This window comes from Pseudomonas sp. LBUM1659 (genome assembly GCF_059716045.1).
Genome location: NZ_CP166797.1, coordinates 2,863,338 through 2,921,008 on the forward strand (window position 1 = coordinate 2,863,338; position 57,671 = coordinate 2,921,008).

At 58.9% G+C, this 57,671-nt stretch carries 41 protein-coding genes and 3 pseudogenes (2 of these 44 cut by a window edge); 17 read left to right on the forward strand and 27 right to left on the reverse strand.

What is annotated here, in order from left to right:
* The 3 genes from pepN to ACA048_RS13050 all read left to right on the forward strand — a co-directional run.
* On the forward strand, positions 1-2,181 hold the 3' portion of the coding sequence (pepN, locus tag ACA048_RS13040) for an aminopeptidase N (RefSeq protein WP_497629478.1). 492 nt of this gene lie to the left of the window's left edge; only the last 2,181 of its 2,673 coding nucleotides appear in the window; its start codon lies off the left edge, out of view; it ends in the stop codon at positions 2,179-2,181.
* Positions 2,182-3,269: 1,088 nt separating this feature from the next.
* Positions 3,270-4,322 carry a WD40/YVTN/BNR-like repeat-containing protein gene (locus ACA048_RS13045; protein ID WP_497629479.1) on the forward strand — a complete coding sequence of 351 codons (1,053 nt, stop codon included), beginning with the start codon at positions 3,270-3,272 and terminating at the stop codon, positions 4,320-4,322.
* A 25-nt stretch (positions 4,323-4,347) separates the two neighbouring features.
* Complete coding sequence (locus ACA048_RS13050; protein ID WP_452626229.1) at positions 4,348-6,723, forward strand: efflux RND transporter permease subunit; 2,376 nt, start codon at positions 4,348-4,350, stop codon at positions 6,721-6,723.
* Positions 6,724-6,917: 194 nt separating this feature from the next.
* Here the strand turns inward: ACA048_RS13050 and ACA048_RS13055 are convergent, their stop codons facing one another.
* Together ACA048_RS13055 and ACA048_RS13060 are read right to left on the reverse strand one after the other, a co-directional pair.
* Entirely contained in the window at positions 6,918-7,637 is a 720-nt protein-coding gene (locus ACA048_RS13055) for a FadR/GntR family transcriptional regulator (protein ID WP_497629480.1), read from the reverse strand.
* A 203-nt stretch (positions 7,638-7,840) separates the two neighbouring features.
* Complete coding sequence (locus tag ACA048_RS13060; protein WP_497629481.1) at positions 7,841-9,577, reverse strand: IlvD/Edd family dehydratase; 1,737 nt, start codon at positions 9,575-9,577, stop codon at positions 7,841-7,843.
* Between the two features lie 193 nt (positions 9,578-9,770).
* Between ACA048_RS13060 and ACA048_RS13065 the strand changes: the two genes are divergently transcribed.
* The 8 genes from ACA048_RS13065 (at position 9,771) to ACA048_RS13100 (ending at position 16,534) form a co-directional block, all read left to right on the forward strand.
* Entirely contained in the window at positions 9,771-11,093 is a 1,323-nt protein-coding gene (locus tag ACA048_RS13065) for an MFS transporter (protein WP_497629482.1), read from the forward strand.
* Positions 11,094-11,237: 144 nt separating this feature from the next.
* Complete coding sequence (gene araD1, locus ACA048_RS13070; RefSeq protein WP_497629483.1) at positions 11,238-12,230, forward strand: AraD1 family protein; 993 nt, start codon at positions 11,238-11,240, stop codon at positions 12,228-12,230.
* 10 nt (positions 12,231-12,240) lie between these two features.
* Positions 12,241-13,821 carry an aldehyde dehydrogenase (NADP(+)) gene (locus ACA048_RS13075; RefSeq protein WP_497629484.1) on the forward strand — a complete coding sequence of 527 codons (1,581 nt, stop codon included), beginning with the start codon at positions 12,241-12,243 and terminating at the stop codon, positions 13,819-13,821.
* Between the two features lie 117 nt (positions 13,822-13,938).
* Complete coding sequence (locus tag ACA048_RS13080) at positions 13,939-14,235, forward strand: DUF5629 family protein (protein WP_497629485.1); 297 nt, start codon at positions 13,939-13,941, stop codon at positions 14,233-14,235.
* The gene (locus tag ACA048_RS13085) at positions 14,216-15,397 is read left to right on the forward strand and encodes a lactonase family protein (protein WP_497629486.1); all 1,182 of its coding nucleotides are present in this window, start codon (positions 14,216-14,218) and stop codon (positions 15,395-15,397) included. Before ACA048_RS13080 ends, ACA048_RS13085 begins: the two co-directional genes overlap by 20 nt.
* 155 nt (positions 15,398-15,552) lie before the next feature.
* Positions 15,553-15,732: a hypothetical protein gene (locus ACA048_RS13090; RefSeq protein WP_497629487.1), complete on the forward strand. Its 180-nt coding sequence runs from the start codon at positions 15,553-15,555 to the stop codon at positions 15,730-15,732.
* A 211-nt stretch (positions 15,733-15,943) separates the two neighbouring features.
* Positions 15,944-16,069 (forward strand): hypothetical protein, encoded by a 126-nt coding sequence (locus ACA048_RS13095; protein ID WP_263288417.1) that lies wholly within the window; start codon positions 15,944-15,946, stop codon positions 16,067-16,069.
* Between the two features lie 207 nt (positions 16,070-16,276).
* Positions 16,277-16,534 carry a hypothetical protein gene (locus ACA048_RS13100; protein ID WP_497629488.1) on the forward strand — a complete coding sequence of 86 codons (258 nt, stop codon included), beginning with the start codon at positions 16,277-16,279 and terminating at the stop codon, positions 16,532-16,534.
* 146 nt (positions 16,535-16,680) lie between these two features.
* Here the strand turns inward: ACA048_RS13100 and ACA048_RS13105 are convergent, their stop codons facing one another.
* The 3 genes from ACA048_RS13105 to ACA048_RS13115 are packed head-to-tail and all read right to left on the reverse strand — an operon-like array spanning position 16,681 to position 22,168.
* A complete protein-coding gene (locus ACA048_RS13105; protein WP_497629489.1) occupies positions 16,681-17,289 on the reverse strand; it encodes a glutathione S-transferase in 609 nt (202 codons plus the stop codon).
* Complete coding sequence (locus ACA048_RS13110; protein ID WP_497629490.1) at positions 17,286-20,927, reverse strand: AAA family ATPase; 3,642 nt, start codon at positions 20,925-20,927, stop codon at positions 17,286-17,288. The genes ACA048_RS13105 and ACA048_RS13110 overlap by 4 nt, the downstream gene beginning before the upstream one ends.
* A complete protein-coding gene (locus tag ACA048_RS13115) occupies positions 20,924-22,168 on the reverse strand; it encodes an exonuclease SbcCD subunit D C-terminal domain-containing protein (protein WP_497629491.1) in 1,245 nt (414 codons plus the stop codon). Before ACA048_RS13115 ends, ACA048_RS13110 begins: the two co-directional genes overlap by 4 nt.
* Before the next feature lie 716 nt (positions 22,169-22,884).
* On the opposite strand from ACA048_RS13115, the gene ACA048_RS13120 reads away from it, so the two are divergent.
* Positions 22,885-23,133, forward strand: coding sequence for a hypothetical protein (locus tag ACA048_RS13120; RefSeq protein WP_497629492.1), 249 nt, complete (start codon positions 22,885-22,887; stop codon positions 23,131-23,133).
* A gap of 186 nt (positions 23,134-23,319) precedes the next feature.
* Here ACA048_RS13120 and ACA048_RS13125 read toward each other — a convergent pair whose 3' ends face one another.
* The 10 genes from ACA048_RS13125 to ACA048_RS13170 form a co-directional block, all read right to left on the reverse strand.
* A complete protein-coding gene (locus ACA048_RS13125) occupies positions 23,320-24,450 on the reverse strand; it encodes a hypothetical protein (protein ID WP_497629493.1) in 1,131 nt (376 codons plus the stop codon).
* Entirely contained in the window at positions 24,434-24,901 is a 468-nt protein-coding gene (locus ACA048_RS13130; RefSeq protein WP_497629494.1) for a hypothetical protein, read from the reverse strand. The genes ACA048_RS13125 and ACA048_RS13130 overlap by 17 nt, the downstream gene beginning before the upstream one ends.
* Positions 24,898-25,647, reverse strand: a complete 750-nt coding sequence (locus ACA048_RS13135) for a hypothetical protein (RefSeq protein ID WP_497629495.1) — start codon at positions 25,645-25,647, stop codon at positions 24,898-24,900. The genes ACA048_RS13130 and ACA048_RS13135 overlap by 4 nt, the downstream gene beginning before the upstream one ends.
* Before the next feature lie 364 nt (positions 25,648-26,011).
* Complete coding sequence (locus ACA048_RS13140) at positions 26,012-28,720, reverse strand: toxin VasX (RefSeq protein ID WP_497629496.1); 2,709 nt, start codon at positions 28,718-28,720, stop codon at positions 26,012-26,014.
* Positions 28,717-29,847 (reverse strand): hypothetical protein, encoded by a 1,131-nt coding sequence (locus ACA048_RS13145; RefSeq protein ID WP_497629497.1) that lies wholly within the window; start codon positions 29,845-29,847, stop codon positions 28,717-28,719. The genes ACA048_RS13140 and ACA048_RS13145 overlap by 4 nt, the downstream gene beginning before the upstream one ends.
* Positions 29,831-30,298, reverse strand: coding sequence for a hypothetical protein (locus ACA048_RS13150; protein WP_497629498.1), 468 nt, complete (start codon positions 30,296-30,298; stop codon positions 29,831-29,833). The genes ACA048_RS13145 and ACA048_RS13150 overlap by 17 nt, the downstream gene beginning before the upstream one ends.
* On the reverse strand, positions 30,295-31,425 hold the full coding sequence (locus ACA048_RS13155; RefSeq protein ID WP_497629499.1) for a hypothetical protein: 1,131 nt from the start codon (positions 31,423-31,425) through the stop codon (positions 30,295-30,297). Before ACA048_RS13155 ends, ACA048_RS13150 begins: the two co-directional genes overlap by 4 nt.
* Positions 31,409-35,047, reverse strand: a complete 3,639-nt coding sequence (locus ACA048_RS13160; RefSeq protein ID WP_497629500.1) for a toxin VasX — start codon at positions 35,045-35,047, stop codon at positions 31,409-31,411. Before ACA048_RS13160 ends, ACA048_RS13155 begins: the two co-directional genes overlap by 17 nt.
* Complete coding sequence (locus tag ACA048_RS13165; RefSeq protein WP_497629501.1) at positions 35,044-35,910, reverse strand: DUF4123 domain-containing protein; 867 nt, start codon at positions 35,908-35,910, stop codon at positions 35,044-35,046. Before ACA048_RS13165 ends, ACA048_RS13160 begins: the two co-directional genes overlap by 4 nt.
* On the reverse strand, positions 35,907-37,907 hold the full coding sequence (locus tag ACA048_RS13170; RefSeq protein ID WP_497629502.1) for a type VI secretion system Vgr family protein: 2,001 nt from the start codon (positions 37,905-37,907) through the stop codon (positions 35,907-35,909). Before ACA048_RS13170 ends, ACA048_RS13165 begins: the two co-directional genes overlap by 4 nt.
* Before the next feature lie 323 nt (positions 37,908-38,230).
* On the opposite strand from ACA048_RS13170, the pseudogene ACA048_RS13175 reads away from it, so the two are divergent.
* A pseudogene (locus tag ACA048_RS13175) lies at positions 38,231-38,833 on the forward strand (ATP-binding cassette domain-containing protein); the annotation flags it as partial.
* A 6-nt stretch (positions 38,834-38,839) separates the two neighbouring features.
* On the opposite strand, the gene ACA048_RS13180 reads toward ACA048_RS13175, so the two are convergent.
* The 7 genes from ACA048_RS13180 to ACA048_RS13210 form a co-directional block, all read right to left on the reverse strand.
* Positions 38,840-40,480 (reverse strand): BatD family protein, encoded by a 1,641-nt coding sequence (locus tag ACA048_RS13180; protein ID WP_497629503.1) that lies wholly within the window; start codon positions 40,478-40,480, stop codon positions 38,840-38,842.
* A complete protein-coding gene (locus ACA048_RS13185) occupies positions 40,477-42,216 on the reverse strand; it encodes a VWA domain-containing protein (RefSeq protein WP_497629504.1) in 1,740 nt (579 codons plus the stop codon). The genes ACA048_RS13180 and ACA048_RS13185 overlap by 4 nt, the downstream gene beginning before the upstream one ends.
* The gene (locus ACA048_RS13190) at positions 42,213-43,292 is read right to left on the reverse strand and encodes a vWA domain-containing protein (RefSeq protein WP_497629505.1); all 1,080 of its coding nucleotides are present in this window, start codon (positions 43,290-43,292) and stop codon (positions 42,213-42,215) included. The genes ACA048_RS13185 and ACA048_RS13190 overlap by 4 nt, the downstream gene beginning before the upstream one ends.
* Entirely contained in the window at positions 43,285-43,779 is a 495-nt protein-coding gene (locus ACA048_RS13195; protein ID WP_223520760.1) for a DUF4381 domain-containing protein, read from the reverse strand. Before ACA048_RS13195 ends, ACA048_RS13190 begins: the two co-directional genes overlap by 8 nt.
* Positions 43,776-44,720, reverse strand: coding sequence for a DUF58 domain-containing protein (locus tag ACA048_RS13200; protein ID WP_489337228.1), 945 nt, complete (start codon positions 44,718-44,720; stop codon positions 43,776-43,778). Before ACA048_RS13200 ends, ACA048_RS13195 begins: the two co-directional genes overlap by 4 nt.
* Positions 44,721-44,725: 5 nt before the next feature.
* Positions 44,726-45,685, reverse strand: coding sequence for an AAA family ATPase (locus ACA048_RS13205; protein WP_027923426.1), 960 nt, complete (start codon positions 45,683-45,685; stop codon positions 44,726-44,728).
* Between the two features lie 212 nt (positions 45,686-45,897).
* A complete protein-coding gene (locus ACA048_RS13210) occupies positions 45,898-46,251 on the reverse strand; it encodes a hypothetical protein (RefSeq protein ID WP_497629506.1) in 354 nt (117 codons plus the stop codon).
* Between the two features lie 501 nt (positions 46,252-46,752).
* Here ACA048_RS13210 and ACA048_RS13215 point away from each other — a divergent pair.
* On the forward strand, positions 46,753-51,666 hold the full coding sequence (locus ACA048_RS13215) for an NAD-glutamate dehydrogenase (RefSeq protein ID WP_497629507.1): 4,914 nt from the start codon (positions 46,753-46,755) through the stop codon (positions 51,664-51,666).
* Between the two features lie 194 nt (positions 51,667-51,860).
* Here ACA048_RS13215 and ACA048_RS13220 read toward each other — a convergent pair whose 3' ends face one another.
* On the reverse strand, positions 51,861-52,688 hold the full coding sequence (locus ACA048_RS13220; RefSeq protein WP_497629508.1) for an RCC1 domain-containing protein: 828 nt from the start codon (positions 52,686-52,688) through the stop codon (positions 51,861-51,863).
* Between the two features lie 728 nt (positions 52,689-53,416).
* On the opposite strand from ACA048_RS13220, the pseudogene ACA048_RS13225 reads away from it, so the two are divergent.
* Positions 53,417-53,599 (forward strand): annotated as a pseudogene (locus ACA048_RS13225) (helix-turn-helix domain-containing protein); the annotation flags it as partial.
* Positions 53,600-53,610: 11 nt separating this feature from the next.
* Positions 53,611-53,931, forward strand: a pseudogene (locus ACA048_RS13230) (hypothetical protein); the annotation flags it as partial.
* Positions 53,932-53,998: 67 nt separating this feature from the next.
* Here the strand turns inward: ACA048_RS13230 and ACA048_RS13235 are convergent.
* Entirely contained in the window at positions 53,999-55,294 is a 1,296-nt protein-coding gene (locus tag ACA048_RS13235; protein ID WP_497629509.1) for an NHL repeat-containing protein, read from the reverse strand.
* 271 nt (positions 55,295-55,565) lie between these two features.
* Between ACA048_RS13235 and ACA048_RS13240 the strand changes: the two genes are divergently transcribed.
* Positions 55,566-55,694 carry a hypothetical protein gene (locus tag ACA048_RS13240; RefSeq protein WP_497629510.1) on the forward strand — a complete coding sequence of 43 codons (129 nt, stop codon included), beginning with the start codon at positions 55,566-55,568 and terminating at the stop codon, positions 55,692-55,694.
* A gap of 344 nt (positions 55,695-56,038) precedes the next feature.
* On the opposite strand, the gene ACA048_RS13245 is transcribed toward ACA048_RS13240, so the two are convergent.
* From ACA048_RS13245 to ACA048_RS13255, 3 genes are all read right to left on the reverse strand, one after another.
* Positions 56,039-56,746 carry an ATPase gene (locus tag ACA048_RS13245; RefSeq protein ID WP_497629511.1) on the reverse strand — a complete coding sequence of 236 codons (708 nt, stop codon included), beginning with the start codon at positions 56,744-56,746 and terminating at the stop codon, positions 56,039-56,041.
* A gap of 228 nt (positions 56,747-56,974) precedes the next feature.
* Positions 56,975-57,388 carry a cupin domain-containing protein gene (locus ACA048_RS13250; protein WP_497629512.1) on the reverse strand — a complete coding sequence of 138 codons (414 nt, stop codon included), beginning with the start codon at positions 57,386-57,388 and terminating at the stop codon, positions 56,975-56,977.
* A 118-nt stretch (positions 57,389-57,506) separates the two neighbouring features.
* Positions 57,507-57,671: the 3' portion of an antibiotic biosynthesis monooxygenase family protein gene (locus ACA048_RS13255; RefSeq protein ID WP_497629513.1), read on the reverse strand. The gene runs 129 nt beyond the window's last position; 165 of the gene's 294 nt are visible here — the last part of the coding sequence; the start codon falls outside the window, past its right edge; the stop codon is at positions 57,507-57,509.

Sequence of the window (57,671 nt, forward strand, 5' to 3'; positions counted from 1 at the left end):
GTGCTGCTATCCAACGGTAACCCGATTGCTTCGGGCCCCGGCGAAGACGGCCGGCACTGGGCGACCTGGGAAGACCCGTTCATGAAGCCTGCGTACCTGTTCGCGCTGGTGGCCGGTGATTTGTGGTGCGTTGAAGACACCTTCACCACCATGACCGAGCGTTCCGTGGCGTTGCGCATCTACGTCGAGCCGGAAAACATCGACAAGTGCCAGCACGCCATGAACAGCCTGAAGAAGTCGATGCGCTGGGATGAAGAGGTTTACGGTCGCGAGTACGATCTGGACATCTTCATGATCGTCGCGGTCAACGACTTCAACATGGGCGCAATGGAGAACAAGGGCCTCAACATCTTCAACTCCAGCGCCGTGCTGGCCCGCGCCGAAACCGCAACCGACGCCGCTCACCAGCGTGTCGAAGCCATCGTCGCCCACGAATACTTCCACAACTGGTCGGGCAACCGCGTGACCTGCCGCGACTGGTTCCAGCTGTCGCTCAAGGAAGGCTTCACGGTGTTCCGCGATGCCGGGTTCTCCTCGGACATGAACTCGGCCACGGTCAAGCGCATTCAGGACGTGGCGTACCTGCGCACGCACCAGTTCGCCGAAGACGCCGGTCCCATGGCCCACGCCGTGCGGCCGGACAGTTTTATCGAGATTTCCAACTTCTACACCCTGACCGTGTACGAAAAAGGCTCGGAAGTGGTCGGCATGATTCATACCCTGCTCGGGGCCGAAGGCTTCCGCAAAGGCAGCGACCTGTATTTCGATCGCCACGACGGCCAGGCCGTAACCTGTGATGACTTCATCAAAGCCATGGAAGATGCCAACGGTGTCGACCTGACCCAGTTCAAACGCTGGTACAGCCAGGCGGGTACGCCGCGGTTGGCGGTGAGCGAGTCTTACGACGCAGCGGCGAAAACCTACAGCCTGACGTTCCGTCAAAGCTGCCCGGCAACCCCGGACAAGGTTGAAAAACTGCCGTTTGTGATTCCTGTGGCGTTGGGCCTGCTGGACTCCAAAGGCGCGGCGATTGCCTTGCGTCTTGCCGGCGAAGCCAGCGCTCAGGGCGCGTCGCGGGTGATCTCGGTGACCGAAGCCGAGCAGACATTCACCTTCGTCGACATCGCTGAACAACCGCTGCCTTCGTTGCTGCGTGGTTTCTCGGCGCCGGTCAAACTGAGCTTTCCATACAACCGCGATCAACTGATGTTCCTGATGCAGCATGACAGCGACGGTTTCAACCGTTGGGATGCCGGCCAGCAGTTGTCGGTGCAAGTGCTGCAAGAACTGATTGCCCAGCATCAGGCGGGTGAAACGCTGGTGCTGGATCAGCGCCTGATTTCTGCCCTGCGCACGGTGCTGTCGGACGAGACGCTGGATCAGGCCATGGTCGCGGAAATGCTTTCGTTGCCGGGTGAGGCGTATCTGACTGAAATCAGTGAAGTGGCTGATGTCGATGCAATTCACACCGCCCGTGAGTTTGCTCGCAAGCAATTGGCTGACGGGTTGTTCGAAGCGTTGTGGCTGCGTTATCAGGCTAATCGCGAACTGTCGAAGAAAACCCCTTACGTGGCCGAGGCCGAGCACTTCGCTCGTCGCGCGTTGCAGAACATTGCGCTGTCGTACCTGATGCTCAGCGGCAAACCGCAAGTCTTGGCGGCGACGCTTGAGCAATTCGAAACCAGCGACAACATGACCGAGCGCCTGACCGCGCTGGCGGTGTTGGTTAATTCGCCGTTTGAAGAAGAGAAGGCCAAGGCGCTGGTGAGTTTTGCCGAGCACTTCAAGGACAATCCGCTGGTCATGGACCAGTGGTTCAGTGTTCAGGCGGGCAGCACGTTGCCGGGTGGTCTGGAGCGGGTGCGTCAGTTGATGCAGCATCCGGCCTTCAACATGAAGAACCCGAACAAGGTTCGCGCGCTGGTCGGTGCGTTTGCCGGGCAGAACCTGATCAACTTCCATTCGGCGGATGGCTCGGGGTATCGCTTCCTCGCGGATCTGGTGATTGAGTTGAACGGGTTCAATCCGCAGATCGCTTCCCGGCAATTGGCGCCGCTGACTCGCTGGCGCAAATACGACGATGCGCGTCAGGCGTTGATGAAAGGCGAGCTGGAGCGCATTCGTGCTTCGGGTCAGCTGTCCAGCGATGTGTTTGAAGTGGTCAGCAAAAGCCTGGCCTGAGTCTGGCCTTTCTCCCGCAGGGTTCACTCGGGCCCTGTAGGAGCTGGCTTGCCAGCGAAGGCGGCCTGACAGCCGACCATTCTTTTCCTCGGTGTACATATCCATTCCTGCGGTAACGGCCGCTAATGGTTTCGCTCTTACAGCGAGTCCCTTTTGGCAAACGCCCCAAAAGGAACCAAAAGGTCTCGCCCCGAGCGTCCGGCCCCTCGCTTGGGCTCGGCGTTCCTTCGCTCCGGTATCCATCCGGGGACACTGCCCTCCGGTCGGCTTCGCTTCGACCTACATGCAGCGTGTTCGACTGCGTCGAACGGCGCTACGCGCCACTCCCCGGATGAACACCTCCACTCAGCCTCCCGAAGGGGCGGGTGAATCAAAAGCCAAAGATCAAAAGCTTTCAGGCGAGCTAACGCTCGGCCTGTTGAGTGGTGAGAAGCGGGAGGTGTTCACTGTAAAGGTTGCGGAGGGCTGAAACTTTAGATCGTGTTTGGCTTTGGCTTTGGCTTTGGCTTTGGCTTTGGCTTTGGCTTTGGCTTTGGCTTTTGATCTTGATTTGCTTTTGATCTTTCGCCCCTTCGGCAGGCCGAGCGTAGGTGTTCATCAGGGGGTGGGCGCGTAGCGCCGTGCGGCGAAGCCGCACACATCGAGAGGAGGTCGTAGCGAAGCAGACCGTAGGCGATGCCCTCTGATGGACACCGTAGCGAGGGAACACTGAGCCTTAGCGAAGTGCCGTACGCCGGGGCGAAGCCTTTTGGTTCCTTTTTGGCGTTTGAAAAAGGGACTCGCTGTAAGAGCGAAACCATAAGTGGCCGTTACCGCAGAAATGGATATGTACACCGACCATCAACCAATACTCCAATCACCCCACCTAATACCCAATCATTCAGCCAAACCGCATATCTCTCAGGTTAACAAAAGATAACGTGGCGTCGATTGTCAGACCTTTCCAAACCCCGATAGGATAAGCCAGCTTCCGAAGGGGCTCTAGATTGCGCGTTTCAAGAGCAAGCTCCAAACAGCCAATCACTACGAGCACCCTTACGGCGCCCTGAAAGGTTGAACGACCTAACAATAATAATGGGGGAAGGTCTATGAGTGAGCCTGTCATGGGTGTGGGTATCTGCCGCCCGCCGGCATTACGCAAATTCGCGTTGCTGGCTACAGCGCTCTCGCTGTTGGGCTGTGCCGTGTTGTCGGCACCTGTGCTGGCCGCTGCCGCGCCAGCATCCGATGCTGTTTATTCCATTGAATCTGCCAAGGCTGCCAAAAGCCTGATGCTTGATGTCGTTCACGCCGGCAAACGCCTGGTGGCGGTCGGCGATCGCGGGCACATTCTGTATTCCGATGACCAGGGCACGACCTGGGTTCAAGCCAAGGTGCCATCCCGGGCACTGCTGACGTCGGTGTTTTTTGTCGATGACAAACACGGCTGGGCCGTCGGCCATGACGCACAGATCCTCGCGAGTGAGGATGGCGGTGCCACCTGGACCAAGCAATTCGACGATTTGAAACGCGAAGCGCCGCTGCTCGACGTCTGGTTCAAGGACGCCAACAACGGCTATGCCGTGGGTGCCTATGGCGCACTGCTGGAAACCACCGATGGCGGCAAGCACTGGGAAGACGCCAGCGACCGCCTGGACAACGAGGATCAGCTCCACCTCAATGGCATCGCATCGGTCAAGGATGCCGGGCTGTTCATCGTTGGCGAGCAGGGCAGCATGTTTCGCTCGGCCGATTCGGGGCAGACCTGGGAGAAACTTGAAGGCCCGTACGAAGGCTCGCTCTTCGGTGTCATCGGCACGGCGCAAGCCAATACGCTGTTGGCTTACGGCCTGCGCGGCAATCTCTACCGCTCCACGGATTTCGGCAACACCTGGGAACAGGTCGAGCTGAAAGCTGCTCGTGGCGCACTGGAGTTCGGGCTGTCCGGCGCAACGCTGCTTGACGATGGTTCCATCGTGATCGTCGGCAACGGCGGCTCGGTGATCCGCAGCAACGACAACGGCGAAACCTTCAGCGTGTTCAACCGTCCGGATCGCATTTCCGTATCGGCAGTGACGGCGGCGGGCAACGGCAATCTGATTCTGGCAGGACAGGGCGGCGTTCGCGCTACTTCGCCAACCGGCTCAGAGCTGGGCAAATAATAAGAAGGGCGGAGCTATGACATCGATGACAAGCCATCACCAAGACAAGGCGACGTTTCTTGAGCGCCTGATTTTCAACAACCGCCCGGCAGTGATCTTCATCTGCCTGCTGGTCAGTATTTTCCTGTTCTGGCAGGCGACGCTGATCCGTCCGTCCACCAGTTTCGAAAAAATGATCCCGCTCGATCATCCGTTCATTCAAAAGATGATGGAGCACCGCAACGATCTGGCGAACCTGGGCAACACGGTGCGGATCTCGGTGGAAGCCACTGACGGCGATATCTTCTCCAAGGAATACATGGAGACCCTGCGTCAGATCAACGACGAGGTGTTCTACATTTCCGGCGTCGACCGTTCCGGCCTCAAGTCGCTGTGGAGCCCGAGCGTGCGCTGGACCGAGGTGACGGAGGAGGGCTTCGCCGGTGGTGAAGTGATCCCGCAGAGCTATAACGGCTCTCAGCAAAGCCTCGATCTGCTGCGCAACAACGTCCTCAAGTCCGGGCAAGTCGGGCGTCTGGTGGCCAACGATTTCAAGTCGAGCATTGTCGATATCCCGCTGCTTGAGTCCTATCCGGACCCGCAGGATCAAGGCAAGTTGCTGGCGCTGGACTACCGCAAGTTCTCCCACGAGCTGGAAGAAAAAATCCGCGACAAGTTTGAAAAACAGAACCCTAACGTGCAGATCCACATCGTCGGTTTCGCCAAAAAAGTCGGCGACCTGATCGATGGTCTGGTCATGGTGGTGATGTTCTTCGGTGTCGCCTTCGTTATTACGCTGATTCTGTTGTACTGGTTCACCAACTGCATGCGCAGCACCGTGGCGGTCCTCAGTACCACGCTGGTGGCGGTGATCTGGCAGCTTGGGTTGATGCACTTCTTTGGCTTCGGGCTGGATCCGTACTCGATGCTGGTGCCGTTCCTGATCTTCGCCATCGGTATTTCCCACGGCGTACAGAAGATCAACGGTATCGCTTTGCAGTCCAGTGAGGCCGACAACGCGCTGACCGCTGCACGACGCACGTTCCGTCAGCTGTTCCTGCCTGGGATGATTGCGATCCTTGCGGATGCGGTGGGTTTCATCACGCTGCTGATCATCGACATTGGCGTGATCCATGAATTGGCCATCGGCGCGTCCATCGGCGTGGCGGTAATCGTGTTCACCAACCTGATCCTGCTGCCGGTGGCGATTTCCTACGTCGGTATCAGCAAACGCGCGGTGGAACGCAGCAAAAAGGATGCAACCCGCGAGCACCCGTTCTGGCGCCTGCTGTCGAACTTTGCCAGCGCGAAAGTCGCACCGGTGTCTATCGCCCTGGCCTTGCTGGCCTTCGGTGGCGGTCTCTGGTACAGCCAGAACCTGAAAATCGGCGACCTCGATCAAGGTGCTCCAGAGTTGCGTCCGGACTCGCGCTACAACAAGGACAACAACTTCATCATCAGCAACTACTCCACCAGTTCCGACGTGTTGGTGGTGATGGTCAAGACCAAGGCTGAAGGCTGCTCACGCTATGAAGCCATGGCGCCGATCGACGAGCTGATGTGGAAGATGCAGAACACCGAGGGCGTGCAGTCGGCGATTTCCCTGGTGACCGTGTCCAAGCAGATGATCAAGGGCATGAACGAGGGCAACCTGAAATGGGAAACCCTGTCGCGCAACCCGGATGTACTGAACAACTCGATCTCCCGTGCTGATGGCCTGTACAACAACAGTTGCTCCCTGGCGCCAGTGCTGGTGTTCCTCAACGATCACAAGGCGGCAACGCTCGATCGTGCGGTGCATGCAGTGCAGGAGTTCGCCAAGGAAAACAACAAGGACGGCCTGGAGTTCATCCTCGCGGCCGGTAACGCCGGGATCGAGGCAGCCACCAACGAGGTGATCAAGGAGTCCGAGCTGACCATCCTGATCCTCGTCTACATCTGCGTCGCGACCATGTGCATGATCACCTTCCGTTCGTGGGCGGCGACCTTGTGCATCGTGTTGCCGCTGGTGCTGACGTCGGTACTGGGCAATGCCTTGATGGCGTTCATGGGCATCGGCGTGAAAGTCGCGACGCTGCCGGTCGTGGCGCTGGGTGTGGGGATTGGCGTGGACTACGGCATCTACATCTACAGCCGTCTGGAAAGTTTCCTGCGTGCCGGTCTGCCGTTGCAGGAAGCCTATTACCAGACGCTGAAATCCACCGGTAAAGCCGTGCTGTTCACTGGTTTGTGCCTGGCCATCGGTGTCTGCACCTGGATCTTCTCGGCCATCAAGTTCCAGGCCGACATGGGCCTGATGCTGACCTTCATGCTGCTCTGGAACATGTTCGGCGCGCTGTGGCTGCTGCCTGCGCTGGCGCGGTTCCTGATCAAGCCGGAGAAACTGGCTGGACAGAAGGGCAACTCGCTGTTCGCTCATTGATCCCTGCCTGAAATAGAAAAGCCGCAACCTGGGTTGCGGCTTTTTTACATCCCGAATTTCACACTGGCCCTGTAGGAGCAGAGCTTGCTCGCGATGGCGGCAGAACATTCAATATCTATGTTGACTGACACTCCGCCATCGCGAGCAAGCTCTGCTCCTACAGGGAATTTCTCCAACAGTTGGATTGTGTTGTGTCAGTTGGGATCGCTGCCCAGCACCACATTCAACGCACTGCGCGCATCATCCAGCTGCACCAGTGTCGCGTGTCGGGCGCCGAGCGCATCGCGGTTCTCGATGGCCGTGAGGATTGCTTTGTGTCGAGGCAGCGCCAGTTCATGCAGGTTCGGTCGCTGGTTGGAATGCTTCAACGCTTCGGCAATCGCCACCGACAGCATGTTGCACAGGTTGGCCAACAAGTCGTTGTGGGTTGCATCGGCGATCCGGCTGTGGAAATCCAGATCAGGTTGCAGCAAGGCTTCCGGCGTCGGAGCGGCCTCCATGCGCTGGTAGGCTTCACCGATGGAAGCGATGTCCGCCTCGGTGGCGAACTGTGCGGCCAGTGCGGCGACAGCGGGCTCGATGATGCTGCGCACACTGGTCAACAGGTCGAAAAACTCATTCTGCGGGCTGCTTTGCATCAACCAGTGCAAAACGTCCGGGTCAAGCATGTGCCACTCTTTGCGCTGCTTGACCACCGTGCCGACGCGCGGACGGCAATACACCAGACCCTTGGCGACCAATACTCGGGTGGCTTCACGCAGCACCGGGCGGCTGACTGCATACTCCTCACACAGCAGGGCCTCGGCGGGCAGCTTGTCACATGGCTTGAAACGCCCGGAAACAATCTGCATGCCCAGTTCCTGGACAATGCGCGAGTGCATGCTTTTACGGTCGGACGGTTTGCGGTAATCCATGGGGAGCGGCGCGGTCCTGTGCGAGGGGGTGTTGCGCATGATAACAGGCGCGAGCACGGTCCTGAATCAGATGAGGAGTCAATGTGGGAGAACCAATGTGGGAGCGAGCCTGATCGCGATGGCGTCGTGTCAGTCAACATCAATGTTGAAGGTTAGGACGCAATCGCGAGCAGGCTCGCTCCCACGAGAGGGGATTGGTGGGGTTAGTGAGAGTGGCGCGGGACTTCGGCACCGCGGCAGCCGACCAGGAAGTCGAAATCGCAGCCCTGATCCGCTTGCAGCACATGGTCGATGTACAGCTGACGATAGCCACCCAGGATCATTGGCTGTGGTGGCTGAAGATCCGCCATCCGCGCCGCCAGTTCAGCCTCCGGAATATCCAGGTGCAAACGTCCGTTGGCACAATCCAGTTCAATCCAGTCACCTTCTTTCACCGCCGCCAACGGACCGCCTGCCGCCGCTTCCGGCGCTACATGCAGCACGACGGTGCCATACGCGGTGCCACTCATGCGTGCATCGGAAATGCGCACCATGTCGGTCACGCCTTGCGCCAGCAGCTTGGCCGGCAAGCCCATGTTGCCGACTTCGGCCATGCCCGGATAACCCTTCGGTCCGCAGTTCTTCATCACCAGGATCGAGTTGGCGTCGACGTCCAGTTCAGGATCATCGATCCGCGCCTTGTACATGTCGAAGTTCTCGAACACCACGGCGCGGCCGCGATGCTGCATCAGTTCAGCCGTGGCGGCGGACGGTTTGAGCACCGCGCCGAGTGGCGCCAGGTTGCCGCGCAACACGCAGATGCCGCCATCGGCGCGGATCGGGTTGTCGAGGGTGCGGATCACTTCGTCCTGGCCGTAAATCGGCGCGTCCTTGGTGTTCTCGCCAAGGGTCTTGCCGTTGACGGTGAGGGCGTTCGGGTGCGGGATAAGATTGGCTTCACCGAGGCGACGCAGCACGGCGGGCAGGCCACCGGCGTAGTAGAACTCTTCCATCAGGAAACGCCCGGACGGTTGCAGGTCAACGATGGTCGGCATGCCGCGGCCGATGCGGGTCCAGTCATCCAGCTCCAGGTCCACGCCAATACGGCCGGCGATGGCTTTCAAGTGGATCACGGCGTTGGTCGAACCGCCGATGGCCGCGTTGACACGGATGGCGTTTTCGAAGGCTTCCTTGGTGAGGATTTTCGACAGTTTCAGATCTTCGCGAACCATCTCTACCGCACGCATGCCGGACATATGCGCCAACACATAACGCCGTGCATCCACGGCTGGAATCGCCGCGTTGTGGGGAAGGGAAGTGCCCAGTGCTTCGGCCATGCAGGCCATGGTTGATGCAGTGCCCATAGTGTTGCAGGTGCCGGCCGAGCGGGACATGCCGCCCTCGGCCGCGAGGAAATCGTCAATGGTGATGGTGCCGGCTTTCACTTGCTCGCTGAGCTGCCAAACCACAGTGCCGGATCCGATGTCCTGGCCTTTGTGTTTACCGTTGAGCATCGGTCCGCCGGTGACGACGATCGCCGGCACGTCGCAACTGGCCGCACCCATCAGCAGCGCCGGGGTGGTTTTGTCGCAACCGGTCAGCAGCACCACACCATCAATCGGGTTGCCGCGAATCGCTTCTTCGACGTCCATGCTTGTCAGGTTGCGGGTGAACATGGCGGTCGGGCGCAGGTTGGATTCGCCGTTGGAGAACACCGGGAATTCCACAGGGAACCCACCGGCCTCGATCACCCCGCGTTTGACGTGCTCCGCGATCTGGCGGAAGTGCGCGTTGCACGGGGTCAGTTCCGACCAGGTGTTACAAATGCCGATGATTGGCTTGCCCTGGAATTGGTGGTCGGCGATGCCCTGATTCTTCATCCAGCTGCGGTACATGAAGCCGTTCTTGTCGGCGGTGCCAAACCATTGGGTGGAGCGCAGGGTGGGTTTCTTATCAGACATGATCGATTCTCTTATTGTATGACTATAATGTTAAATCAGAGGCCTAACATAAGCGTAAATTCCTCTGTTTGGAAGTGTTGTTGGGTAATTAGTATTACTATATAGTCGTTTTCAACGGAGGGATGGCCCTGGCGATTTTCTGCGAGAGGCGTCTCCCGAGGTTCTATAACAACAACAATCGGAGACCGATCTCATGAGCCAGGAACTGCGGCTTATTCGTCGCATCACACTGAAACTGATTCCCTTCCTGATCCTGCTGTACCTGATCGCCTATGTGGATCGCTCCGCCGTAGGCTTCGCGAAACTGCACATGGGCGCTGACATCGGCCTCGGAGACGCCGCTTACGGCCTGGGTGCCGGGCTGTTCTTCATTGGTTATTTCCTGTTTGAAATCCCCAGTAACCTGATGCTCGACCGTTTCGGCGCGCGACGCTGGTTTGCGCGGATCATGGTCACCTGGGGCGCCATCACCATCGGCATGGCCTTCGTTCAGGGGCCGCAAAGCTTCTACGTGATGCGCTTTCTGCTCGGTGCGGCGGAAGCCGGTTTCTTCCCGGGCGTTCTGTACTACATCACCCAGTGGTTCCCGATTCGCCATCGCGGCAAGATCCTCGGTCTGTTCATTCTTTCCCAACCCATCGCGATGATGATCACCGGCCCGGTGTCCGGCGGCTTGCTCGGCATGGACGGCACCCTCGGATTGCACGGCTGGCAGTGGCTGTTCATTGTCATCGGTACGCCAGCAATCTTGCTGACCTGGCCGGTGCTGCGTTATCTGCCTGACGGCCCACAACAAGTGAAATGGATGGACCAGGCCGAGAAGGACTGGTTGGCCGGCGAGTTGAAAAAGGACCTCGAGGAATACGGCCAGACCCGACACGGCAACCCCTTGCACGCGCTCAAAGACAAACGTGTGTTGCTACTTGCGCTGTTTTACCTGCCTGTGACGTTGAGCATTTATGGCTTGGGTCTGTGGTTGCCGACGCTGATCAAACAGTTCGGCGGGACCGACCTGGTCACCGGTTTCGTTTCGGCGGTGCCATACATTTTCGGGATCGTCGGCTTGCTGATCATTCCGCGCAGTTCCGACCGTTTGAATGATCGCTACGGTCACCTTGCCGTGCTGTATGTGCTGGGAGCCATTGGCCTGTTCCTCAGCGCCTGGCTAACGGTGCCGGTGCTGCAACTGGCAGCCCTTTGCCTGGTAGCGTTTGCACTGTTTTCCTGCACCGCGGTGTTCTGGACCTTGCCGGGTCGGTTCTTCGCCGGGGCCAGTGCGGCAGCCGGCATCGCCTTGATCAACTCGGTGGGCAACCTTGGCGGTTACATCGGTCCGTTCGTGATTGGTGCGCTGAAGGAATACACCGGCAACCTGGCGTCGGGGCTGTATTTCTTGTCGGGCGTGATGGTGTTCGGGCTGGTGCTGACGGGCGTGGTTTATCGGTTGCTGGAGCGCAAGCATGTGCTGCCGGCTGATCAGTTTGCGGCCAGCGCGCGTGGCGCCACCCGCACCTGACACAAAACCGGTAGGAGCAGAGCTTGCTCGCGATGGCGGCAGAACATTCAGCATTGATGTCATCTGTCAGGCCGCAATCGCGAGCAAGCTTTGCTCCTACAGGGATTTAGCGGCGTTTTGACGAATTGTTTACAGGAGAAAATCATGCGTTTGGTTCAGTTCGAATTGAGTAACGGCGAGCGCCGCGTCGGCGTCGTCGAGGACGGTTTGGTGCATGAAGTGCGGGACGCGCATACCGTTCGTGACCTGGCATTGGCAGCGATCGAGGCGGGCACGAATCTGGAGCAGCAGGTGAAGGCCCTGGGCCTGGGCATCAGCCACGACTATGCCGAACTGCTGGCCACGCTACGCATCCTGCCGCCGCTGGATCACCCGGACCCGGCGCACATGCTGGTCAGCGGCACCGGCCTGACCCACTTGGGCAGCGCCTCGGCCCGGGACAAGATGCATCAACACGCCGGTGACGAAACGGCAATGACCGACACCATGCGCATTTTCAAATGGGGAGTGGAGGGCGGCAAACCGGCAGCAGGGCAGGCCGGCGTACAACCGGAATGGTTCTACAAGGGCGACGGCAGCATCGTCGTTCGGCCGGGCAAGCCGTTCCCGCTGCCGCCATTCGCAGAAGACGCCGGCGAAGAACCCGAGCTCAGCGGCCTCTACGTCATTGGTCACGATGGCAAGCCTTATCGCCTCGGTTATGCGGTCGGCAACGAGTTCTCCGATCACGTCATGGAGCGTAAAAACTACCTGTACCTGGCGCACTCCAAACTGCGCAGTTGCAGCTATGGCCCGGAACTTCGGGTCGGCGAATTGCCGCAACACCTGGCCGGCACCAGCCGCATCCTGCGCGACGGTGAAGTGCTGTGGCAGAACGAGTTTCTCAGCGGCGAGGCTAACATGTGTCACAGCCTCGAAAACCTTGAGTACCACCATTTCAAATACAGCCAGTTCTTGCGTCCGGGGGACGTGCACATTCATTTCTTCGGTACCGCGACCTTGTCGTTCGCCGATGGCATCCGCACCCAACCGGGAGACGTTTTCGAGATCAGCCAGGCCGAGTTCGGCGCACCGTTGATCAACGGCATTGCGCCGGCTGAAGCAACGTTCCTGCCCGGCACCATCGGCACCCTTTAAGGAGATAGGCATGACCCGGATTTTTGGACACAACTACATCGGCGGCCAGCGCAGCGCTGCCGGTTCGCTCAAACTTCAGAGCGTCGACGCCAGCACCGGCGAAGCGTTGCCGCACGATTTCTTCCAGGCTACCCCGGAAGAAGTGGACGCCGCCGCCAAGGCCGCCGCAACGGCTTACCCGGCCTATCGCAGCCTGAGCGCTGAGCGTCGCGCACAATTTCTAGATGCGATAGCCGATGAGCTGGACGCGTTGGGTGACGAGTTCGTCGCCGTGGTCTGCCGCGAGACCGCGCTGCCCGCTGGCCGCATTCAAGGCGAACGCGGTCGCACCAGCGGTCAGATGCGTCTGTTCGCCAAAGTGCTGCGTCGCGGCGACTTCTATGGTGCCCGCGTTGATCGGGCACTACCGGACCGCACGCCGCTGCCGCGTCCGGACTTGCGCCAATACCGCATCGGCCTCGGCCCGGTGGCGGTGTTTGGTGCCAGCAACTTTCCCTTGGCGTTCTCGACGGCTGGGGGCGATACCGCATCGGCCCTGGCGGCCGGTTGTCCGGTAGTGTTCAAGGCTCACGGCGGTCACATGGCCACCGCCGAATGGGTGGCTGACGCGATCCTCCGTGCCGCGGAAAAAACCGGCATGCCGGCCGGTGTGTTCAACATGATCTACGGTGGCGGGGTCGGCGAAGCGCTGGTCAAGCATCCGGCGATTCAGGCCGTGGGCTTTACCGGCTCGCTGAAGGGCGGTCGCGCCTTGTGTGACATGGCCGCGGCACGTGCGCAGCCAATCCCGGTGTTCGCCGAAATGTCGAGCATCAACCCGGTGATCGTGTTGCCACAGGCGTTGCAGAGCCGGATTGAATCGGTCGCTCGTGACCTGACCGCGTCGGTGGTTCAAGGCTGTGGTCAGTTCTGTACCAATCCCGGGCTGGTGATCGGGATTTGTTCACCACAGTTCAGCGCGTTCGTGCAGCAGGTCGCCGGACTGATCAATGATCAGCCGGCGCAAACCATGCTCAATGCCGGGACCTTGAGCAGTTATGGCAAGGGCCTGGAAAAACTCCTCGCGCATCCCGGCATCACGCACCTGGCAGGTAACGCGCAACAGGGTAAGCAGGCTCAGCCGCAGTTGTTCAAGGCTGACGTCAGCCTGTTGATCAACGGTGATGAAGTCTTGCAGGAAGAGGTGTTCGGCCCGACCACGGTGGTGGTGGAAGTGGCTGATCAGGCGCAACTCACTGCGGCGCTGAATGGGCTTCATGGGCAGCTGACGGCGACGATCATTGGCGATCCGGCGGACTTTGAGCAGTTCGGCGAATTGACGGCTTTGCTTGAGCAAAAGGTCGGGCGGATTCTGCTCAATGGTTATCCAACCGGCGTGGAAGTCTGCGATTCGATGGTCCACGGTGGGCCGTACCCGGCGACGTCCGATGCGCGCGGCACCTCGGTGGGTACCTTGGCGATTGACCGTTTCCTGCGCCCGGTATGCTTCCAGAACTACCCGGACAATCTGCTGCCGGACGCGTTGAAGAATGGCAATCCGTTGCGCATCCAGCGCTTGGTGGATGGGCAGCCGTCGCGCGAAGCGCTCTAACGGTTAAACACAATCTCCCTGTAGGAGCGGCGGTGTTGTGTGTGGGAGTGAGGTCAGCATTGGGCCGCCCACACATTGAGTTATCATTGCATCTTTCCCATTCAAAGATTGATTGCCATGACTACCGAAGCCGATACCTTGCTCAACACCCTCGAACACTGCGACATGGTGGAAATCGACGGGTTGCACGCGTTCGAATTCTCCCTCGATGAATTCGACAACCTGCACATCGAGTGCATGGATGGGCGAGCGGCCAAGCACTGGGAGTTCACCCCGGAGCAGGTTCAGGCAGCCACCTTCGACCCAACCCTGCAAAGCTGGGTGATCACCGGCGATTCCGGCGAGCATCGGTTGGTGTGCCTGACCGCAATTGGTGGTCATGACGACGAGGACGATGAGCTTGAGGGGGCGTAATCTCTGGCCGCTGTTGATCGCATGCAGCGTCGGCGCGATGGTCGTTCAGGCTTCCTTGGCCGACGAGTATCAGTTGCTGGTGGGTTCCTACACGGCGGGGCAGAGTCAGGGGATTTATCGCCTGAACTTCGACAGTTCCAGCGGGCAGATCGAGGCCAAGCCACTGCAAGTGGTCCAAAGCGAAAACCCGTCCTGGCTGACCTTGTCCAAGGATCAGCGTCACTTGTTCGTGGTCAATGAAAACGGCCCTGGGCAGAAAGATCCGGTCGGGCGTGTCAGCAGTTATGCGATCGACTCCAAGACCCAAGAGCTGAGCCTGATCAATCAGGTCCAGAGCCTGGGCAACGAGCCAACTCATTCGAGCCTCAGCGGCGATGGCCGTCATCTGTTTGTCAGCAACTATTCGGTGGCTGAAGATCCAGGCGGCACACTCGCGGTGTTGCCGGTGGGCGCTGAAGGCAAACTTGAAAACGTAGAGCAGATGAGCAGTCATCCGGCGAGTCGGGTCAACCCTGAGCGGCAGATGTCGGCGCACGTGCACTCGACGATCTCCTCGCCAGACGGCCGCTTCGTGTTCTCCAATGATTTGGGGGCAGACAAGGTCTTTGTCTACCGCTTCGACGCCAAGGCCAATCCGGACCTGCCGTTGACGCCCGCCACACCGGCGTCCGTGCAGATGCCGCCAGGGAGCGGGCCGCGTCATTTACTGTTCAGTGCCGACGCCAAGCATGCCTGGCTGACCATGGAAATGAGTGCGCAGGTGGCGGTTTTCGATTACCAGAATGGCAAGCTTGAGCAAACACAAATGGTCGACCTGGCGGCGGGCCAGCCCGCGTCCGATAAAGCGGCGGCAGCACTGCATGCTTCGTCTGATGGCAAGTTCCTCTACGTCAGCAACCGTGGCACCGCCAATCAATTGCTGGTGTTTGCCATTGATCCTGCGACCGGCCACCTCAAGGAACTGCAGCGACGCTCGGTGGAAGGGGAGCATCCGCGCGAGTTCAGCCTCGATCCCAGTGGCAAGTTCGTGCTGATCGCCAACCAGAAGAGCAACCAGGTTGTCGTCGTCGAACGTGACGCCAAGACTGGTCTGCTGGGTAAAACCGTGCAGAAACTGCCGATGGACGCGCCGAGCGATCTCAAGTTTCTGCTGCGTCAATAGGCCGCAGGCCCCGGTTGATGGGGCCTGCATCCTTGTATTAATGACGCTGATATCTGCTAATGCTACAAAGGATTTCAGACGAGAATACTCGAAGGTTAAGTTTGCTTCACGGCCCCACCGGGCAAGCAAGCCAACTGAATGCGAGGAATACCGCCATGAACTTCAATCTCTTCTCTGTCATCGCTGCTTCCGCCATCTCTGCCTCCGTTGCTCTGCCAGCCAGTGCCAACGTCGAAATCAGCGACAAAAAATCCCACACCCAGAGCTACACCCAGAAATACCTGCAACAGAGCGCCAAGTTCTACGCCGCCCTGGATCACAAAGCCCAAGCCTGAAATTCAAACCCTGCACATTTTTATGCAGGAGCGAAGTCACTGGCGTCTATCGAGCTTAAAAGCTTGTAGAAACCTGAGTGATGTCGCTCCTGCATAACGCGTTTACGACAGCATTACATTGCCATCAACGTACGCATTGATATCTCATGGCCGCGAGTTTAGATTTGGCGCTCGGTTTTTGATTCCAACTCTAATAACAAGGATCGACAACATGGCGATGCGCGTGGCAGTGGTTCTTCTTTTTCTGTATTCCACCCCCTTACTTTCGGATGCCCAGCCTGTTCCAGACGAGCCGGACGCGGCCCGCGAGCGCATGATGAGTTTTATCGAAGACTGAAATTGACTGGCTTAATGATCAACGAAGCTGATGGTCACTATGGATAACCCTGAGTGGTTACCCCAGCTTTTTTGATTGATTCTGTGGGCATCGAAACATGCCCACGGAGAACACCATGGCCAGCTCAATCCTCACTTCTGCCAAACACGGCGCCTATCTGGCAACTGCGCTGTTCGATCACGCGGAGCTGGTGGGAGTGGTCGGGGCATGAAAGGGCGCAAACTTTGGGTGATTGCGTTCCTGGCGTTCATCACCAACGGCTCTTCGTTGCTGGGCATCGGGCAGGGTTCGGCGGGTTCCGTGGCCCGATCCATAGAAGCCAATCACAACCTCGCACGCAATATTGAAACGCAGAAGGCGCTGGCGCTGCTGGCGGGCAATCCGCCCATTAAACGCCAGCACGATTTCTTCGGGCCGTTCCAGGTGGATTGCTCGGTGTTGCAGATGTGTGAAGTGTTTGCCTGAGCCAACAGTCACCACGATCCATTGTGGCGAGGGAACTCGCTCCCGTTCGGCTGTGCAGCAGTCGTAAAACCAGACAACTCGGTGGTTCAGAAGGATTGCAGGGGGCTGCTTCGCAGCCCAGCGGGAGCAAGCTCTCTCGCCACAGGTTATGGGTGTTTTTGTTTTTGCATTACGCTAATAAACAGATCGGATTGCAGAAACCGCTGCAACCAGTCCTGCAACCGCACGTAAGGCGTCTGCGCAAACCACTCGCGATCCACATGGGCAAACTGTCGTACGAACGGCATTAACGCGACATCCGCCAGGCTTGGATGCGCCGCCAGCAAGTAATCGCGCCCCTCCAGTAACTCATCAAGCTGGCGCAAAAACACCTCACCTTCGGCCCGATAAACCTCCATCGGTTGTTCGGGATAACGTTCGGCGTATTTGTAGCGATTCAGATGCACTTTGAAGGTTTGATCGTTCGACTCGATCAGGACCGCGATGTGCGCTTGTCCGGTGGGATCATCCTTGAGCAACCAGTCCTGCGGATCGTTTTGTGCCAAAGCCCATTGCATGATTGCCAGGCTCTCATCAATGACCCGGCCATCAACGCTCAGCACCGGTACCGTGCCTTTGCTCGACAACGCCAGCATCTCTGCGGGTTTAGCCTTGAGGCTGACTTCCACGATGTTCACCGGCGCGCCCGAGTAACTTAGCGCCATGCGAGCGCGCATGGCGTACGGGCAGCGGCGGAAGGAATACAGCGTATTCATTTCACCTCCAGGGTACTCAGGCCATTGCCCTGGCGTCGGACCTGAATCTGTACCGGAATCCGTTCATGCATTTCCTGTACGTGGGAAATCACCGCGACTTTGCGGCCCTGAGCTTGCAGGCCATCCAGCGCGTCCATGGCCAGTTGCAGGGATTCCGGATCGAGGCTGCCGAAGCCCTCGTCGATGAACAGCGATTCGATTTTCAACGTGCTCGACGCCATTGATGCCAGGCCCAAGGCCAGCGCCAGTGACACCAGGAACGTCTCGCCACCAGACAACGAATGCACCGAACGCAGTTCATCGCCCATCTCGGTGTCCATCACCAGTAACCCCAGCATGCTGCCGCCGCGTTTCAACCGATAACGACGCACCAGTTGCCGCAACTGTACGTTGGCGTGGTGCACCAACAGATCGAGGTTGTAGGCCTGGGCGATCTTGCGGAAGGTGTCGCCGGTGGCCGAACCGATCAATGCATTCAAACGCGCCCAGCGTTGGTACTCGGTGTAGGCGTCGGCGATCTGTTGGGCCAGGGCTTGATTGGCGTTTTGCCGGCGCTGATCCTCGGCCTGTTCGGCGCGCAGTTCGGCGCAGCAATGTTCGCTGGCGACAGACAGGTTTTGCAGCTCGGTCAGCGCGGTGGCCAGTTGTTCGGCATCGAGATGGCCGTTGTGCTGCGCCTGGTGGCTGAGCAGGCGCTTGTCCCGCTCCTGAAACAAGACCTTGGCCTGTTCAATGGCTTTTTCGCTGCGTTGCAATTGCTGGCGCAGTTCGCTGAGCTGTTGATCGTCGACGCTCAGCAACGCGTCCAGACCACCGTCATCCAGCTCGGGATGCTGCGCGCGCCAATCGGCAATCTTGCTGCTCAACTCGCGGTCTTCGGTTTCCATTGCCTGGGCGCGTTCCTGCCGGGCCTTGAGTTCGGCCGCCAGTTGCACCAGGCGCGTGCGTACGGTTTGCAGTTCCTGATTGGCCGTCGACTCGGCAGTGCGTGCCTGTTCGACGGCGTGATCGATTTGCTGCTGCCATTGCTCGGCACTGGTGTGTTCACCCAACAATTGAGCCAGTGTTTGCTGACAGGCCTGCTGTTGCTCGGCGAGGGCATCGAACTGCTGTCGGGCGGCGTCCAGTTGTTGAGCGCGGGTGTGTTGACGGTCCTGTTCTTTCTCCAGTGCCTGCTGACGTTGCAGCTGTTCGCTGAGTTCTTCGCGTTGCTGGTCGAGTTGCTCCAGACGCTGGGCAATCTGCTGGTCGAGCTGCATGAACGTCGCGGCGGGTTCGTTGCGTAAAGCCTCCAGCGTCTCGCTCGGGAGCAGGGTGCTGAACGCGGTCAGTTCTTCAGCCAGACGCTGACGGTCGCTGCTCAACTCGCGTTGCTGATTGCTCAGGTGCTGCGCCGCTTGCTGGCTTGCGGTTTCGGCACTGCGCAGTTGTTGCTGAAGGCGCGCGGCGTCCTGTTGCAAGGTGAGCAGGGCGGTTTGCCGCTGTTCGTCCTGGGTGATGCTCTGGTTCAACTGATTGTTTTGCTGCGCGAGCCAGGCATCGCGTTTGTTCGCGTCCTGAGCCATTAATTGCGTCGACAATGGATGCGCTTCGAGGCTTGGCGTCAGGGCTTGTTGCTGGGTGGCGAGTTGCTCTTGCTGCTGTAACAGCTCTTTTTGCTGAGCGATCAAGCCGCCGACTTCTGCACGCAGATCCGTGAGTTTTTCCTTCAACTGGTCGACGGCTTTTTGCGCGTTGGCCTGCTCGCTTTCATCATGGCGACCGAGGCTTTGCAACAGCGCTTCGGGCTGATGATAAGGGTGGTCGGGGCTGCCGCAAACCGGACACGGATGATCGTCCTGTAATTGCTCACGCAACTCTTCGACGCTGGCGCTGCGGGCCAGACGCTGACGTTCCAGAAGCTCGCGGGTGACGGTCAGGGTCTGTTCGGCGACGGTCAGCTCGTTCTTGGTTTTCACCCCGTCCTGAGTCAGGCGATCGCGTTCCTGCTGAGCGGTCAGCTGGCGTTGTTGAAGCTCCGCACCGCGGGTGTCCAGTTCCCGTTGGCGAGTCCACAGTCGTGTCAGTTCTTCGAAGGCGCGCAGTTGCTTGCGGTTGTCCTGCAAGAGATTGCCGAGCAGCTGGATCTGTTCAGCCACGGCTTCGGGCTCCGCGTCAGCCTCTTTGTAAAGCACTTCCAACTGCTGCTTTTGCGCGGCAAATTCTTCCGCTGCGCGTGTGGCGCTGAGTTCCAGGGCGGCCATTTCGGCCAGGCCCTTGTTCAAGCGATTGCCGATCAACATCAGCTGTTGCAGGCGATCGCGATAGGCATTCCACGCCTCGCTGAGCGGCGCCAGAGACGTGCTTTGTTCAAGCTCCCCGGCGATACGTTGCAGGCGTTCGGCGACGAGTTTTTGCTGGTCCAGCAAACCTTGAATCGTGTTCTGAACTTGAGTACAGGCCAGTTCGGCGTTCTGCTTGAGATCGGCGCTGTGGCTTGTGTCCTTGACCAGACGGGCGAGGGTGCTTTGCGCTTCAAAAGCCTGGCGCAGCAACGGCGCACTGTGGGTGTGCTGATGTTGCGCTTCTGTCAGCGCGGTGTGGGCGCTGCTCAGGCTCTGTTCGAGTTGCGTCTGGCGCTCGGTCAGTTCCTGTTGCTGTTGGGTGTGCAGCTGAATCTGCGCGGCCAGCGGTGTGAGCTGTGCGGTGAGTTCGGTTTTGCGGGCGAATTGGTGCCGTTGCGGGGCCAACTGCTCCAGGCGCGTCAGTTTCAGGCGTTCGCCGACCTGACTTTCCCAATGCTGCTGCGCGCCGGTCAATTGCTCGGTGGCGCTCAGTTGCTCGTCCTGCAATTGGCGCAGTTCTTTGAGCCAGGTGTGTTGCAATTCAAGCTGCTTGAGCTGCGCCTGCTGCGTCTTCAGTTGTTGCTGCGCGTCATTGAAGCGCTCATCCAGCTCGGCCCTGGCTTCAGGTAACAGCGGGGTGACGCCGGTGGCCTGATCCTGCAACAATTTGTGCGCTTCTCGTGCTTCTTTGGTCTTGTCGAACGCGCGGCGACCGAGCTGGGTGTACAGCGCGGTGTCGGTGAGTTTTTCCAGCAGTTCGCTGCGTTCGTTGTCGTTGGCCTTGAGGAAAGCACTGAACTCGCTCTGGGCGAGCAATACGGCACGGGTGAATTGCTCGAAGTTCAGGCCCAATACGGATTCGAGCTGGGTTTTGAACTCGACTTTCTGGCTTGCCAGCAGTTGATCCTGATCGATGTCGCGCAAACTCTGGCGACTGGCTTGCAGCTTGCCGCCGGCCTTTTCCCGGGCGCGATTGGCTTCCCAGCGCGCGCGGTAGCGACGACCGTCGATGCCGACGAAATCCACTTCGGCATAGCCTTCGCCGGTACCGCGCCGCAGCAACGTGCGCGGGTCGCCGGTGCTGATTTCGCCATCGGCGTCCGGTGCTTTCGCCGAGACTTGGGCATTGCTCAGGCGCGGCACGGCGCCAAACAGGGCCAGGCACAAGGCATCAAGCAAGGTGCTTTTACCGGCACCGGTGGGTCCGGTGATTGCGAATAGACCAGCGCTGACCAACGGCTCGGCCGTGAAGTCGATTTCAAACGGCCCGGCCAGAGAGGCAAGGTTTTTCAGACGGATCGCGAGGATCTTCATGGCTGTTCGCTCTCCATCTGCACGTCTTGCAGCAGCTCGGCAAAGTCCTTCAGCGTTTGCTCATCGACCTCACTGCCGTAGCTGTCCTGCCAGGCGCGACTGAACAATTCCTGAGGCGTGAGCTGGTCCAGTTCGACCAGTGCGGTGCTGTCGTCGACGCCGTCACGGCTTCCGTTGCCGGCGTACTCGGCGGCGATGCGCACCAGACGCACGGCTTTGCCTTGCAGCGCGGTTTCTACCTGATGGCGCAAGTCGGGTTGCGGCTCATCGAGGCGAACGCGCACTTCCAACCACGGCTGGCGCTGGATGTCGGCCAGCAAATCGATGTTGGGCAGGTCGGCCAGTTGCAGGAGGATCTCTGCCAGCGGCGCCGGGCCGATGCGTTGCAGATTGACGGCCCGAGGAATCAGTTTCGACTCGACGCTGACCAGGGTTTCGCCGTCGAGGGTTACGTCGAGAATCTGATGCTGATAGCCGATCTCGGAGAACGACAGCGGAATAGGCGAGCCACTGTAGCGGATGCGCTCTTCGCCGTTGACCTTCTGCGGCTTGTGCAGATGGCCTAGGGCGACGTAGCTGATGCTCGGCCCGAACAGGCTGGCGGGCAGGGCTTCGGCGTTGCCAATGATCAGGCTGCGCTCGGAATCTTCGGATACAGAACCACCGGCCATGTGTGCGTGGCTGATCGCGATCAGCGCCTGGCCGGGGGCGCGCTTGGCGTTGGCGGCCGCGATCAGCCATTCGTGAACCTGGCCAATCCCGCGCAAGTAGTTGTCGCCCAACTGCGCGCCGGTGACTTCGGCTGGGCGCAGGAACGGCAGCGCCAGGCACCAGGCGGCAATCTCTCCGTTGGCATCGGGAAGCGGCAGCAACAGGCGTTCGGCATCCAGTTGCCCGTCATCCAGCCACAACACGCGGCCGAGCGCATGGGTGCGCAGACGGCGCATCAACGGCGCAGGCAGTTCGATCCGCGAGCCGGAGTCGTGGTTGCCGGCGATCATCACGATGGTCAGCAACGGCTGCTGTTCGTGGGCGCTGACGATGAAGTCGTAGAGGCGTTCCTGGGCTTTGACCGGCGGGTTGACCGTGTCAAAGATGTCGCCGGCGATCAGCAGCACATCGGGCTGGTCCAGCTTGAGCTGGCGCAACAGCCATTCGAGAAAACAGGCATGCTCGAAATCGCGTTCCTGGCCGTGCAGATTCTGCCCAAGGTGCCAGTCGGAGGTGTGGAACAGACGCAAGGCGGACTCCGTTGCAAATAAGGTGATGGCCGCGCGGGGAATGATGGCGGCTAAAGGGGGGGAGTTTACTGGCAAACACCTGCCTTGCCTCCGAAAAACGCTTTCCCAATCAAATTTGCTTCAACCAGCGGATGGGTAGGTGAATGACCCTCTCAATTCATAACCGCAGAAAATTTCGGATTAAACCTACATCAGAAATTGAATCCCCCTGCATTTAAAAATAAGCCAGCTTGCCAAAGTCGCCGCTTTTAGGAGCGAAGATCGACATGAACAGAACTAGGGCGCGGCAGCCATTACACTTATCAGAACTTGTAGATGTGAGTGCAAAATTTTCTGTTGTACTGATGTTCTCTTTTATGTTGGTTGGATGCGGGGACGACAAAGCACCTTCTGTTCAATGGTTTATCGATAACCCTTCCGAGATAGATCGAACCCTTAGAAGCTGCAGTTACTCAACAAAGTACAATCCTATGCCGCACTACACATGGTGTGATAACGCACGATCTGCATCTCACACTATGAGTATGAGGCTAAGGGATCTTGAGGAAGAAAAACAACTAGCTGCTGCAAGAGATACTCCTGAGAACCTTAGAACAGTTCGTTGGTATGAGGGTAATCGTCAGGCGCGACAGGCGAAACTCAAGGAATGCAAAGTAAGTGCAGGGAAAGGGGATGTTGAGTTCGACCACAGCTGCTTTAAAGCAACTCGAGCCGGAATGAACCAGTATGTAAGTCGCGGGCCAGACGTATTCGGTGGCGACACTATGGCTGAGTTGGTTCAGATCCTGCGTGCTGTATCTCCACTGCCAACGACGGTGCCGCCCAACCCACGCCGGCATCGTGAGGTCGGCAGTACTGCGCTTGAACAAGCGGTTCCGGCGCGTAAGTATCTCCCTGGGCTGGAACCGCAAGTGCTCCATGAACGAGGGGGCAAAGAAGTCGTTGCTCCCCCCTATGGCCACTGAATACCAGGTACTCGAATTCCATAATGCGCCGACTGCGATCAGCATTTGAATAAGCCGGCTGACGAGCCACGTTGCTTAATTAATAAAACGACCCTCACAGCAGGGATTTAGGCGAATGACGTGAGTTCGGGAAGCACCTGTATCGTTGATGCTCAAGGCCTGTACATTACACCCAGCCAAAACTCCTCATGCCCGGCGCTTGTCGGTCGGGTTCAGCCGCCGCACCTCGGCAAAAATCTCTGTGATCGGGCGTCGCGGCTGACGTTTATGTAGGGCGCGAACTTGTTCGCTCAGGCGCAGCAGTTCTTCACTTGGTTTCGCCCATTGTTCCTTCGGCAGCGGTTCCGACCATTGGCGCATTGCCTCGGGCAACGCCTGTTGGCCCTTTTCCTTGAGGCGACGGATTTCCCATTCGGTCAGGTGGTTGGGAATCGTCCACAGGGTCATCACGTGGTACAGGTACCAGAAGAACCCGGACACCCGACCGCGCTGGCCGTCGCGGATTTGTTGGTGCATACGCGCGCGGGCGTTGTGGAAAGTGTGCAGGCCTTCGTGGGAGGGATCGTCGGGGCCTTGTAGGTCTTGCGGGTCCTGGATGGGTTTGAGGTCGTGGATTTCGTATTCCATGTAGCCGCGGATGGCTTCCCAGTGGCTGATTGCCAGGGAAAGACCGAAGCAGGGAAATTCGACGCTGGTCAGGGTTTCGCCGTGCTGGAAACCGATGCCCATGCCGTATTGGCGGTGGATGCCGAATTGGGTGGCGCCTTGGGCTTCGATGACCCAAGCGGAGAGGGATTCCCAAGGGACGAAGAGCGGTTCGGTGGCGTCTTCGGGCATGAAGCAGACTTCTCGGCGTTGGCGGTTGAAGCAGGTGGGGATGATGTGAAGGCGTTTTTTGTGGTTGTGGTGCCAGACGCCGAGGCCGATTGCCAGCATGGAAAATCCGGTAACTAAGGCATATCCATAGATGGCGAAGAATAAATCAATGACAAATTCCCATGTGTATGCGAAGTCATATCCGAACATAAGACCCATACAGCCAATTGCTGGCGGGATTAGGAACGTGATCATGAAGGCAACACTGAATGGTCCACCTAGTGTCATCTGCCACATAAAGACTTGCGGTGATCCCAACCCAAAATCCATATACACCTCATTTAGCTCCCCAATATGTGGACCATGTGGTGGTAACGCGGTCGGCAGTGGCAACGGTGCAAGGTAGGTAATCGTCCCACTGGGAAACGGTTCTATATCTCCCGCTTTTCGGGGTTGTTCAAGCTGCGGCGCAGGCATCGGATTATCAAAGTTGTGCGGCATGGTCGGCCAACTCCAGCAGATGGGTTTCAACCAGCAACAGCGGCGGATGCTCGGTAACGGTTTGAGAGGCCAACGCCGGAAAGCGGCCGTCACTCCGAGGGTTCAGGCGAATGACCCGAATGCGAGAAACCCACGCGCCCTTGGCGTTCAAGGTTTGTATGCAGACGGCCAGCTCCAACGTTTCGGACGCCGGGGTGAATTCAGCATCAGGGTCCAGTGGGTATTGCAGGCATAACACCAACCGATCGGGTCCTGTTTGCACGATGCGCAGGCTGGCCGTGATTTCCTCGCTGATAACGTCCTTGCGCTCTCGCGGCGTGCCACGGCTGTGGAGAGGAATGGCAATGCGGTGGGCGCCGATCCCTAGGCGATGAGTCGCTTTGCCACTCTGGATCAGTTCCGGGTGTTTTTCCTGATAGTCGAGCAGGGCTTTACGGCTGTAACAGCTCATGCGCGACGCTTGTCCGTCGGATTCAAACGCTGCACTTCAGTAAAGATCTCGGTAATCGGTCGACCAGGTTGGCGTTTATGCAGCTGTCGGACCTGATCGCTCAGACGCAGTAGCTCTTCACTCGGTTTGGCCCATTGTTCGTTCGGCAGCGGCTCGGACCATTGGCGCATGACTTCGGGCATGGCCTGCGGGGCCATTTTCTGGAGGCGGCGGACTTCCCATTCGATCAGGTGGTTGGGAATCGTCCACAACGTCATCACGTGGTACAGGTACCAGAAGAAGCCGGACACTCGACCCCGTTGGCCATCGCGGATTTGCTGGTGCATGCGCGCGCGGGCGTTGCGGAAGGTGTGCAGGCCTTCGTGGGGTGGGTCGTTCGGGCCTTGCAGGTCTTGCGGGTCCTGGATCGATTTGAGGTCGTTGACTTCGTATTCCATGTAACCGCGGATGGCTTCCCAGTGGCTGATGGCCAGGGACAGGCCGAAGCAGGGGAATTCGACGCTGGTCAGGGTCTCGCCGTGCTGGAAACCGATGCCCATGCCGTACTGGCGGTGGATACCGTATTGGGTGGCGCCTTGGGCTTCGATGACCCAGGCCGAGAGGGATTCCCAGGGGACGAAGACGGGTTCGGTGGTGTCTTCGGGCATGAAGCAGACTTCGCGGCGTTGGCGGTTGAAGCGGGTTGGGATGATGTGGAGGCGTTTTTTGTGATTGTGGTGCCAGACGCCGAGGCCAATGAGCAGCATTAAAAAACCGCCCTGTATGGCTGGTCCGTACGCCTCATTGAATACTCCTTTTATGGCATGAGTAATATCGTCCCAGCCCATCCCGAACACAAAGAACATGAAGCCGACAAATAGAGGTATTAAAAATGCAACCGAGGAGGCAACACTGAATGGCCCCCCTAATGTCATCTGCCACATAAAGACTTGCGGTGATCCCACCCCGAAGTCCATGTACACCTCATTTAGTTCCCCGATATGGGGGCCATGCGGCGGCAGCGGTGTCGGCAATGGCAACGGTGCGAGATAAGTGATTTTCCCACTGGGAAAAGGTTCTATGTCTCCCGCTTTTCGAGGTTGCTCCAGGTGCGGTGCAGGCAGGGAGCTATCAATCTTGGTGGGCATGGTTGGCCAGCTCCAGCAGATGGGTTTCAACCAGCAACAGCGGTGGATGCCCGGTAACGGATTGACGGGGCAACGCAGGAAAATGGTCCTTACCGCGCGGGTTGAGGTGAATAACGTCAGTCAGCGATTCCCACACACCCTTGGCGTTCAAGGTCTGGATACAGACCGCCAGCTCCAACGTTTCGGACGCTGGGGTAAATTCAGCATCAAAGTCCAGCGGGTACTGCAGACAAAGCACTAGCCGATCGGGTCCTGTTTGCACGATGCGCAGGCCGGCCGTGATTTCATCGCTGATAACGTCCTTGCGTTCTCGCGGCGTGCCACGACTGTGGAGAGGAATGGCAATACGGTGGGCGCCGATCCCAAGACGATGAACCGGTTTTCCACTCAACGGTGGCTGGAAATCGCTGAGCTTGAGCCTTGGCAGCACCAAGTGAATGTCGCTGGGCTTGGCTTTAAGCAGCAAGTTTTTCAGCCACGAGTCATGCTCATTCGGACCCAGTTGCGCGTACGGGGCGTTGAGCAAATAGCCCAAATAGCGCTGATATTCATCCAGGGTATGGTTGCCGCGTATCTCGGTATCCAGGCTCCAGGGCGTGGTTTTCAGCCATTTATCATGGGCGCTGATGTTGTATCGGTTGTGCAGCCAGGTTCCGCCCAATTCCAAAATGGTGAACAGGGCACCGGCCAGATTGAACCGGAAGAATACGGTGGATAGCCTTGTCCCCGCAGCGGCCCAAGCAGCCGTTCTTGCTGCAGTGTTTCTGGCAATCGCTACGGTAGAGCCCGCGTGTAAGGTATGACCTAAGCCATAGGCATTGACGGTCGTCATGCCGGCCGCGCCCGCTGTCGCGAGCGCGGCACTATTCTGCGCTGCAGCATTCCCGCTACGCGTCGCCTGTTGCCAATTCTGCTGCTGGGTATTGAGACTGACCACTGAAGAGATAAAACCGAAGCCGTAGGTGAAAACACCCAGTCCAACATGCAGCTTCCCCATCTGCACATGCACATTCTGCAACGCATGGTGTTGAAGTCCCGCGACGAGTTCAGCGCTACGGACCTTCAACGCGGTATCAGCCAGACTCTGTGCTGCAGTGAATCCCGCCGCCCCGGTAGCCATCGCTGCATTAAAAACGGGCATCCAGACTCGCTTGTTCCTGGATTGGTTGGTCAGTTCTCTTATGACCGAAACCAAATTCACCCCCTGCACCAAAAACACCAACAACCCCATCCCCTCGCTTCTAATCAACTTCGCATTCGGCACCGAGCTAACCCCCAGCCGAATATCCTTCAACAAACTCCGCACCTCCAACTGTTGCGCCGGCGGAAACACCACCGTCACCCCCGCCCGAGCCGGTGTCGCGCCGTACAGCCGAACCGACTGATCCGGCAGTTCCGCAATCGGGCTCAGCGCCCCGGCCAGTCGGCCTTCGAGTTGCGTCAACTGCCCGCGCACGCGGACAATTTCTTCCTGCAACTCAACCGCCCTCGGCGTTTTATGCCCTTGGCGGTTTTTGTTGTGGGTGAAGCGGCTGCGCTCACGGGTCAAGGTTTTCAGGTAATCACGCTCGCTCAACATTTCCTTGATGACGGTTTGCAGCGCCGCATGTTCCGCCGGGCTGGCGACAGTAAAGGTCACCCCGGTGGTTTTCGCCGCATCGAGGATCCGCCCCGACAAGGCCTTGGGCAGGCGTCGGAACAGTTCGTCAAGGTCGGGGATTTTTTCGCCCGACAGATCGAACCCTTCCAGCGCCCGGCCCAGGCCCAGGTTCAGCGCCGGGCTGAGGCTGTGCTGGGCCGCGTCGGCAACGGCGCGGGTGTGCTCCGGCAGTTCGTCGAGCGCCGGCAGGTGCGGCTGTTCGATTTTCTGTAACTCACCCAACCAGTGCGGCAGGTTGTTGAACATCCCCATGCCGGCGTTGAACAACGTGCTGTATTGCGCGGCCCGTTCTGGCTGAAGACGCAGCGGCAAGGTATAGAACAGCGGCCGGGTCAGTTCGGGGTGTTTCTCGAGATAACCGAGGAGGGTTTTGCTGGCGTGGTCACTGCGGCAGATGTCTTTGAGGCAGGCGTATTCGGCGGTGAAGGCCTGGTGGAGTTGCTGTTGATCCTGCGCGTCGTAATACCAGGCCGAGCGATGGAAGCGACCGGCACCCACCAGCATCGTGCGGTCGGCGGTGATGCGCTCGAGCAGGCGGTTCCAGCGCCCGAGGTCGTCGCGGTGCTGAAACAACGCGTCGTCCATGGCCGGCCGGTCGATGAAATCGTTGACCCCGCGTTTGCCACTGAAACTGGAGCCTTCGAGCACATCGATGATGCGTTTGTTTTGCTCTTGGCCGAGTTTTACCAAGGTATCGAGGTGACGTTCGACGAAATCGTCGGGGGCGACCTTGAAATGTTGGCGAGTGTAGTAACGGCGGTCGGCCTCGTCACTGGCGCGGCTGTGGGCGGTGAAGTCGGGGGTGGCGCCCTGGTACTTGGCGAGTTGGAACGCTTCGGCATGCGCTTCTTTGCGCGCGCGCTCCAGTTCCGGGGGCACGGGAGCGTCCAGTGACTCGACCTTGCCGCCCTTGTTCAGGTAGTTGAGCAAAGCTTTGCGGGTGTGTTCCCGGTCCGGTTCAGGCAACTGTTCCAAGTCCACAAGTTGGCTCAGGGACGCGATGTGAGCGCGGACATTGGAAAAACAACTCATGCGCGACGTTTGTCCGTCGGATTCAAGCGCTGCACCTCGGCGAAGATCTCCGTAATCGGGCGTCGCGGCTGACGTTTGTGCAGGGCGCGGACCTGTTCGCTCAGGCGCAGCAGTTCTTCGCTCGGTTTGGCCCATTGTTCCTTCGGCAGCGGCTCGGACCATTGGCGCATGACTTCGGGCATGGCCTGCGGGGCCATTTTCTGGAGGCGGCGGACTTCCCATTCGGTCAGGTGGTTGGGAATCGTCCACAACGTCATCACGTGGTACAGGTACCAGAAGAAACCGGACACTCGACCCCGTTGGCCATCGCGGATTTGCTGGTGCATGCGCGCGCGGGCGTTGTGGAAAGTATGCAGGCCTTCGTGGGAGGGATCGTCGGGGCCTTGTAGGTCTTGCGGGTCCTGGATGGATTTGAGGTCGTGGATTTCGTATTCCATGTAGCCGCGGATGGCTTCCCAGTGGCTGATGGCCAGGGAAAGACCGAAGCAGGGAAATTCGACGCTGGTCAGGGTCTCGCCGTGCTGGAAACCGATGCCCATGCCGTATTGGCGGTGGATGCCGAATTGGGTGGCGCCTTGGGCTTCGATGATCCAAGCGGAGAGGGATTCCCAAGGGACGAAGACGGGCTCGGTGGCGTCTTCGGGCATGAAGCAGACTTCGCGGCGTTGGCGGTTGAAGCGAGTGGGAATGATGGCGGCGCGTTTGTTGTGATAGTGGAGCCAAGTGAAGAAGAGAATGGCTAGAGCAGAGAAGCCGGTTATCAGGGCTAGTCCGTAGGACGCATGGAAGATCCCTTCGATGGAATCTCTAATATCTTCCCAGCTGTATCCAAGTACGAGTCCAAGGAAGCCGCCAATTAGCGGAAAGAGGACGGCGATCGAGAAGGCAACGCTGAATGGTCCACCTAATACGACCTGCCATGAAAACACCTGCGGCGATCCCAGCCCAAAATCCATGTACACCTCATTTAGCTCCCCGATATGCGGGCCATGCGGCGGCAGCGGTGTCGGCAATGGCAACGGTGCGAGATAAGTAATTCTCCCACTGGGAAACGGTTCTATATCTCCCGCTTTTCGGGATTGCGCAAGGTGCGAGGTCGGCACGAGGCTATCAATCTTGGTGGGCATGATCGGCCAACTCCAGCAAATGGGTTTCAACCAGCAACATGGGCGGATGCTCGGTAACGGTTTGAGAGGCCAATGCCGGAAAGCGGCCGTCACTCCGAGGGTTCAGGCGAATGACCCGAATACGAGAAACCCACGCGCCCTTGGCGTTCAAGGTCTGGATACAGACTGCCAGCTCCAGTGTTTCGGACGCCGGGGTGAATTCGGCGTCGGGATCCACTGGATATTGCAGGCATAACACCAACCGGTCGGGTCCTGTTTGCACGATGCGCAGGCTGGCCGTGATTTCCTCGCTGATAACGTCCTTGCGCTCTCGCGGCGTGCCACGGCTGTGGAGAGGAATGGCAATGCGGTGGGCGCCGATCCCCAGGCGATGAGTCGCTTTGCCACTCTGGATCAGTTCCGGGTGTTTTTCCTGATAGTCGAGCAGGGCTTTACGGCTGTAACAGCTCATGCGCGACGCTTGTCCGTCGGATTCAAACGCTGCACTTCAGTAAAGATCTCGGTAATCGGTCGACCAGGTTGGCGTTTATGCAGCTGTCGGACCTGATCGCTCAGACGCAGTAGCTCTTCACTCGGTTTGGCCCATTGTTCCTTCGGCAGCGGCTCGGACCATTGGCGCATCACTTCGGGCATGGCCTGCGGGGCCATTTTCTGGAGGCGGCGGACTTCCCATTCGGTCAGGTGGTTGGGAATCGTCCACAGCGTCATCACGTGGTACAGGTACCAGAAGAAGCCGGACACTCGTCCACGTTGGCCGTCGCGGATTTGCTGATGCATGCGTGCGCGGGCGTTGTGGAAAGTGTGCAGGCCTTCGTGGGGCGGGTCGTTCGGGCCTTGCAGGTCTAGCGGGTCCTGGATGGACTTGAGGTCGTTGACTTCGTATTCCATGTAGCCGCGGATCGCTTCCCAGTGGCTGATGGCCAGGGAAAGGCCGAAGCTGGGAAATTCGACGCTGGTCAGGGTCTCGCCGTGCTGGAAACCGATGCCCATGCCGTACTGGCGGTGGATGCCGTATTGGGTCGCGCCTTGGGCTTCGATGACCCAGGCGGATAGGGATTCCCAAGGGACGAAGACGGGTTCGGTGGCGTCTTCGGGCATGAAGCAGACTTCGCGGCGTTGGCGATTGAAGCGAGTGGGGATGATTTTGAGGCGTTTTTTGTGGTTGTGGTGCCAGACGGCTAGGCAGATGAATAAGGAAAAAAAAGCGGTTAAGAGTCCGAGTTCTGAAGAAGGGAAAAAAATATCTACTGCGAACTCCCATGAGTAAACCCATTCGTATCCCAAAACGAGGCCGAAAAAAAAACTAAATAATGGGAACAAGAAAACGAACATACAGGCTGTTGTTAAGGGACCTCCCAATGTTATCTGCCACATAAACACTTGAGGCGAACCCAGCCCGAAGTCCATATACACCTCATTTAACTCCCCAATATGCGGACCATGCGGCGGCAGGAGTGTCGGCAGCGGCAGCGGCGCGAGATAGGTAATTCTTCCGCTGGGAAACGGCTCGACATCGCCTGCATTTCGAGGTTGATCAAGATGCGGTGCACACATAGGAATATCAATCTTGGTGGGCATGGTCGGCCAACTCCAGCAAATGGGTTTCAACCAGCAACATGGGCGGATGCTCGGTAACGGAGTTAGAAGGTAGTGCAGGGAAATGGCCTTCGGTCCGAGGGTTCAGGCGAATGACCCGAATGCGAGAAACCCACGCGCCCTTGGCGTTCAAGGTCTGGATACAGACCGCCAGCTCCAGCGTTTCTGACGCCGGGGTAAATTCAGCATCAAGGTCCAGCGGGTATTGCAGGCATAACACCAACCGATCTGGCCCTGTTTGTACGATGCGCAGGCTGTTCGCCACTTCCTCGCTGATGACGTCCTTGCGCTCGCGCGGTACACCACGACTGTGGAGGGGAACGGAAAGACGGTGGGCGCCAATCCCCAGGCGATGAGCCGGTTGACCGCTCAGGGGCGGCTGAAAATCATTGAGCTTGAGCCCTGGCAGCACCAGATGGATGTCTTTGGGCTTGGCCTTTAACAGCAGGTCTTTCAGCCAGGAGTCATGCTTGTTCGGACCCAGTTGCGCATACGGGGCGTGAAGCAAATAGGCCAGATAACTTTGATATTCATCCAGGGTATGGTCGCCGCGATGATCGGTGTCCAAGCTCCAGGGCGTGGTTTTCAGCCATTTATCATGGGCACTGATGTTGTAGCGGTTGTACAGCCAGGTTCCGCCCAACTCCAAAATGGTGAACAGGGCACCGGCCAGATTGAACCGGAAGAATACGGTGGATAGCCTTGTCCCCGCAGCGGCCCAAGCAGCCGTTCTTGCTGCAGCGTTTCTGGCAATCGCTACGGTATAGCCCGCGTGCAAGGTATGACCTAAGCCATAGGCATTGACGGTCGTCATGCCGACCGCGCCCGCGGCAGCGAGCGCTGCACTATTCTGCGCAGCAGCATTCCCACTACGCGTCGCCTGTTGCCAATTCTGGTGGTGGTTGATGAGGCTGCCCATTGAAGACGCAAAACCTAAAACGTAGGTAAAGAAACCCAAGCCCACATGCATCTTGCCCATCTGCACATGCACATTCTGCAAAGCATGATGCTGAAGTCCCGCGACGAGTGCAGCGCTGCGAGCTTTCAGAGCTGTATCGGCGAGACTTTGGGCTGCTGTGAAACCCGCAGCCCCTGTGGCAGCCGCCGCACTCAACAACGGCGCCAACTTACGCTTATCCCGTGACAGGCTAAACGTTTCCCTCATGACCCCCACCAAATTCACCCCCTGCACCAAAAACACCAACAACCCCATCCCTTCACTCCGAATCAACTTCCCATTCGGCACCGAGCTAACCCCCAGCCGAATATCCTTCAACAAACTCCGCACCTCCAACTGCTGCGCCGGCGGAAACACCACCGTCACCCCCGCCCGAGCCGGCGTAGCGCCGTACAGGCGAGCCGACTGATCCGGCAATTCCGCAATCGGGCTCAGCGCCCCCGCCAACCGGCCTTCGAGCTGCGTCAACTCTGCACGCACCCGCACGATCTCGCCCTGCAACTCCACCGCCCGCGCCGTCTTGTGCCCCTGGCGGTTTTTGTTGTGGGTGAGCTGGTTGCGTTCCCGAGTCAGGGTTTTCAGGTAATCGCGCTCCCTGAGCAGTTCCTTGAGGTTGGTTTGCAGCGCCGCGTGTTCCGCCGGGCTGGCGACGGTAAAGGTCACGCCGGTGGTTTTCGCCGCATCGAGTATCCGCCCCGACAAGGCTTTAGGCAGGCGCCGGAACAGTTCGTCAAGGTCGGGGATTTTCTCTCCCGACAGGTCAAACCCTTCCAACGCCCGGCTCAGGCCCATGTTCAGCGCAGGACTGAGGCTGTGCTGCGCTGCGTCCGCAACGGCGCGGGTGTGCTCCGGCAGTTCGTCGAGCGCCGGCAGGTGCGGCTGTTCGATTTTCTGTAACTCACCCAACCAGTGCGGCAGGTTGTTGAACATCCCCATGCCGGCGTTGAACAACGTGGCGTATTGCGCGGCCCGTTCTGGCTGAAGACGCAGCGGCAAGGTGTAGAACAGTGGCCGGGTCAGTTCCGGGTGTTTCTCGAGATAACCGAGGAGGGTTTTGCTGGCGTGGTCACTGCGGCAGATGTCTTTGAGGCAGGCGTATTCGGCGGTGAAGGCCTGATGGAGTTGCTGTTGATCCTGCGCGTCGTAGTACCAGGCCGAGCGATGGAAGCGACCGGCACCCACCAGCATCGTGCGGTCGGTGGTGATGCGCTCGAGCAGGCGGTTCCAGCGGCTGAGGTCGTCGCGGTGCTGAAACAGTGCGCTGTCCATGGTCGGCCGGTCGATGAAATCGTTGACCCCGCGTTTGCCACTGAAACTGGAGCCTTCGAGCACATCAATGATGCGTTTGTTTTGCTCTTGGCCGAGTTTTACCAAGGTATCGAGGTGACGTTCGACGAAATCGTCGGGGGCGACCTTGAAATGTTGGCGAGTGTAGTAACGGCGGTCGGCCTCGTCACTGGCGCGGCTGTGGGCGGTGAAGTCGGGGGTTGCGCCCTGGTACTTGGCGAGTTGGAACGCTTCGGCATGGGCTTCTTTGCGCAGCTGCACCAGCTCCGGGGGCACGGGAGCGGCTAGCGACTCGACCTTGCCGCCCTTGTTCAGGTAGTCGAGCAAGGCTTTGCGGGTGTGTTCCCGGTCCGGTTCGGGCAACTGTTCCAGATCGCCAAAAAGCGCCTGGACTCGCGGATCGTCGCTGGCGTCGGCCAGGTTACCGATATCCGCAGGACTGAGCTGGCTCAGGGATTCGATGTAGCAAGCCAGCAGGTAATCGCGTTCGTTGTGGCCGGCATTGCTCCAGTCGTCAACCCAGCCGACCACGGTGTCTTGATACTCGGCCAGGTCGCGCAGCACGCCGAGGTCGTCGTGCACCACGAGAAACAGCGTGTCGTCCTGATAAGGCCCGCGCACCTGACCGAGCAACTCGCCGGTGTGCGCCTCGCGAAAGCGCGGCGGCTTTTCCCATAAATAAGGTTCACGTTCGTGCGCGGGGGCATCGCTGACGTGCACCGTCGGCAACAGAACGGCGTCCGGCGGCGACTCGGCTTCCTGTTCAGCGCGGTCTTGCGCCGCTTGCGCCTGCCGGGCCGGATCGGTCGCAATCTCCGCCAACCACCGCTTGCCTTGCTCGACCGTAAGCAGGTGCTCGCCACCGGTTTCACAATCCACCGGGCCGAGATCGACGGCCTGCATGAAGTGTTCGCGTTCCTCGCGGCTGTCGAGCACTTGCGCGCATTTGGCCGCCGTCCACTGCACTTCGGCGAAGGTCACATGCAGGGTGCTGCGCCGCGAAAACACCAGTGCCGGACGCTCTTCGATGGGCGTGCGCTGATCGCTGTCGACCTTGGCGCCCTTGTGCAGCAAGGCGCTGACCAGTCCGTTGAGTACCTGGTATTCGTGCAAGTGGCCGGTGACGCTGTCGATGACGTACAACCAGCCATCGCGCAGCATGCGAATGCCCAGCGGGCGGGTCGTCAGGGCATACGGCAGCTTCAGTTCCGCACTCGGGTCGAGTGGCTTTTCCACCAGTCCGTAACGCAAGGGCAACAACTGCACATGGGTTTGCCGCAGCGGGCAGGCACCCAGAGAGCCGATGGGGGATTTGGATGCGGCGGCCGCCGCGAGGTCGGCAGGGTGTGGCGTGTTCATGGACGACCTCGTTCATTTGCCCATTGGCGGGCCAGGTCAGCGGCCAGTACGATGCGCTCGCCGATGGGTTGCAAGGAGGGGTTATGCAGCAATCGATTGATTTCGGGATGCTGGCCTAGGGGCGATCCGTCCAGCCGGGCCATGACATTGGCGTAATAGAACAGCCCGGACGGGGTATCCAGGCCCAGGGCGCTGGCTTCGCTTTCCAGTTGTTCCAGCATTGGCCAACGTTCAGACACGCTTTCGCCGCCATGGCGCTCAGGAAAGTATTTGAGCAAATGGGCGTCGAGTTCGAGCAACGTGCGGCGTTGATCAACCCGGTCCAACGCTGCATTCAGTTCAGGGCTCAGGCGATAGGGCGTGGTCAGTTCTGGGCATTCGGGCAGTCGCGGTTGATAACGCTGCCAATTGGCGCTGACGCTGTCGGCCATCACCACGCAGGCAAGGGGACCGAATAAACGCTGATCGCCGCTGCCAAACAACGCCTGCGCCACTGCCGCATCAGCCATACGCAGGACCACCGTCAGACCTTCGGGCAATTCAACGGTCAGCAGTTTGCGCAAGTGCTGGGCGACGTCATGCGCAGGTGCGGTGCTGAACAACAGCACGCCCCACTCTTCATGCGCCTGTTGCCGATAGAACTGAAAAATCGGTTCGTCAGGTTGTTGGATCGCCACCAGCAGCGGCGAGATATCCCGCAGCGCGGTGAACGGCACACAGTCATACAGCGCCATTGTGGTTGCGCCCGGACAGAGCGTTTTCAGGCGTTCTGGCAAATCACTCAGGGTCGCGCCGTCCAGCAACAGAAAAGCCTGTTGCTCGCTCCAGGGCAGGTCGTTTGGCAGAGAGGTCGAGAGGTTCATGCTTGGGCGGCCTCGCAAATCAGGCAGCGCGAGGCGCGGGTCGAAATCAGCGCACGACGTTGCTGTGCCGCATCGAACGTTACTTTCAGCAGGGGCAAGGCGCCCGGCATCAGGGGCTCGGCGGGTAGACCCACGGCTGGGGCACCGCCCTCCAGAATCGGCACGCTGCTGAAAATGCCTTCCGGCCCAAGCGTCAGCCAATGACCGCCAGCCTGGACTGTCAGGTGCGCTCCGCCATCGATGACGACTTGTTGCCCGGCACTCAGATGAATCTGTTGTGTGGCGCTGAGTCGCTGACTAGTGACGCGGATATGTTGATCGCCATGGATCAACAGGTGGTCGTCCTGCTTGAGTTCGGTCAGGCGATTGCCGTGGGTCAGATGATGTTCTTCACTGCGCAGGTCGTGGCTGGCGATGCCACCGACCACCACGGTGCGCTGGTTATCGACTTGAATGCGTTCGTCGTTGAGGACGAGCTGGACGAAATCGCGCTGGGCGCGCAGGGCAATCTCTTCGGCGCCCTTTTTGTCCTCGATGCGCAACTCGTTGTAACCGCCGCCACCGGGACTGCTCTGGCTGCGCAAAATGCTTTGCGTATGCTGGGCGGGCAAATCGAGTGGCACCGGGGTTGAGGCGTTGGGCAGGCAGTTGAGGATAAAAGGTTTGTCAGGGTCGCCATCGGTGAACCCCACCAGCACTTCCATGCCGACCCGGGGGATCTGGACGCTGCCATAACGGTCATGGGCCCAACCGGTAGCGACTCGAAGCCAGCAGCTCGATTGTTCGTTGTGCTGACCCTCTCGGTCCCATGGCAGTTGAACCTTGACCCGACCATATTCATCGCAGTAGATCTCTTCGCCGGGCGGGCCTGTGACGATGGCATGCTGGTTGCCCGTTATTCGCGGCTTGGCGTGTTCAAGGGCCGGCCTGAACAGGACGTCCCAAGGTGTCGCGACGAAGTGGTTACGGTAGCCCTGACTGAAACCGTCCTGCGGTTTGGCATCGGTGATCGACTCCTCAAGCACTTGAGGTTGCAGGCCAACATGTTCGACTTCAGTCAGAAGCCACAGACCATTCCAGTCAGCGCGGGGGTGTTCTGACATGTCGACGAAATGGCCGCAGCGCATGGCGCTCTGATCACTGCGCCCATTGGCTTGCCGGTAATCGGCCCGGTGGCGTTCCAGTGCCCGATTGGCCAGATGTTTACCGCGCTCACGATGGGTGAACTGACCTGGGAAACCATAATCCTCAAGGTGCGGCAGCAGCGGGTTTTTGGCCTCGCTTTCCAGTTCCAGACGCGGTTTCTCGAAGTCGTAATCACGACGGCTGACGTGGGTCGGGCGGGTTTCCAGTCGCAGCTTGAAACGGTCGATCACCGGCGCTTCGGCGACCATGCCACTGCCTGGCCTGTACGCGGTTGACTGGGAGGGTTTCGAGAAGCTGGTTTGATCGTCGCCGAACACCAGCACATGCCCGTCGGGGCTGTGCTCGAAATGAAAGTGCAGTCCTTCTTCCTCGCACAACCTTTGCAGGAAATGCAGTCCGGTCTCGTATTGCACGCAATAGAGCCGAGGCCGGTACTCGGCGCTTAGTTGGAAGCGCCAGGTATCGGGCTGCATGCCCTGGTCTTTCAGTACTTTTGCAATGATCTGCGGCACGCTCAGTTGCTGAAAAATGCGCTGGTTATGGCAGTGGGTGAGGTAGGCGAGTTGGGGCACCAGGGTCATCTGATAGCGGGTCAGGCGTTTGCCTGAATCGCCTTGGGCGATTCGATAGACCTGCCCGTGAATGCCGGCGTTGTCAGGACCGAAGCGCAGAAAAGCCGGGCGATGCAGCAGAGACTCGAGGTCCAGGTCGGGGCGTTCACTGACCAGTTCGAGTTTGAGTTCGTATGGCTGGTTGAGCCGCTCCTTGGCTCGGAACTCCAGTACCTGAAGGTCGTGGGAAAACCCTGCGACGTCGAGTTTGAAAACGACGGGTCTGGCAGCATTGAACATCCACATGTCCTTGTGTCTATCGGAAGGCACGGGACTTTGCGTGGTTCTGCGAGCTGGCGCAGTCAGACAGGTCGTTTTTTAGCGTAGGACCATTCCCTTAAGCCGGGTCGCTGTCGAGGGTTCTGACCTGACTAGGCAGACACCGTAGAAAATGAAGTGCAGGCTGGGAGGGTAATGACAACGGCAAAAGGGGGGGATGGCTGGGGATGCCGACAGGCTTCGGGTATCCAGATTATGAGTGACTCATTCAATTTTATTTCAATTTCGATGTGGTGTGTGGTCGATGTACATTTGCCAACGAGATGTCTGGTGCTGTTGCGCACCATCAGCTCGCGCAGCAGATCAATCGCTGGCCCAACGGCCTGGTGTTGATCAGCCACGACCGGGGCCTTCTGGAGCACGTGAACGAAATCGTCGGGCTTTCACCCTTGGGGCTGGCGGTTTATGGCGGCAATTACAGTCAGTATGCAGCGGTACGCGAGCAAGAACAGCAGTCGTTCCAGTCTGCATTGCTAGGCGAACTCATCCGCAGTTGCCATGTCGGCTGGCTGGATCAGCACGCCGGTTTGCAGTACCCGGAACGCACGGCGGTGCAATGGCTCTACGAGAGTAAACCGGAGTTGCCCGAGGCCGAGGCACGGACCCGCCTGGCCCAGATGGGAATTGATGCGGATCGTGCGACGCTCAAGACCTGCCAATTAAGCGGTGGCGAACGCCTGAAGATTGCCCTGGCTGCGCAGCTGTATGCACAGCGACCCCCGCAATTACTGTTGCTGGACGAGCCGGACAACCATTTGGACTTGCCCAGTAAAATTGCGCTGGAACAGATGCTCAATCAGTACCAAGGGGCATTGATAGTCGTCTCTCATGACAGCGCTTTTTTACAGGCGATTCATCTGGACGCTGAGTTTCATCTCAACATCTAGAGGGCTTCATTTCGGATAAAGCGGCGGTAGTCCGCTGTCACCCACCGGGTCCTGAACCCGTTCGGCAATCGGAATCGCCTTGATCGCGCGCCACAGTTCTTCGCCTTGCCAGTGCTGGCCGGTTTCGCTGTATAGCGCACCGTTCAGGCCGTCGAGGGCATCGGACAGTGGCACGAAACGGGCGGCCATGTCGGCCAGGGTTTCCGGCTGTTGCCGCGCCCAGGCGTCGAGCGCCTGGCGGGTGGCGTGGGAGTCGTTCGCCAGGCAGGCGCGCTTGAGGTCGTCGAGGACGGTGCGCGGGCTTGGGCCAGTCTGCGTGGCACGCAGGATCGCCGGTTGCCAGCGGGCACGCCACCAGAGGCCGAAGCCCAGCAGGGTGGTGCAGGCCAGGATCAGCGTGCTGAGTTTCCAGCGCAGCAGGGTTTCGCTGTCGGCAGCGGAATTGACTTGAGGGGTCCCCGCTGCTGTGTCGACTGTCATGCTTGGGTTGTTGGCGACTTGCAGCGTACGGGCCGGCAGGCTGCTGTGTTCCAGATGATCTTCGAACGTGTTCCACCAGACCACGTCTACCGCCGGCAACTCGATTGCGCCGCTGCGGGTGGGAACGAGGGCTTCGCGGTCTTCGCGATTGCCGATCAGCCCACGTTCGCTGCTCTGGTTGTTCAGTACCGGTTGATCCGGATAGCGCCGCAAACCGTTGACGTCAGTGGCCGGCAGCGGCGGCAGTTGCGAACTGGACAGGCCTTCAACCTTCAGGATCAGGCTGCGGGTCAGCGAATCGCCCACTTGTGCGTGGTCCGGCTCCGGGTTCCAGCTTTCGCTCAGCGTTACGCTGCGGGCCGGCAGCCAGGGCAGGTCGGCAGGGTAGGCGATGGGTTTGGCTTTGACCGTCAGCAAAATGGGCGCGGAACTGACGCGCATCAGTTTCCCTGATTTCGGTGCCTGAGTCGCTGCGTCCTGCGCGGGCTGGGTATCGACCAGAGTGGCACTGAAGATCTGCGCCGGAATGACCAGTTCGCCACTCTGTTGCGGATAGATCGCGTAGCGCATTTCGATCACGCCATGGCGCAGACCGTTGATGACTTTTTCGTAGGTGCGTGACTCGCCCAGTGGTTCGACACGCGCGTCAGGCACCTGCAAAGGGGTCAGGCTGCTGTCGTCGTAAAGCGACACGGAATGGTAGATGCGCAAGGTCAGGACCGCCTGGGCTTGCACATACACACTGGTCTGATCGAGGCTGGCGTCGATAAACACCGGGGCCAGTTTGGTCGCGGTGTCCTGGCTTTCGCTCTCGACCACTTGCACCGTGATGGGCTGGCTCTGCACCTCGCCCAGTTGCAATGACGGAATCGTCACGCTGCCGTTTGCCCTGGGCAGCAAGGTAATGATCCAGCGCGTGGTCGCACGGTTGTCGCCACTGAGGGTGTTCAACTGGTTGACCTGGCGGGTGCCGCGCACTTCGAACAGCGGCTCCAGTGGGCTCAGGTCCGGCTTGCCGAACTGGGTCACGTCGCTGGATTCCAGGGTCAGTTCGACCGTCTCGCCGGAGTTCAGGCGGCTGCGATCGACACTGGCCACCAGCCCCGACGCCTGGGCCTGAACGGCGCAGAACAGCAGGGCAAGCATGAAGAGGGTGAAGCGGGTCATCGAGTTTTTCCCTGATCCTGATGTTGTTGCTGTTCGTACCAGAATTTGCGCCTGAGCAGCTCACCCGGATCATCCGGGATCTTGCGCAGCCATTGCTCCAGCGCCTGACGCTGTTCGCCTTCGATCGTGCTGCTGGCCGGGCGCTGCGGTGGCCTGGTGCTTTGCTCGTCTGCCAACTCGCTGCCCGGGACTTCATTGGCACCCGGTTTTGGCGGCGCTGTGGCCTGTTGTTCGATATCCGGTGTGGCCTGTTGGGCATCGGTTTTCGGATCGCCGCTGCTCGTCGGTTGCGTGGCCGCTCCTGGCGACTGTTCCTGCTCGGCGTTCTGCGCTTCGCTGTCGTCGGTGGAATCCGGCTCAACCGGCGGCGGGGTGGGTTTCTGCTTGAGCAGACTTTCCACCAGCGCTTTATTGGTCAGGGCCGGGCGCAAATCCGGTTGAAGTTCCAACGCTTGTTCGTAGGCATCCAGCGCGGCTTCCAACTCCCCGCTTTTGGCAAGGGCATTGCCACGATTGTAGTGGGCGTGGGCGTCACTGCCTTGGGCGAACCGCTGGGCGGCGCCACTGTAGTCGCCGGCTTGATACAGCGCCACACCTTGCCATTGTGGGTTCTGGAAGTACTGCGCAGCCCTGGCCGGGTGGTCTCGCTTGAGCAAGTGCAGGCCCCTTTGATCAGGGCGCAGCCACAAGTCTTCGAAGTCGAAGGCGTAACTCGGTTGCGGCAGCATCCACAGCAGCGGCAGGCAGAACAACCAGCCGCGGCGCCCGGCACACGCCGCCAACAGCAACAGCGGCAGCAATAGCCAGTAGCCCTGGTCGGCCCATGTGTCGAGGCGCAAGGTTTGCCCGTCGTTACGCAGCGTGCGCGGGCCATCGAGCAGGCCGAGCGCGCGCAGGTCGGCATCGTCCAGTTCCGCCTGGCGATAGCGTCCGCCGAGATCGTGGGCAAAGTCTTTGAGGCTTGAGTTGTCCAGGCGCGGTACCAGAATCGCGCCTTCATTGTCCTTGAGGAAGCTGCCGTCCTCCTGAGCGACCGGCGCACCTTCGGCGGTGCCGATGCCAAGCATCAAAAATTGCGTCGAATGCCCGTCCAGTGCCTGGCGGATGCCTTGGCGCTCTTGCTCGGTCAGGGTGGAGCCGATCAGCAGAATCCGGCCATCGCCCAAAGCGGCCTGTTTGAGCAAGGCAAGGGCCTTGTTCACCGCGAGATCAGCCCGATGACCGGTCTCAGGCATCAGCGAAGGTTTCAGCGCATCCAGCAGGTTGCCACTGGTCGAGAGGTCATCCGACAGCGGCACCAACGTGTGTGCGCTGCCGGAGTAAACAACGATGGCCGTCTGCGAGTCGCTGCGCACTTGCAGCAGGTCAAACAGCTTGCGTCGCGCCTGTTCCAGCCGATTCGGCACCACGTCGGTGGCGAGCATTTCCGGGGTCAGTTCCAGCACCACGACCAGTGGGTCGGCAGGCTTCTGACTGGCTTGTTCGACCCGTTGCCAACTCGGCCCCAGCAGCGCCAGAACGGTCAGCACCCAGGCCAACCCGAGTACGACCCACGGCAGCTTGCTGTCGCGTCCATTACCGCCACTGAGCAAGGCGGCGTGAAAGGCGGGCGGCAGAATCATCTGCCAGCGCCCGGCACGCTTTTGCCGGTGCCAGAGTTGCCACAGCAACCAGCCCAACACAGGCAACAGCAACAGCCACCAAGGGCGGAACCAGAAAGGCCAGAGCACGCTCATCGGCGTCTCCGCAGGCGCAGGCGTTTGAGTCGCTGGCGCCAGTCAGGCAGGGGCGATTGCAAGAACAGATCCTTGGTGAACAGGCGATGCAGCGGGTTGTCCGGCCAGCGCTCGCGCGCCACCAACAGCATGCTCAACAGCAGCGCCAATGCGAGCGGCCAGTGATACAACGCCTGGGCCGGACGGGCCTGGGTGGGTTGTTGCGTGACCGGCTCGAGTTTGTCGAGGGTATCCTTGATGGTTTGCAGTTCGTTGCCGTCATGGGCGCGGAAATACTGACCGCCGGTGGCTTCAGCGATGGCTTTGAGCGCCGGTTCGTCGAGGTCCAGGCTCGGGTTGACGCCGAGAAAGCCCAGCGTGCCACTGTCTTCGGGGTTGGCTCCAACGCCGATGGGGTAGATTTTCACCCCTTCGTTAGCCGCCAGGCGCGCAGCGGTCAACGGGTCGATTTCGCCGCCGTTGTTGGCGCCGTCCGTGACCAGAATCAGTACGCGGCTCTGGGCCGGACGCAGGCGCAGGCGTTTAAGGGCCAGGCCGATGGCATCGCCGATGGCGGTGTTCTTGCCGGCGATGCCGATCCGTGCTTCGTCGAGCCAGACCCTTACGGTGTGCCGGTCGAAGGTCAGCGGCGCTTGCAGGTACGCCTGACTGCCGAACAGGATCAGGCCGATCCGATCCCCATCACGGCTTTCCAGGAAGTCACCGAGCAAATGCTGCACGAGGCTCAAACGGCTGATGTCCTCGTCTTGCCACTTCATGTCGGGAAAATCCATCGACCCGGACACGTCTACCGCTACCAGCAAATCGCGGCCACTGGCCGCAATCGGCAGCGGTTCACCCAGCCATTGCGGGCGCGCGGCGGCGATCAACAGCAACAGCCAAAGGAGCATGAACGGTGCCTGCTGGCGCCAGGCCGGCAGGTTTGCCCGGGCGCGTCGGCGGGTCAGGCCTTCGAGGTCATTCAGGAACGTGACTTTGAGCGCCGGCTCGCCGCTGTCGGCCATTGGTAACAGCAGGCGCATCAGCCACGGCAAGGGCAGCAAGGCAAACATCCACGGCCAGGCGAACTCAAACATGTTTGCGAATCCAGGTATCGACGGCTTGGGTCAGGCCCGCGATGGCCTTGTCGTCGAGTTTGCATTCGGGTTTATAGGCGCCTTCAACCAGGACCATCCAGCGTGTCAGGCCAGCCGCCGGACAGCGGTTGTCGAGAAACGCCAGCCATTTGCGTCCGTTGAGTGTGTGGCTCTGGCTGTAGGGGTAATGATTGCGACACAGGCGCTTGAGCAACCCATTGAGCTGCTGCAACCAGGCGCCGGCCGGTGCGCCGTCGTAGGGTTTGGGCATCCGCGCGAGTTCGGCCAGCGCAGCGACGCGCACCGGGTCCAGCGGCTGTTCGGCGCGAACGATCGGGCGTTTGCGTGCCATCAAGTGTCGCATCCGCCACAGGCCAAAACCGATCAGCGGCAGCAGTAACAGCAACAACCACCAGCCCGGTGCGGGAGGCCAGAATTCGATGGGGGGCGGGGTAATCAGCGGCTGCAGTTGATCGAGGCTGCTCATCGACCTTTCCCCGGTTTTTGTGGGTTCAGGTATTCGCGCAGTTGCTCGACCATCTCGCTCTGGGTGCTCAATGGCATCAGTAATACGCGTAGTTTTTGGGCGAGCAATTCCCAGCGGGCGATGCGCGCTTCGGCTTGCGCGCGATAGGTCTGGCGCAGGTCGAAATTCAGGGTGTCGAGTTCCAGTTGCGCGCCACGTTCGGCAAATCGCAGCAAGCCGGCGGCGGGCAGGGCGTGGTCCAGTGGATCGGACACGGGCAGCAGCAACAGGTCGCAATGGCGCGACAGCAGGCTCAGTTGCTGTTCAGAACCTTCGGTCAAGGCGCGCTCGTCGCAGATCACGATAACCAGACTTCCGGGCCGCAACACTTCTCGCGCCCGGCGCAGTGCCAGGTTGAGGGAGTCGCGGTTCTGCTCGGTTTCGGTGTGCAACGATTGATTGACGCGCACCAGTCGGTTGAGCAATTGCAGCAGGCTTTGTTTGCTACGCCGAGGTTTGATTTCGTAGTGCTCGTTGTCGCCGAACACCAACCCGCCCACCCGGTCGTTATGGCCCAGCGCGGCCCAGCCAATCAGACTGGCGGCCTGGGCGGCGAGTACCGATTTGAACATCAGGCCCGAGCTGAAGAACAGCCGGCAGCTTTGCTCGACCATGATGAAAATTGGCCGCTCGCGCTCCTCATGAAACAGCTTGGTGTGGGGCTCTTGCGTGCGTGCGGTCACGCGCCAGTCGATGGTGCGCACATCGTCACCGGCTTGATAAACCCGCACTTGGTCGAAGTCCACACCGCGCCCGCGAAATTTGGAGTGGTGCAGGCCGATCAGCGGGCTGCGCTGGCTCGGCGTGGAAAACAACTGCACTTCACGCACACGATGGCGCATCTCGATCAGCTCGGCGAGGCTGACACGGATGCCCGGCTCGGGCGGCAGAATGGCGTTCATCGGGGTCAAGCGACAGCTACGACGTCGAGAATCCGCTGGACCACCCGGTCCTGGTCGATGCCGGCAGCTTCGGCTTCGAAAGACAGAATGATGCGGTGGCGCAGCACGTCAAACAGCACGGCTTGAATGTCCTCGGGGCTGACGAAGTCGCGACCGGCCAGCCAGGCGTGGGCCCGGGCGCAACGGTCCAGCGCAATGGAACCGCGAGGGCTGGCACCGTAGGCAATCCAGTCGGCCATCTCCGGGTCGAACTTGCCCGGGTTGCGCGTGGCCATGACCAGTTGCACCAGGTATTCCTCCACGGCGTCGGCCATGTACAAGCCGAGGATTTCCTTGCGCGCTGCGAAGATCGCCTGCTGGCTGACCCGGCGTTCCGGCTTGGTTTCGCCGTTCAGGGCTTCGCCACGGGCTTGCTGGAGGATCTTGCGTTCAACCGCGGCGTCCGGGAAACCGATTTTGACGTGCATCAGGAAACGGTCGAGCTGGGCTTCGGGCAGCGGATAGGTGCCTTCCTGCTCGATCGGGTTTTGCGTGGCCATCACCAGAAACAGCGGCGACAGCTCATAGGTGCTGCGCCCGACACTGACCTGGCGCTCGGCCATGGCTTCCAGCAACGCCGACTGAACCTTGGCCGGGGCGCGGTTGATCTCGTCCGCCAGCACCAGGTTGTGGAAGATCGGGCCTTGCTGGAAGACAAAGCTGCCGGTTTCCGGGCGATAGATTTCCGTGCCGGTAATGTCGGCAGGCAACAGGTCGGGGGTGAACTGGATTCGGTGGAACTGTGCTTCGATCCCTTCGGCAAGCTCTTTGATGGCCTTGGTCTTGGCCAGGCCCGGGGCGCCCTCGACCAGCATGTGGCCGTCGGCGAGCAACGCGATGAGCAAGCGCTCGATGAGTTTTTCCTGGCCGAGAATCTGCGTTGAAAGAAAGGTTCGCAGCGCGAGCAGCGCTTCACGATGTTCCATCGATGACTGTTCCTGGAGAAGGTGGCCGAAGGCGTTCGAATAACGCTTGGGCTGGGGGCGTTACTTTAATCCATCGCGGGGGGCGGCGACTAACGGCATTTTGTGCAAAGTGCGGGAAATGATTGGCGAAATTTTTCGACGTTTGTAGGGCTCGGGCGATGTGGCGGTTTTTGAGGGCCTCATCGCGAGCAGGCCGGCACAGGCACTGAAATTCAGAGCTGGCTTATATAAGTCCCAGTCCCTTCAAGAATATTTTTCAGTGTTTCTTCCACTTCCACCAGGTCGCTGGCATCCGTGTTGTGAATGATTTCCAAAGAATCATCCCCATTCAGCGCATCCACATCCGCTGCTGCGATTTCGATCAGCAGGCGGGTAGGGCTGAGGGTGACTTTCACGCCGTCCAGCGTCGACGGCTCGTCGTCGAGGGTGATTTCCAGTTCGTCCTCGTCCGGGTAGCGGGTCATCAGGAACATATCGCCCTGATCGCTGTGGCAGCAGAGCATGGCCATGTTGTCTTCCTCGTCATCGCAAGGGTTCACAATCAAGAGGGCGGTGGTCATTTGCATGGGGAATTCCTGGCTCGACGAGCATGGTGAAGACGAACAAAACACAATTCTGCCAGCACAAGGGAATTTCTGCTCGGCTGAGTGTCAGAGGAGGGGCACGGACACTTAGAGTGTTACTGGTCATTTCTGGTACGCGAGTGCCGTAAATCGGGGATAAAACGCCCGTTTTTGCCCACGGCTGCTAGTGTTGTTCGAGGTGTGTGCCGCCAGCTGCGTACCGATGACCGAATATGTCGCAGCACCGCAAGCACGGGCCTCGCCGCACTCGTTAAGCTGCGCAACGGATGAGCACCTGTAAAGGCATTGCGCTGCACGCAGTCCAGTCGTTTTTGCAGATGCCCATTCATGGAAGGTGAATGTGACCCGAGTGTCTCGTCCAGCTTCACCCACCTGTCATCCTGTTTCCTCTGCCCGAGAATCAGGAACAGGGTGACGGATTGCCCCGAAAGGGGTTTGCACGCGACGCTTCCATCAATAACAAGCCCAAGCGGAGTACCACAGATGGCGTTCTTCACCGCAGCCAGCAAAGCCGACTTCCAGCACCAACTGCAAGCGGCACTGGCCCAGCACATCAGTGAACAGGCACTGCCACAAGTGGCGCTGTTCGCGGAACAATTTTTCGGCATCATTTCCCTGGACGAGCTGACCCAGCGTCGGTTGTCCGACCTCGCCGGCTGCACCCTTTCTGCGTGGCGCCTGCTTGAGCGCTTCGATCACGCGCAACCGCAAGTGCGCGTCTACAACCCTGATTACGAACGCCACGGCTGGCAGTCGACCCACACCGCGGTCGAAGTGCTGCACCACGACCTGCCATTCCTGGTGGACTCGGTGCGTACCGAGCTGAACCGTCGCGGCTACAGCATTCATACCCTGCAAACCACTGTGCTGAGCGTTCGTCGCGGCAGTAAAGGCGAGTTGCTGGAAATCCTGCCCAAAGGCACCCAAGGCGAAGGCATTCTTCAAGAATCGCTGATGTACCTGGAAATCGACCGTTGCGCCAACACGGCCGAGCTCAATGTCCTGAGCAAAGAGCTGGAACAGGTCCTCGGTGAAGTCCGCGTCGCGGTCGCCGATTTCGAGCCGATGAAAACCAAGGTCCAGGAAATCCTCACTGGCCTGGATAACAGCCAGTTTGCGGTCGACCCTGAAGAAAAAGCCGAAATCAAAAGCTTCCTGGAATGGCTGGTGGGTAACCACTTCACGTTCCTGGGCTACGAAGAGTTCGTGGTTCGCGATGAAGCCGACGGCGGCCACATCGTCTACGACCAGGATTCCTTCCTCGGCCTGACTAAACTGCTGCGCACCGGCCTGACCTACGATGACCTGCGCATCGAAGACTACGCCGTGAACTACCTGCGCGAACCGACCCTGTTGTCGTTCGCCAAGGCCGCGCACCCAAGCCGTGTACACCGTCCGGCTTACCCGGATTACGTGTCGATCCGTGAAATCGATGCTCACGGCAACGTCATCAAGGAATGCCGTTTCATGGGCCTGTACACCTCCTCGGTGTATGGCGAGAGCGTGCGGGTTATTCCGTACATCCGCCGCAAGGTCGAAGAAATCGAACGCCGTTCCGGCTTCCAGGCCAAGGCCCACCTGGGCAAGGAACTGGCGCAGGTGGTCGAAGTGCTGCCGCGCGATGACCTGTTCCAGACCCCGGTCGACGAATTGTTCAGCACCGTGATGTCGATCGTGCAGATCCAGGAACGCAACAAGATCCGCGTGTTCCTGCGCAAAGACCCGTACGGCCGTTTCTGCTACTGCCTGGCTTATGTGCCACGCGACATCTACTCCACCGAAGTGCGCCAGAAAATTCAGCAAGTGCTGATGGATCGCCTGAAAGCCTCGGATTGCGAGTTCTGGACCTTCTTCTCCGAGTCCGTGCTGGCCCGCGTACAGCTGATCCTGCGCGTCGACCCGAAAAACCGCATCGACATCGACCCGCTGCTGCTGGAAAAAGAAGTGGTTCAGGCCTGCCGCAGCTGGCAGGACGACTACGCCAGCCTGGTGGTTGAAAGCTTCGGCGAAGCTCACGGCACCAACGTGCTGGCCGACTTCCCGAAAGGCTTCCCGGCCGGTTACCGCGAGCGTTTCGCAGCCCATTCGGCTGTGGTCGACATGCAACACCTGCTGAGCCTGAACGAAAAAAATCCACTGGTGATGAGCTTCTATCAGCCATTGGGTCAGGTGTCCGGCCAGCGCGAACTGCACTGCAAGCTGTATCACGCCGACACGCCGCTGGCGTTGTCCGACGTACTGCCGATCCTGGAAAACCTCGGCCTGCGCGTGCTGGGTGAATTCCCGTATCGCCTGCGTCACACCAATGGCCGCGAGTTCTGGATTCACGATTTCGCGTTCACCGCTGCCGAAGGCCTGGAACTCGACATTCAGCAACTCAACGACACCTTGCAGGACGCGTTCGTCCACATCGTGCGTGGCGATGCCGAGAACGATGCGTTCAACCGCCTGGTGCTGACCGCCGGCCTGCCGTGGCGCGATGTGGCGCTGCTGCGTGCTTATGCGCGCTACATGAAGCAGATTCGTCTGGGCTTCGACCTGGGCTACATCGCCAGCACCCTGAACAACCACACCGACATCGCTCGCGAGTTGACCCGGTTGTTCAAAACCCGTTTCTATCTGGCGCGCAAGCTGTCGGGCGACGATCTGGAAGACAAGCAGCAACGCCTGGAACACGCGATCATCGCCGCACTGGACGAAGTCCAGGTGCTCAACGAAGACCGCATCCTGCGTCGCTACCTGGACCTGATCAAGGCCACCCTGCGCACCAACTTCTATCAGACTGATGCGAACGGCAAGAACAAGTCGTACTTCAGCTTCAAGTTCAATCCGCACCAGATTCCAGAGCTGCCCAAGCCCGTACCGAAGTTTGAAATCTTCGTGTACTCGCCTCGCGTCGAAGGCGTGCACCTGCGCTTCGGCAACGTGGCGCGTGGTGGTCTGCGCTGGTCCGACCGTGAAGAAGACTACCGCACCGAAGTTCTCGGCCTGGTAAAAGCCCAGCAAGTGAAGAACTCGGTCATCGTGCCAGTGGGCGCGAAGGGCGGCTTCCTGCCGCGTCGCCTGCCACTGGGCGGCAGCCGTGACGAGATCGCGGCCGAGGGCATTGCCTGCTACCGCATCTTCATTTCGGGCCTGTTGGACATCACCGACAACCTGAAAGACGGCGCGCTGGTTCCGCCGGCCAACGTCGTGCGTCATGACGACGATGACCCGTACCTGGTCGTTGCAGCGGACAAGGGCACTGCGACCTTCTCCGACATCGCCAACGGCATCGCCATCGACTACGGGTTCTGGCTGGGTGACGCGTTCGCTTCCGGCGGTTCCGCCGGTTATGACCACAAGAAGATGGGCATTACCGCCAAGGGCGCGTGGGTCGGCGTTCAACGTCACTTCCGCGAACGCGGCATCAATGTCCAGAAAGACAGCATCACCGTGGTCGGTGTCGGCGACATGGCCGGCGACGTATTCGGTAACGGCCTGTTGATGTCCGAGACGCTGCAACTGGTGGCTGCGTTCAACCACCTGCACATCTTCATCGATCCGAATCCGCAGCCGGCGAACAGCTTCGCCGAGCGTCAGCGCCTGTTCGACCTGCCGCGTTCGGCCTGGTCGGATTACGACACCAGCATCATGTCCGAAGGCGGCGGGATCTTCTCCCGTAGCGCGAAAAGCATCGCCATTTCCCCGCAGATGAAAGAGCGCTTCGACATTCAGGCCGACAAGCTGACCCCGACCGAACTGCTCAATGCCTTGCTCAAGGCACCGGTAGACCTGTTGTGGAACGGCGGTATCGGTACGTACGTCAAAGCCAGCAGCGAAAGCCACGCCGATGTGGGCGACAAGGCCAACGATGCACTGCGCGTGAACGGCAACGAACTGCGCTGCAAAGTCGTGGGCGAGGGCGGTAACCTCGGCATGACCCAACTGGGTCGTGTCGAATTCGGTCTCAATGGCGGCGGTTCCAACACCGACTTCATCGACAACGCCGGTGGCGTGGACTGCTCTGACCACGAAGTAAACATCAAGATCCTGCTGAACGAAGTGGTTCACGCCGGTGACATGACCGACAAGCAACGTAACCAGTTGCTGGCGAGCATGACCGACGAAGTCGGCAGCCTGGTGCTGGGCAACAACTACAAGCAGACTCAGGCATTGTCCCTGGCTGCGCGTCGTGCCTTGCCGCGTATCGCTGAATACAAGCGTCTGATGAACGATCTGGAAGGCCGTGGCAAGCTGGATCGCGCCATCGAGTTCCTGCCGAACGAAGAGGCGATCAACGAGCGCGTTGCAGAAGGCCATGGCCTGACCCGTGCCGAGCTCTCGGTGCTGATCTCCTACAGCAAGATCGACCTCAAGGAGCAGTTGCTCAACTCCCTGGTGCCGGATGACGACTACCTGACCCGCGACATGGAAACCGCTTTCCCGCCGACGTTGGTGAGCAAGTTCTCCGAAGCCATGCGCCGTCACCGTCTGAAGCGCGAAATCGTCAGCACCCAGATCGCCAACGACCTGGTCAACCACATGGGCATCACCTTCGTTCAACGACTCAAAGAGTCGACCGGCATGAGCCCGGCGAACGTGGCTGGCGCTTACGTGATCGTGCGTGACATTTTCCATCTCCCGCACTGGTTCCGTCAGATTGAAGCCCTGGATTACCAGGTTTCCGCCGACGTACAACTGGAGCTGATGGACGAGCTGATGCGCCTGGGCCGTCGCGCCACGCGCTGGTTCCTGCGCAGCCGTCGTAACGAGCAGAACGCCGCCCGTGACGTCGCGCACTTCGGGCCGCATCTGGCAGCGCTGGGCCTCAAGCTCGACGAACTGCTGGAAGGCCCGACCCGCGAAGGCTGGCAGACCCGCTATCAGGCCTACGTCGCGGCTGGCGTACCTGAGTTGCTGGCGCGCATGGTTGCAGGCACCACTCACCTGTACACCTTGCTGCCGATCATCGAAGCGTCCGACGTGACCGGCCAGAACGCAGCAGACGTCGCGAAGGCTTACTTCACCGTTGGTAGCGCGCTGGACATCACCTGGTACCTGCAACAGATCAGCGCTCTGCCGGTTGAAAACAACTGGCAGGCCCTGGCCCGTGAAGCGTTCCGTGATGACGTCGACTGGCAACAACGTGCGATCACCATCTCCGTCCTGCAACAGGGCGACGGCACTCAGGACGTGGAAACTCGTCTGGCGCTGTGGATGAAAGAGCACGAAGGCATGATCGAACGCTGGCGCGCCATGCTGGTGGAACTCCGTGCCGCCAGCGGTACGGACTACGCCATGTACGCGGTGGCCAACCGTGAGCTGCTGGACCTGGCGTTGAGCGGGCAAGCGGTGGTGACTGCCATTGCCACTGCCACTGCCACTGCCAGCGAAGAGCTGGAGCCGGCTGCCTGATCAGGCGCTGAGTGAAAAAACCCGCATGGCGACATGCGGGTTTTTTTTGTCTGATAGTTATCGGGTGTTTATTCAGACCCCATCGCGAGCAAGCCCGAGGTCATTAGCCTTAGGTTTCGAGAGGCGCGTCGGATTAAAAATCTGTTGGAAGGACAGGGAACCCAAAAGCTCACGCTGAAACTGCCTCACGGTCGTTACTGAAACAGAAGTACTCGATGGGGCTCCTCGCCGGAGTTCCACTGCCATAAACTTTCATCATCCAAGAGCGCGATTGTCGCACTGGAACCAGCAGCGACACAGGTGACTTGGTCCAGAATGTTCTCTGGTTCGATGGCGTACCCTCTACCCCATACCCACAACCTGCCGTCTTTTTGAATGGCCACCGAGTGGGAGGCGCCCGTTGCAATGGCAGTTGCATCGGTGAAAATGCGACCCCAGTGCGTTGCCTTGTCGCCGAGTCCATGCCGTGAAAGTGGGCCGTAGATATTGCCCCCCGTCCCCATGACCTCGTTACTAGGAGACAAATAGAGAGCGTGACCTGTATGAGCCTTGACGTCACTTACGTCGCTTGCGACCCGGAGAAACTGTGACGTAGGGGGCAAGCGAACGTGGCCATCACCAAACTGGCCGCGGTGTCCTTTGCCACGGGCGTAGAGTTCCCCGCTTGTTGTGACGTAATAGTCTGTGCCATCGCCTACGGCTACCGCGCTGACGTTTTCAGCAATTCGCCGTGGCTGTTCAGCATGGCGCAAATGCCAAAGCGTCCGGGTGGAGTCGATAGCGAAAACACCCGAATCACCGGCGGCGAATCGGCTAACACCCTTCATAAGTGTCATAGGCTCCTTGGTGCCATCAACCAACACCGTTAATTCACCGTTCGCCAGCAGCGTGTAATACACATCCTTACCGACCCCCACCTGTACGGCCGTTGTCTGGATCGGCGTAGGCGACGCACTATCGCTCCATCCCCATGCCGTGCCTGCAATGATCGCCATGTTGCGGTTGTAATATGACGCCAGCATTGGGCACGAACTGTCGGCGCTAACAAGGGGAGATGCAAGCAAGGTGCTCAAAAGGACAAGTCGCGAAAACCAGATTTTGAACTGCGGCCCAAAGCTCCCGACTCGATAGTCGGATTTCGTCGCTATTAAGATTCGGGAGCGAAACTTTCTGTACAGGTAGGACAGACTTTCATCGTGCCAAAGTAGCGGTGAGCGGTCGCTGGCTTGGCTAGTGGAGCCGGCAAGTGACACAGTAGCTAGGGCGGCGGATCGGAGGACGTACATAACCATGAATAATTCCTTGTTTTAATTGTTCGCGGTTACAGGTGGCTGGGCTGTCGCGGGAAGGCAACCGCCAAGCCAAGGGGATAAACAGGTGATCCGTCGGCGATGACGACACGTTTGTTCGCTTCGCCGAGGAGCACAAAGCGCGGGGAGCTCCGCTGTGGCGCTGTGTTCCGGTCAGGCCCCGCCGCGGAAGCAGGAGAGGCCTCAGGCCGTCAGCTTGAACGGCAGGTGATAGTGCTGCGCCGGACCGGCAAGGCCGAAGGTGAACAGCTGGCGGATGGGAAGGACCTCGTCCACTGGGTGAATTTGAGTACGGCTCACCTCGCGTATCTCCTGAAGGTGCAACTGTTGTTTTTATTGAAGGGCACCCAGGTTGCTGACGGCAGTAAATATTCGTCGCTTGGTTACGATGGGACAAATGAATAACCATCGTTTTTAACGATGGATTTCGGGAGAGCGTGATACGGTTTTCACTGGTTCAATTGCAGGCTTTCGTTCTCGCCGTGCAGGCGGGTTCGTTCTCAACGGCGGCACGCAAGCTGAGTAAGACCCCGTCGACTGTCAGCGCAGCAATCGCCAACCTCGAAACCGACCTTGGCGTAGAACCATTCGATCGATCCAGCCGTATCCCGACCTTGACCGCGCCCGCGAAGGCTGGCAGGCCCTGGCCCGTGAAGCGTTCCGTGATGACGTCGACTGGCAACAACGTGCGATCACCATCTCCGGCCTGCAACAGGGCGACGGCACTCAGGACGTGGAAACTCGTCTGGCGCTGTGGATGGAAGAGCACGAAGGCATGATCGAACGCTGGCGCGCCATGCTGGTGGAACTCCGTGCCGCCAGCGGTACGGACTACGCCATGTACGCGGTGGCCAACCGTGAGCTGCTGGACCTGGCGTTGAGCGGGCAAGCGGTGGTGACTGCCATTGCCATTGCCATTGCCACTGCCAGCGAAGAGCTGGAGCCGGCTGCCTGATCAGGCGCTGAATGAAAAAAAACCGCATCGAAAGATGCGGTTTTTTTTAGCAGACAGTGCTCGTCATTTAGTGCAGACAGCGGAAAGCGAAGGGCCGGACTCCATCCTCATGCGGTAAGGAGGTGCCTGATACGACTAGCTGATTGCCTTGAATGACCACGCACGCTCCCATGTCGAGTACATCAGTCAAATCGACAAGCAATTTACCCTGACCATCGCCGAAGCTTTTATCCGGTTCACCGTTTGGCATGTATTGAGCGATGATGGTTGTTGAGTTTTGCTCTCCAATAGTCGATCCGATCACCACGATTTTCTCGTCTGGTCGTTGCGCACCAGACAGCCATTGAGATCCTCCTGGCGCTTCGGGGACAGGAGTCACAAGCGGTTTGCCTCCATTGAATGTGTCAACAAACTTGCCGGTCGAGTCGAGACAGACCAGCAAGCCATTAAAAGCACCGTCATAAGTACTGCCAATACCCAGAATGTTGCCGTCGTGCATTTCTACAAGGTCAAAAATTTCGTCTTTTGATCCAAGTGAATCAAACACAACAAATCCATTGGAACCGAAGGTTTTTACCGGGGCCCCCTCGGCACTATACAGCGCGATCATTCCCAGGTTCTTTCCGTCCTGATTGACCAATCCCCCGATCGCAAATGTCCCATTGTTCAGACGTATCAATGAGCGCACCGAAGTAAAGTGAGCGGTGTACTGGACGGTGACGTAACCATTCCCGTTACCGAACGTTTTATCTAGCGCGCCGTTTTTATCAAGGCGCATCAATAGGCCAATTTGATCAGCATCACTGTACAGATGGTTGCTGAGGGTCATTAGTTTTCCGTCGGGTAGTTCCAGGGAAAAACCGTTCTGGCTCGAAGCACGTCCATTTTTTGCCTCCTCCTTGACTTCAGTCAACTTAAGCTGGGGGGAGGCAATGGGGTGAACAATGGTTACACCATCATTTCCAAATTCCTTAATGGGATTGCCATTATTGTCAAACAAGGCAAGTCCAAGTTTCGCGGGTGCGTCAATATATTCTTCGTAAAATCCGCTAAGCAGGATGTTCCCGTTTTTATGCACGCTGACGCTGCCACCCCCTGATTGATAACCTGCGGCGAACTTTCCGGTGACGGTGCCGTTCACCCCAAAAGTTTCGTCTTGTGTGCCGTTCGCGTTCAGCCGCACGACTGAAAATTCGAGTCCATATCCAGCAGCGATTATCAGTTTGTAGTCCGGCGCGACAGTAATGTCTCTGGCAAAGCCTGTGCCTGCGTGGGGGTATTGGATCCAGGTAATCCCATTGCGCTCGCGGCCGAAGTCAGGATCCAGAATATTTAAGGACTTGGGTAGTTCATTACCAGCCATGTTGACGTCTCCTTGAGTGAATTTTTGGCGTCTGCGTAAAGCGACAGCCTGGAGCGAGACATCGGCTGAAAAGCGCAGTGAGCTTATTTGAAGACCCGCACAACGGATTGTCTACTGTCAGAGTTGACAGTAGACAGTGCAGATATATGCAGTTTAAGTCGTTTTAAACTGTCAAATATGACAGTTGCTATTGTCGGCTCGCAGCGTTAGTAATGAGGCGGGACGAGGATTTTCCTCTCCTCGATAACGATGTTTTGGAAGGAGATCAATCATGAACATGACATTTTTTTGTAAGGAGAAGGCATCATTGAGCGCGCCGAATTTGCCTGAATCAGTTAACGGCTCTATCAGTCTGAAAGATGTGCCGATGGAGGGTATGACGTATGAGGTGCCCGAGTAAGAAGGGATCAAGGCGGGGGACGTGGTTATCGCTCGCTTCGGTTTTAGGGATGACGACTTTCCATTCGAGTCTGTGCATACGGTGGTTTGGCCTACCAGTTTTATAATTCGGGTACCTCGAGAGGTGCTGTTGGACCTTACCGGGAAACAAGCCATTGCCCAGTACCAGGTTGCAAGGGTTGACGGTAATTCAGCCTCTTCCTTAGTCACTGAAGTGGAAGTAACGCATTAATACCGGGACTTGTTTTCAGGCAGCTAATTTGCAGCGGTGATTGGGCAGGCCGGTAGTTTGATTTCCACATGGCACCATCGCGGGCAAACCCGCGATGGTGTGGTCCGATGCTGCTATCTCACAATGTTAGTTGTTCCAATAATCATCGATATTTTATCTGCCGGCTTGGTCAATAAACTACTGAGCGACTGGTCAAATCTTTGCAGCGCTCGAACTTGCACATTCTGTTGCTCGTTAATATCCGCCACTATATCTGAGCTCGGTTCAAAGTCCGCCCAAAGAGGGCTCAGCGTTTTGGCGTCATACCCTTGAGCGGTGCCAATGTAATTCAAGTTGGCGTCATAGAAATCTGCACTGACGTGAGCCTCCAAATCCGAACTGCGCGAGGTCATCAATTGACTGCGGCTGTCGACAATAGCGACCACGTCCGGTTTCGCAGCCTTGAGGCTTTGCATGTCCGGGTACTCCGTGACCGAGGCGAACTGGCGCTGCAACGACGCTTTGACCCAATCCACGGCGAGGTCGGGGTTGGAGGTTGTCACGAAGGCGTCATGAATCGAATGAACCAACAGGCTCTGGCCGAAACCGGTGCCGGCGTTGGCATGGTAGTCCTGGAGGTAGGCGCGATTGGTTTGGGTGTTTTGACTGTAGACGATGCCCAGCGAGACGTTACTGCCATTCGGAATGAGCGTGGCATTGCTGCGGCCAACGGGCTCGGTAAAGATGCCGTTCAGCGAAGACACAGCGCTCGGTGCTGTGGGGATCGAGCAGCCTGTTAAAACAACGGTCATCGTCAAGGTACTGACAAGCGCAAGTTTCATGGTGTTACTCCCGTGAAACAGCCTGAGCTGGAAAGTTAGTGTGCCGGTGTAATCCAGCGGTGATTCCAGACTAAACCTGTCTTTGCTGAATTAAAAAGCCAAAACATGCGCTCCTCGGGAGACCCATAGTTTTATTGGGTTTAAATACGGGCAGTTAATTACGCAGGGAAATAAAAAGGCTCGAAATCGAAGTTCGAGCCTTTTTATTTATAGCTGTACGTACAGGCATCAGTTTTCCAATGGGATCAGCACTTTTTCATTCGGAGACAACACCATAAACACCAGCAGTTTGGCAGGCTGGGTGGCACTGGCGTTTTTTGACACAAGATGTTCCGATCCCGCCGGTTCATACCAGTATTGGCCGGCCTTGTAAGTGACGGGCTGTTCACCTTTGACCTGGGAAATAATCTCCCCGGATATCACGTAGGCCATGGCAGTGCCTTCGTGTTTGTGGGCAATGGACGATTGCCCGGGCTCGTAATCGACTTCGATCATCAACGCCTTTTTGCCAGGCACATTTTTCAGCATCTGATCCTGCAGCACCGTGACCTTTTCAGAAGGGCCTTCGTGAGCAATGGCAGCAGCCGAAACGGTCAGGGCGAGGGCAGCGAGCGGGGCAGCAAGGAAACGCAACGTTTTCATGGGTCATTACCTGCGGTGGTTATCGTCAGGAGCAACGATAGTCCGCAGGGCAGGGCAATCAAACAGCCAATATCCGGGAAGCTGAGGGGACCAATCCTACACCGCAATGTTGGGCGTTTTAGCGGATCGGGAAGCTGTTGAAATCCACGGCATTCGCCAATTGATTGTCGATCAGGCCGATAAAGCCCTGGACCTCAGGGCAATTGAAATGCTGCTGCATGGCCGCTTCCGATTGCCAGTGGGCGCTGACGGTCCAGCGGTTGGTGTCCTCGGGGCAGCGGTC

What these genes read in the sequence shown, in the direction of transcription:
- ACA048_RS13160 (WP_497629500.1), bottom strand. Translation starts at nt 35,047, where the DNA reads ATGAACACGCCACACCCTGCCGACCTCGCGGCGGCCGCCGCATCCAAA.
- ACA048_RS13195 (WP_223520760.1), bottom strand. Translation starts at nt 43,779, where the DNA reads ATGAGCAGCCTCGATCAACTGCAGCCGCTGATTACCCCGCCCCCCATC.
- ACA048_RS13110 (WP_497629490.1), bottom strand. Translation starts at nt 20,927, where the DNA reads ATGAAGATCCTCGCGATCCGTCTGAAAAACCTTGCCTCTCTGGCCGGG.
- ACA048_RS13185 (WP_497629504.1), bottom strand. Translation starts at nt 42,216, where the DNA reads ATGAGCGTGCTCTGGCCTTTCTGGTTCCGCCCTTGGTGGCTGTTGCTG.
- ACA048_RS13125 (WP_497629493.1), bottom strand. Translation starts at nt 24,450, where the DNA reads ATGCCGCACAACTTTGATAATCCGATGCCTGCGCCGCAGCTTGAACAA.
- ACA048_RS13170 (WP_497629502.1), bottom strand. Translation starts at nt 37,907, where the DNA reads ATGTTCAATGCTGCCAGACCCGTCGTTTTCAAACTCGACGTCGCAGGG.
- ACA048_RS13200 (WP_489337228.1), bottom strand. Translation starts at nt 44,720, where the DNA reads ATGAACGCCATTCTGCCGCCCGAGCCGGGCATCCGTGTCAGCCTCGCC.
- ACA048_RS13235 (WP_497629509.1), bottom strand. Translation starts at nt 55,294, where the DNA reads ATGGCTGGTAATGAACTACCCAAGTCCTTAAATATTCTGGATCCTGAC.
- ACA048_RS13240 (WP_497629510.1), top strand. Translation starts at nt 55,566, where the DNA reads ATGAACATGACATTTTTTTGTAAGGAGAAGGCATCATTGAGCGCGCCG.
- ACA048_RS13075 (WP_497629484.1), top strand. Translation starts at nt 12,241, where the DNA reads ATGACCCGGATTTTTGGACACAACTACATCGGCGGCCAGCGCAGCGCT.
- ACA048_RS13050 (WP_452626229.1), top strand. Translation starts at nt 4,348, where the DNA reads ATGACAAGCCATCACCAAGACAAGGCGACGTTTCTTGAGCGCCTGATT.
- ACA048_RS13060 (WP_497629481.1), bottom strand. Translation starts at nt 9,577, where the DNA reads ATGTCTGATAAGAAACCCACCCTGCGCTCCACCCAATGGTTTGGCACC.
- ACA048_RS13095 (WP_263288417.1), top strand. Translation starts at nt 15,944, where the DNA reads ATGGCGATGCGCGTGGCAGTGGTTCTTCTTTTTCTGTATTCCACCCCC.
- ACA048_RS13190 (WP_497629505.1), bottom strand. Translation starts at nt 43,292, where the DNA reads ATGTTTGAGTTCGCCTGGCCGTGGATGTTTGCCTTGCTGCCCTTGCCG.
- ACA048_RS13215 (WP_497629507.1), top strand. Translation starts at nt 46,753, where the DNA reads ATGGCGTTCTTCACCGCAGCCAGCAAAGCCGACTTCCAGCACCAACTG.
- ACA048_RS13145 (WP_497629497.1), bottom strand. Translation starts at nt 29,847, where the DNA reads ATGCCCACCAAGATTGATAGCCTCGTGCCGACCTCGCACCTTGCGCAA.
- ACA048_RS13245 (WP_497629511.1), bottom strand. Translation starts at nt 56,746, where the DNA reads ATGAAACTTGCGCTTGTCAGTACCTTGACGATGACCGTTGTTTTAACA.
- araD1 (WP_497629483.1), top strand. Translation starts at nt 11,238, where the DNA reads ATGCGTTTGGTTCAGTTCGAATTGAGTAACGGCGAGCGCCGCGTCGGC.
- ACA048_RS13210 (WP_497629506.1), bottom strand. Translation starts at nt 46,251, where the DNA reads ATGCAAATGACCACCGCCCTCTTGATTGTGAACCCTTGCGATGACGAG.
- ACA048_RS13065 (WP_497629482.1), top strand. Translation starts at nt 9,771, where the DNA reads ATGAGCCAGGAACTGCGGCTTATTCGTCGCATCACACTGAAACTGATT.
- ACA048_RS13090 (WP_497629487.1), top strand. Translation starts at nt 15,553, where the DNA reads ATGAACTTCAATCTCTTCTCTGTCATCGCTGCTTCCGCCATCTCTGCC.
- ACA048_RS13105 (WP_497629489.1), bottom strand. Translation starts at nt 17,289, where the DNA reads ATGAATACGCTGTATTCCTTCCGCCGCTGCCCGTACGCCATGCGCGCT.
- ACA048_RS13220 (WP_497629508.1), bottom strand. Translation starts at nt 52,688, where the DNA reads ATGCTGGCGTCATATTACAACCGCAACATGGCGATCATTGCAGGCACG.
- ACA048_RS13085 (WP_497629486.1), top strand. Translation starts at nt 14,216, where the DNA reads ATGAGCTTGAGGGGGCGTAATCTCTGGCCGCTGTTGATCGCATGCAGC.
- ACA048_RS13165 (WP_497629501.1), bottom strand. Translation starts at nt 35,910, where the DNA reads ATGAACCTCTCGACCTCTCTGCCAAACGACCTGCCCTGGAGCGAGCAA.
- ACA048_RS13100 (WP_497629488.1), top strand. Translation starts at nt 16,277, where the DNA reads ATGAAAGGGCGCAAACTTTGGGTGATTGCGTTCCTGGCGTTCATCACC.
- ACA048_RS13045 (WP_497629479.1), top strand. Translation starts at nt 3,270, where the DNA reads ATGAGTGAGCCTGTCATGGGTGTGGGTATCTGCCGCCCGCCGGCATTA.
- ACA048_RS13205 (WP_027923426.1), bottom strand. Translation starts at nt 45,685, where the DNA reads ATGGAACATCGTGAAGCGCTGCTCGCGCTGCGAACCTTTCTTTCAACG.
- ACA048_RS13140 (WP_497629496.1), bottom strand. Translation starts at nt 28,720, where the DNA reads ATGAGTTGTTTTTCCAATGTCCGCGCTCACATCGCGTCCCTGAGCCAA.
- ACA048_RS13180 (WP_497629503.1), bottom strand. Translation starts at nt 40,480, where the DNA reads ATGACCCGCTTCACCCTCTTCATGCTTGCCCTGCTGTTCTGCGCCGTT.
- ACA048_RS13120 (WP_497629492.1), top strand. Translation starts at nt 22,885, where the DNA reads ATGAACCAGTATGTAAGTCGCGGGCCAGACGTATTCGGTGGCGACACT.
- ACA048_RS13150 (WP_497629498.1), bottom strand. Translation starts at nt 30,298, where the DNA reads ATGAGCTGTTACAGCCGTAAAGCCCTGCTCGACTATCAGGAAAAACAC.
- ACA048_RS13055 (WP_497629480.1), bottom strand. Translation starts at nt 7,637, where the DNA reads ATGGATTACCGCAAACCGTCCGACCGTAAAAGCATGCACTCGCGCATT.
- ACA048_RS13250 (WP_497629512.1), bottom strand. Translation starts at nt 57,388, where the DNA reads ATGAAAACGTTGCGTTTCCTTGCTGCCCCGCTCGCTGCCCTCGCCCTG.
- ACA048_RS13080 (WP_497629485.1), top strand. Translation starts at nt 13,939, where the DNA reads ATGACTACCGAAGCCGATACCTTGCTCAACACCCTCGAACACTGCGAC.
- ACA048_RS13130 (WP_497629494.1), bottom strand. Translation starts at nt 24,901, where the DNA reads ATGAGCTGTTACAGCCGTAAAGCCCTGCTCGACTATCAGGAAAAACAC.
- ACA048_RS13135 (WP_497629495.1), bottom strand. Translation starts at nt 25,647, where the DNA reads ATGCTGCTCATTGGCCTCGGCGTCTGGCACCACAATCACAAAAAACGC.
- ACA048_RS13155 (WP_497629499.1), bottom strand. Translation starts at nt 31,425, where the DNA reads ATGCCCACCAAGATTGATATTCCTATGTGTGCACCGCATCTTGATCAA.